This window comes from Solimonas variicoloris DSM 15731, from assembly GCF_000382285.1.
Lineage (GTDB): Bacteria > Pseudomonadota > Gammaproteobacteria > Nevskiales > Nevskiaceae > Solimonas > Solimonas variicoloris.
Genome location: NZ_KB907926.1, coordinates 112,862 through 169,554 on the forward strand (window position 1 = coordinate 112,862; position 56,693 = coordinate 169,554).

52 protein-coding genes and 3 tRNA genes (2 of these 55 running past the window's edge) are annotated in these 56,693 nt (G+C 68.3%); 14 read left to right on the forward strand and 41 right to left on the reverse strand.

The annotated features are described in order from the left end of the window. From frr to rpsB, 4 genes are all read right to left on the reverse strand, one after another. On the reverse strand, positions 1 to 205 hold the 5' end (the start) of the coding sequence (frr, locus tag H149_RS0103080; RefSeq protein WP_020648269.1) for a ribosome recycling factor. It extends 353 nt beyond the left edge of the window; the window shows 205 of its 558 coding nt (coding positions 1-205); the start codon lies at positions 203 to 205; its stop codon lies off the left edge, out of view. Between the two features lie 47 nt (positions 206 to 252). Next, a complete protein-coding gene (pyrH, locus tag H149_RS0103085; RefSeq protein ID WP_020648270.1) occupies positions 253 to 978 on the reverse strand; it encodes a UMP kinase in 726 nt (241 codons plus the stop codon). Positions 979 to 1,097: 119 nt separating this feature from the next. Next, positions 1,098 to 2,030: a translation elongation factor Ts gene (tsf, locus tag H149_RS0103090; protein WP_020648271.1), complete on the reverse strand. Its 933-nt coding sequence runs from the start codon at positions 2,028 to 2,030 to the stop codon at positions 1,098 to 1,100. Positions 2,031 to 2,168: 138 nt separating this feature from the next. Then, on the reverse strand, positions 2,169 to 2,993 hold the full coding sequence (rpsB, locus tag H149_RS0103095; protein WP_020648272.1) for a 30S ribosomal protein S2: 825 nt from the start codon (positions 2,991 to 2,993) through the stop codon (positions 2,169 to 2,171). Positions 2,994 to 3,189: 196 nt separating this feature from the next. On the opposite strand from rpsB, the gene map reads away from it, so the two are divergent. The 3 genes from map (at position 3,190) to dapD (ending at position 7,625) form a co-directional block, all read left to right on the forward strand. Further along, positions 3,190 to 3,972, forward strand: a complete 783-nt coding sequence (gene map, locus H149_RS0103100) for a type I methionyl aminopeptidase (RefSeq protein WP_020648273.1) — start codon at positions 3,190 to 3,192, stop codon at positions 3,970 to 3,972. Then, complete coding sequence (glnD, locus tag H149_RS0103105) at positions 3,972 to 6,653, forward strand: [protein-PII] uridylyltransferase (protein ID WP_020648274.1); 2,682 nt, start codon at positions 3,972 to 3,974, stop codon at positions 6,651 to 6,653. Before map ends, glnD begins: the two co-directional genes overlap by 1 nt. 156 nt (positions 6,654 to 6,809) lie before the next feature. Beyond that, entirely contained in the window at positions 6,810 to 7,625 is an 816-nt protein-coding gene (dapD, locus tag H149_RS0103110) for a 2,3,4,5-tetrahydropyridine-2,6-dicarboxylate N-succinyltransferase (protein WP_020648275.1), read from the forward strand. Between the two features lie 94 nt (positions 7,626 to 7,719). On the opposite strand, the gene H149_RS19490 is transcribed toward dapD, so the two are convergent. Then, a complete protein-coding gene (locus H149_RS19490) occupies positions 7,720 to 8,214 on the reverse strand; it encodes a DUF2721 domain-containing protein (RefSeq protein ID WP_083930779.1) in 495 nt (164 codons plus the stop codon). A 92-nt stretch (positions 8,215 to 8,306) separates the two neighbouring features. Here H149_RS19490 and dapE point away from each other — a divergent pair, with 92 nt between their 5' ends. Both dapE and H149_RS0103125 read left to right on the forward strand, forming a co-directional pair. Continuing rightward, complete coding sequence (dapE, locus tag H149_RS0103120) at positions 8,307 to 9,449, forward strand: succinyl-diaminopimelate desuccinylase (RefSeq protein ID WP_020648277.1); 1,143 nt, start codon at positions 8,307 to 8,309, stop codon at positions 9,447 to 9,449. Beyond that, entirely contained in the window at positions 9,446 to 10,453 is a 1,008-nt protein-coding gene (locus tag H149_RS0103125) for a YheT family hydrolase (RefSeq protein ID WP_020648278.1), read from the forward strand. The genes dapE and H149_RS0103125 overlap by 4 nt, the downstream gene beginning before the upstream one ends. A 25-nt stretch (positions 10,454 to 10,478) precedes the next feature. On the opposite strand, the gene H149_RS0103130 is transcribed toward H149_RS0103125, so the two are convergent. Both H149_RS0103130 and H149_RS0103135 read right to left on the reverse strand, forming a co-directional pair. After that, entirely contained in the window at positions 10,479 to 11,267 is a 789-nt protein-coding gene (locus tag H149_RS0103130) for an SDR family oxidoreductase (RefSeq protein ID WP_020648279.1), read from the reverse strand. A gap of 253 nt (positions 11,268 to 11,520) precedes the next feature. After that, positions 11,521 to 12,534: a class I fructose-bisphosphate aldolase gene (locus H149_RS0103135; protein ID WP_020648280.1), complete on the reverse strand. Its 1,014-nt coding sequence runs from the start codon at positions 12,532 to 12,534 to the stop codon at positions 11,521 to 11,523. Positions 12,535 to 12,802: 268 nt separating this feature from the next. Between H149_RS0103135 and wrbA the strand changes: the two genes are divergently transcribed. Both wrbA and H149_RS0103145 read left to right on the forward strand, forming a co-directional pair. Then, positions 12,803 to 13,405, forward strand: a complete 603-nt coding sequence (gene wrbA / locus H149_RS0103140; protein ID WP_020648282.1) for an NAD(P)H:quinone oxidoreductase — start codon at positions 12,803 to 12,805, stop codon at positions 13,403 to 13,405. Between the two features lie 60 nt (positions 13,406 to 13,465). Beyond that, positions 13,466 to 13,553: transfer RNA gene (locus H149_RS0103145), tRNA-Ser, on the forward strand. Positions 13,554 to 13,682: 129 nt separating this feature from the next. Here H149_RS0103145 and H149_RS0103150 read toward each other — a convergent pair. From H149_RS0103150 to H149_RS0103195, 9 genes are all read right to left on the reverse strand, one after another. Continuing rightward, on the reverse strand, positions 13,683 to 14,744 hold the full coding sequence (locus H149_RS0103150; protein WP_245540460.1) for an NPCBM/NEW2 domain-containing protein: 1,062 nt from the start codon (positions 14,742 to 14,744) through the stop codon (positions 13,683 to 13,685). After that, the gene (locus tag H149_RS23905) at positions 14,641 to 15,552 is read right to left on the reverse strand and encodes a glycoside hydrolase family 27 protein (protein WP_026352805.1); all 912 of its coding nucleotides are present in this window, start codon (positions 15,550 to 15,552) and stop codon (positions 14,641 to 14,643) included. The genes H149_RS0103150 and H149_RS23905 overlap by 104 nt, the downstream gene beginning before the upstream one ends. Before the next feature lie 730 nt (positions 15,553 to 16,282). Beyond that, positions 16,283 to 17,509, reverse strand: coding sequence for a pseudouridine synthase (locus H149_RS23740; protein WP_020648285.1), 1,227 nt, complete (start codon positions 17,507 to 17,509; stop codon positions 16,283 to 16,285). Positions 17,510 to 17,632: 123 nt separating this feature from the next. Beyond that, a complete protein-coding gene (gene scpB, locus H149_RS23910) occupies positions 17,633 to 18,520 on the reverse strand; it encodes an SMC-Scp complex subunit ScpB (protein WP_020648286.1) in 888 nt (295 codons plus the stop codon). Then, complete coding sequence (locus tag H149_RS23915; protein WP_020648287.1) at positions 18,517 to 19,398, reverse strand: segregation and condensation protein A; 882 nt, start codon at positions 19,396 to 19,398, stop codon at positions 18,517 to 18,519. The genes scpB and H149_RS23915 overlap by 4 nt, the downstream gene beginning before the upstream one ends. After that, positions 19,395 to 19,865 (reverse strand): GNAT family N-acetyltransferase, encoded by a 471-nt coding sequence (locus H149_RS19505; protein ID WP_020648288.1) that lies wholly within the window; start codon positions 19,863 to 19,865, stop codon positions 19,395 to 19,397. Before H149_RS19505 ends, H149_RS23915 begins: the two co-directional genes overlap by 4 nt. A 5-nt stretch (positions 19,866 to 19,870) precedes the next feature. Next, positions 19,871 to 20,878: a tryptophan--tRNA ligase gene (gene trpS / locus H149_RS0103185; protein ID WP_020648289.1), complete on the reverse strand. Its 1,008-nt coding sequence runs from the start codon at positions 20,876 to 20,878 to the stop codon at positions 19,871 to 19,873. Further along, positions 20,875 to 21,561 (reverse strand): site-2 protease family protein, encoded by a 687-nt coding sequence (locus H149_RS0103190; RefSeq protein ID WP_020648290.1) that lies wholly within the window; start codon positions 21,559 to 21,561, stop codon positions 20,875 to 20,877. The genes trpS and H149_RS0103190 overlap by 4 nt, the downstream gene beginning before the upstream one ends. A 195-nt stretch (positions 21,562 to 21,756) precedes the next feature. Next, positions 21,757 to 22,380, reverse strand: a complete 624-nt coding sequence (locus H149_RS0103195) for an L-threonylcarbamoyladenylate synthase (RefSeq protein ID WP_020648291.1) — start codon at positions 22,378 to 22,380, stop codon at positions 21,757 to 21,759. Between the two features lie 96 nt (positions 22,381 to 22,476). On the opposite strand from H149_RS0103195, the gene H149_RS0103200 reads away from it, so the two are divergent. The 4 genes from H149_RS0103200 to H149_RS0103215 are packed head-to-tail and all read left to right on the forward strand — an operon-like array spanning position 22,477 to position 24,753. After that, positions 22,477 to 23,007 carry a septation protein A gene (locus tag H149_RS0103200; RefSeq protein WP_026352807.1) on the forward strand — a complete coding sequence of 177 codons (531 nt, stop codon included), beginning with the start codon at positions 22,477 to 22,479 and terminating at the stop codon, positions 23,005 to 23,007. An 8-nt stretch (positions 23,008 to 23,015) separates the two neighbouring features. Further along, a complete protein-coding gene (locus tag H149_RS0103205; protein ID WP_020648293.1) occupies positions 23,016 to 23,318 on the forward strand; it encodes a YciI family protein in 303 nt (100 codons plus the stop codon). Continuing rightward, entirely contained in the window at positions 23,315 to 23,605 is a 291-nt protein-coding gene (locus H149_RS0103210) for a BolA family protein (protein WP_020648294.1), read from the forward strand. Before H149_RS0103205 ends, H149_RS0103210 begins: the two co-directional genes overlap by 4 nt. Further along, positions 23,602 to 24,753: a BamA/TamA family outer membrane protein gene (locus tag H149_RS0103215; protein WP_020648295.1), complete on the forward strand. Its 1,152-nt coding sequence runs from the start codon at positions 23,602 to 23,604 to the stop codon at positions 24,751 to 24,753. The genes H149_RS0103210 and H149_RS0103215 overlap by 4 nt, the downstream gene beginning before the upstream one ends. A gap of 34 nt (positions 24,754 to 24,787) precedes the next feature. Here H149_RS0103215 and H149_RS0103220 read toward each other — a convergent pair whose 3' ends face one another. From H149_RS0103220 to smc, 4 genes are read right to left on the reverse strand one after another with little or no spacing between them, the layout of a single operon-like run. Beyond that, the gene (locus tag H149_RS0103220) at positions 24,788 to 25,975 is read right to left on the reverse strand and encodes a mechanosensitive ion channel family protein (RefSeq protein ID WP_020648296.1); all 1,188 of its coding nucleotides are present in this window, start codon (positions 25,973 to 25,975) and stop codon (positions 24,788 to 24,790) included. Then, complete coding sequence (gene ligA, locus H149_RS0103225) at positions 25,972 to 28,284, reverse strand: NAD-dependent DNA ligase LigA (protein WP_020648297.1); 2,313 nt, start codon at positions 28,282 to 28,284, stop codon at positions 25,972 to 25,974. The genes H149_RS0103220 and ligA overlap by 4 nt, the downstream gene beginning before the upstream one ends. 21 nt (positions 28,285 to 28,305) lie before the next feature. Beyond that, complete coding sequence (locus tag H149_RS21925; RefSeq protein ID WP_020648298.1) at positions 28,306 to 29,037, reverse strand: cell division protein ZipA; 732 nt, start codon at positions 29,035 to 29,037, stop codon at positions 28,306 to 28,308. Further along, positions 29,034 to 32,558, reverse strand: a complete 3,525-nt coding sequence (smc, locus tag H149_RS19515) for a chromosome segregation protein SMC (RefSeq protein WP_083930784.1) — start codon at positions 32,556 to 32,558, stop codon at positions 29,034 to 29,036. The genes H149_RS21925 and smc overlap by 4 nt, the downstream gene beginning before the upstream one ends. A gap of 188 nt (positions 32,559 to 32,746) precedes the next feature. Between smc and queF the strand changes: the two genes are divergently transcribed. Continuing rightward, the gene (gene queF / locus H149_RS0103240; protein WP_020648300.1) at positions 32,747 to 33,172 is read left to right on the forward strand and encodes a preQ(1) synthase; all 426 of its coding nucleotides are present in this window, start codon (positions 32,747 to 32,749) and stop codon (positions 33,170 to 33,172) included. A gap of 102 nt (positions 33,173 to 33,274) precedes the next feature. Here queF and H149_RS0103245 read toward each other — a convergent pair whose 3' ends face one another. The 4 genes from H149_RS0103245 to H149_RS0103260 form a co-directional block, all read right to left on the reverse strand. Then, a complete protein-coding gene (locus H149_RS0103245) occupies positions 33,275 to 34,834 on the reverse strand; it encodes an FGGY-family carbohydrate kinase (protein ID WP_020648301.1) in 1,560 nt (519 codons plus the stop codon). Next, positions 34,831 to 36,342 carry a glycerol-3-phosphate dehydrogenase/oxidase gene (locus H149_RS0103250; RefSeq protein ID WP_020648302.1) on the reverse strand — a complete coding sequence of 504 codons (1,512 nt, stop codon included), beginning with the start codon at positions 36,340 to 36,342 and terminating at the stop codon, positions 34,831 to 34,833. Before H149_RS0103250 ends, H149_RS0103245 begins: the two co-directional genes overlap by 4 nt. 4 nt (positions 36,343 to 36,346) lie before the next feature. Further along, on the reverse strand, positions 36,347 to 37,939 hold the full coding sequence (locus tag H149_RS0103255; protein WP_020648303.1) for an FAD-binding oxidoreductase: 1,593 nt from the start codon (positions 37,937 to 37,939) through the stop codon (positions 36,347 to 36,349). A gap of 85 nt (positions 37,940 to 38,024) precedes the next feature. After that, positions 38,025 to 38,834, reverse strand: coding sequence for an HAD-IA family hydrolase (locus H149_RS0103260; protein WP_020648304.1), 810 nt, complete (start codon positions 38,832 to 38,834; stop codon positions 38,025 to 38,027). Positions 38,835 to 38,988: 154 nt separating this feature from the next. On the opposite strand from H149_RS0103260, the gene gluQRS reads away from it, so the two are divergent. Further along, on the forward strand, positions 38,989 to 39,906 hold the full coding sequence (gene gluQRS, locus H149_RS0103265; RefSeq protein ID WP_020648305.1) for a tRNA glutamyl-Q(34) synthetase GluQRS: 918 nt from the start codon (positions 38,989 to 38,991) through the stop codon (positions 39,904 to 39,906). Between the two features lie 45 nt (positions 39,907 to 39,951). Continuing rightward, the gene (gene phaR, locus H149_RS0103270) at positions 39,952 to 40,485 is read left to right on the forward strand and encodes a polyhydroxyalkanoate synthesis repressor PhaR (protein WP_245540453.1); all 534 of its coding nucleotides are present in this window, start codon (positions 39,952 to 39,954) and stop codon (positions 40,483 to 40,485) included. 303 nt (positions 40,486 to 40,788) lie between these two features. Here the strand turns inward: phaR and pnp are convergent, their stop codons facing one another. From pnp to carB, 17 genes are all read right to left on the reverse strand, one after another. After that, the gene (pnp, locus tag H149_RS0103275) at positions 40,789 to 42,903 is read right to left on the reverse strand and encodes a polyribonucleotide nucleotidyltransferase (protein WP_039747841.1); all 2,115 of its coding nucleotides are present in this window, start codon (positions 42,901 to 42,903) and stop codon (positions 40,789 to 40,791) included. A gap of 45 nt (positions 42,904 to 42,948) precedes the next feature. Next, on the reverse strand, positions 42,949 to 43,218 hold the full coding sequence (gene rpsO / locus H149_RS0103280; RefSeq protein ID WP_020648308.1) for a 30S ribosomal protein S15: 270 nt from the start codon (positions 43,216 to 43,218) through the stop codon (positions 42,949 to 42,951). A 77-nt stretch (positions 43,219 to 43,295) separates the two neighbouring features. Next, complete coding sequence (gene truB / locus H149_RS0103285) at positions 43,296 to 44,222, reverse strand: tRNA pseudouridine(55) synthase TruB (RefSeq protein WP_020648309.1); 927 nt, start codon at positions 44,220 to 44,222, stop codon at positions 43,296 to 43,298. Positions 44,223 to 44,231: 9 nt separating this feature from the next. After that, the gene (gene rbfA / locus H149_RS0103290; RefSeq protein ID WP_020648310.1) at positions 44,232 to 44,597 is read right to left on the reverse strand and encodes a 30S ribosome-binding factor RbfA; all 366 of its coding nucleotides are present in this window, start codon (positions 44,595 to 44,597) and stop codon (positions 44,232 to 44,234) included. 47 nt (positions 44,598 to 44,644) lie between these two features. Next, entirely contained in the window at positions 44,645 to 47,359 is a 2,715-nt protein-coding gene (gene infB / locus H149_RS0103295; RefSeq protein WP_026352809.1) for a translation initiation factor IF-2, read from the reverse strand. Positions 47,360 to 47,399: 40 nt separating this feature from the next. Further along, positions 47,400 to 48,890 (reverse strand): transcription termination factor NusA, encoded by a 1,491-nt coding sequence (gene nusA / locus H149_RS0103300; protein ID WP_020648312.1) that lies wholly within the window; start codon positions 48,888 to 48,890, stop codon positions 47,400 to 47,402. 8 nt (positions 48,891 to 48,898) lie between these two features. Further along, positions 48,899 to 49,354 carry a ribosome maturation factor RimP gene (gene rimP, locus H149_RS0103305; RefSeq protein ID WP_039747844.1) on the reverse strand — a complete coding sequence of 152 codons (456 nt, stop codon included), beginning with the start codon at positions 49,352 to 49,354 and terminating at the stop codon, positions 48,899 to 48,901. 96 nt (positions 49,355 to 49,450) lie between these two features. Beyond that, positions 49,451 to 49,527 (reverse strand) — tRNA-Met (locus H149_RS0103310). A 132-nt stretch (positions 49,528 to 49,659) separates the two neighbouring features. After that, positions 49,660 to 49,744: transfer RNA gene (locus tag H149_RS0103315), tRNA-Leu, on the reverse strand. Between the two features lie 55 nt (positions 49,745 to 49,799). Then, the gene (gene secG, locus H149_RS0103320) at positions 49,800 to 50,156 is read right to left on the reverse strand and encodes a preprotein translocase subunit SecG (protein WP_020648314.1); all 357 of its coding nucleotides are present in this window, start codon (positions 50,154 to 50,156) and stop codon (positions 49,800 to 49,802) included. A 7-nt stretch (positions 50,157 to 50,163) separates the two neighbouring features. After that, positions 50,164 to 50,934, reverse strand: a complete 771-nt coding sequence (gene tpiA / locus H149_RS0103325; RefSeq protein WP_020648315.1) for a triose-phosphate isomerase — start codon at positions 50,932 to 50,934, stop codon at positions 50,164 to 50,166. A gap of 31 nt (positions 50,935 to 50,965) precedes the next feature. Beyond that, positions 50,966 to 52,303 (reverse strand): phosphoglucosamine mutase, encoded by a 1,338-nt coding sequence (gene glmM / locus H149_RS0103330; protein ID WP_026352810.1) that lies wholly within the window; start codon positions 52,301 to 52,303, stop codon positions 50,966 to 50,968. Next, positions 52,300 to 53,136, reverse strand: a complete 837-nt coding sequence (gene folP, locus H149_RS0103335; RefSeq protein WP_026352811.1) for a dihydropteroate synthase — start codon at positions 53,134 to 53,136, stop codon at positions 52,300 to 52,302. Before folP ends, glmM begins: the two co-directional genes overlap by 4 nt. A 62-nt stretch (positions 53,137 to 53,198) precedes the next feature. Continuing rightward, positions 53,199 to 55,139: an ATP-dependent zinc metalloprotease FtsH gene (gene ftsH / locus H149_RS0103340; RefSeq protein ID WP_020648318.1), complete on the reverse strand. Its 1,941-nt coding sequence runs from the start codon at positions 55,137 to 55,139 to the stop codon at positions 53,199 to 53,201. Between the two features lie 36 nt (positions 55,140 to 55,175). After that, entirely contained in the window at positions 55,176 to 55,805 is a 630-nt protein-coding gene (gene rlmE / locus H149_RS0103345; protein ID WP_020648319.1) for a 23S rRNA (uridine(2552)-2'-O)-methyltransferase RlmE, read from the reverse strand. 79 nt (positions 55,806 to 55,884) lie between these two features. Continuing rightward, positions 55,885 to 56,361 carry a transcription elongation factor GreA gene (greA, locus tag H149_RS0103350; RefSeq protein WP_020648320.1) on the reverse strand — a complete coding sequence of 159 codons (477 nt, stop codon included), beginning with the start codon at positions 56,359 to 56,361 and terminating at the stop codon, positions 55,885 to 55,887. Positions 56,362 to 56,508: 147 nt separating this feature from the next. Further along, positions 56,509 to 56,693 carry the end of a carbamoyl-phosphate synthase large subunit gene (gene carB / locus H149_RS0103355; protein WP_020648321.1) on the reverse strand. The gene runs 3,061 nt beyond the window's last position, so only the last 185 of its 3,246 coding nucleotides appear in the window; the start codon falls outside the window, past its right edge; the stop codon is at positions 56,509 to 56,511.

The window sequence follows — 56,693 nt, forward strand, 5'->3', positions numbered from 1 at the left end:
CCTGGATGACGATCGTGCGGGCGTCCTCGACGGTGATCTGCGCGGCCTGCGACAGCGGCACTTCGGAGCCGTAGTAGTCGACGCGGATGTGGTCGAGCAGCGCCGCATTGGCGCGGCCGGTGCGCAGCTTGGCCAGCTCGTTCTTCAGGGCGTCGACGCACTTGGTCATGCGCTTGGTCGCGTCGTTCTTGATGTCGTTCAGCATCTGCAGACTCCGAAAAGCAGCTTACGGCCTGGGTTCTTGGTGTTTCTTCAACGATTGACGCGCGTGCCGATCGTCATGTCGCCGGTGATGATCTTCAGCAGCGCGCCGGGGCGATCCATGTCGTAGACGCGGAGCTTCATGCCGTGGTCGCGGCACAGCACCATCGCCGTCTGGTCCATCACGCCGAGCCGCTTGTGCAGGGCCTCGTCGTAGGTCAGCTCGTCGTAGCGCTTGGCGTCCGGATCCTTCTTCGGATCGGCGGTGTAGATGCCGTCGACGGTCGTCGCCTTCAGCATCAGGTCGGCTTCGATCTCGATCGCGCGCAGCGCGGCGGCCGAGTCGGTCGTGAAGAACGGGTTGCCGGTGCCGGCCGCGAAGACCACGACGCGGCCCTTTTCGAGGTGGCGGTCGGCCTTGCGGCGGATGAAGTCCTCGCAGACCTCGTTGATGCGGATCGCCGACTGCACGCGCGCCTGCATGCCGCCGACGCGTTCGATCGCGTCCTGCAGCGCCAGCGCGTTGATGACGGTCGCCAGCATGCCCATCTGGTCGCCGGTGACGCGGTCCATGCCGGCGCGCGCCAGGCGCTCGCCGCGATAGATGTTGCCGCCGCCGACCACCAGCGCGACCTGCACGCCGATATCGACGACCGCCTTGATCTCGTGCGCCAGGAAAGCCGTGACCTCCGGCGAGATGCCGAACTGCTGGTCACCCAACAGCGCTTCACCGGACAGCTTGAGGAGGATTCTCTGGTAAGCGGGCTGCGTGCTCATGGCGGGCTACTTGGCGGTCGTGGAACGGGCGGCGTCGCACCGCCCGCATGGTACTTAAAAAGAGGCCCCGTTTCCGGGGCCCCTTGGGTGACAGCGCGTCGCGCGGATCTTAGCGCGGATCAGGCCTTGATGCCGGCCTGCGCCATGACCTCGGCGGCGAAGTCGGTCTGCTGCTTCTCGATGCCCTCGCCGACCGCGAAGCGCACGAAGCGCGCGACCTTGGCGTTCTTGGCCTTGAGCAGCTTCTCGACCGTCTCGTCCGGATTCTTGACGAACGGCTGGCCGAGCAGCGTGATCTCGCCGATGAACTTGTTGATGCGGCCGTCGATCATCTTGGCGAGGATCTCCGCCGGCTTGGCCTTGAACGGCTTGCCGGCTTCCTCGGCGTCGAGACGCGCGTCTTCCTGTTCCTTGGCGACGCCGGCCTCGATGACCTTGCGCTCGGACTCGATGGTGTCGCCCGGCACCGCGGCGGCGTCGAGGTAGCGCGGATTCATCGCCGCGATGTGCATCGCCAGATCGCGCGCCAGCTCGGTGTCGCCTGACTCCATCGCCACGATGACGCCGATCTTGTCGCCCGGATGCAGGTAGGTGACCAGCGGGCCGCCGGCGGCTTCGACGATCGCGAAACGGCGGATCGTCATGTTCTCGCCGAGCTTGGCGATCAGGCCGCGGCGGTGCTCGTCGAGCGTCGCTTCGCCCGACTGCAGACGCACCAGCGCCTCGGTGTCACCCGGCTTGTGGGCATGCGCCGCCTCGGCGACGAGACGCGCCAGGGTACGGAACTCGTCGCCCTTGGCCACGAAGTCGGTTTCGCTGTTCAGCTCGACGATGGCCATCGCCTGGTCGTTGCCGGCGATCGCCAGAACGCCTTCGGCGGCGGTGCGGCCGGCCTTCTTGTCGGCCTTGGCGGCGCCGTCCATGCGCAGCTTCTCGGCGGCCTTGTCGAGGTCGCCGGCGGTGGCTTCGAGCGCCTTCTTGCAGTCGCCCATGCCGGCGCCGGTACGGTCGCGCAGCTCTTTGACGAGGGCAGCAGTGATGGGAGTGCTCATGGGATGTCCTGGATGCTAGGGATACGAATGGGTCGGCTCAGCGAGCCGGCCCCGTGGAACGGCAAGGCCCGGCCGGCCGCGATCGGCGACCGCCGGGCGCTGCGGCCGCGGCGGCACGCCGCGGCCGACGCATGCCGCTTACTCGCCGCGGCGGCCGCCGCGACCCTGGCGGTCGCCGCTGCCCGGCTTGCCACCGCGCGGCGCACCGCGCGGCTTGCGCGGGGCCTGACGCTCGTCGCTGGCCTCGGCCGGCTCTTCGACGGTGCGGAACGGCACCGGGTTGGCGCCACGTGCCTCGATGATGGCGTCGGCGATGCACTGCGCGTAAACCTTGACCGCGCGGGTGGCGTCGTCGTTGCCCGGGATCACGCAGTCGATCAGGCTCGGATCGTTGTTCGAGTCGACGACGGCGATGACCGGGATGCCGAGCTTCTTGGCCTCGAGCACCGCGTTCTTCTCGTAGCCGGTGTCGATGACGAACAGGCAGTCCGGCAGGCTCGGCATTTCCTTGATGCCGCCGAGCGACTTGCGCAGCTTCTCGATCTCGCGCGTGAAGAGCAGCTGTTCCTTCTTGTTGAGGCGGTTGATCGAACCGTCCTCGACCTGCTTTTCCATCTCGACCAGACGCTTGATCGAGGTCTTGACGGTCTTGAAGTTGGTCAGCGTGCCGCCCAGCCAGCGCTGGTTGACGAACGGCATGCCGGCGCGCTTGGCCTCTTCTTCGACCGTCTCGCGCGCGGCGCGCTTGGTGCCGACGAACAGGATGCGGCCGCCGTTGGCGGCGAGCTTGCCGGCGAAGGAGCAAGCGTCCTTCAGCATCGGCAGGGTCTGCTCGAGGTTGATAATGTGAATGCGGTTGCGGCTGCCGAAGATGTACTGATCCATCTTCGGGTTCCAGTAGCGCGTGCGGTGACCGAAGTGGGCACCCGCCTCGAGCAGCTGGCGCATGGTGATATCCGCCATGATTTGAGACTCCGTCAGGTTGTGGCAAATCGCGCCGGGGCACCGCCTACGGGCGGGCACCTGGGATTGGCGCGAGTGGATTTCCTCAAGGGCGACCGGGTTTCGATTGCCTTTGAAGGGCGCGCTTTATACCATAGCGCCCCTTTGAAAACAATGAGTTTGCCGCTGCGCGCGGCGGCTCGGGCACCGAGGCGAGATGGCCGTTACGATCAAAACCCCCGAGGAACAGCAGAAGATGCGCGAGGCCGGCGTTGCCGCCGCCGAAGTGCTGATGATCCTCGAACCCTACGTCAAGCCCGGCGTGACGACCGACGAGCTCAACCGGATCTGTCACGAGTACATCGTCGACAAGCTCGACTGCATCCCCGCCCCGCTGCACTACGGCGGCGGCAACGGCCGCCCGCCGTTCCCGAAGTCGATCTGCACCTCGGTCAACCACGTGGTCTGCCACGGCATTCCGGGTCCCAAGGTGCTGAAGAAGGGCGACGTGCTCAACGTCGACGTCACCGTCATCAAGGACGGCTGGCACGGCGACACCAACCGCATGTACTACGTCGGCGAGCCGAGCATCCTCGCCCGCCGGCTCTGCGAGACCACGCACGAGGCCATGATCGAGGGCATCCGCCAGGTCCGCCCCGGCGCCCGCCTCGGCGACATCGGCGCCGCGATCCAGAAATATGCCGAGTCGCGCGGCTTCTCGGTGGTCCGCGAATACTGCGGCCACGGCATCGGCCGCGGCTTTCATGAGGACCCGCAGGTCCTGCATTACGGCCGACCTGGCACGGGTCTTGAACTGCTTCCGGGCATGACTTTCACGATCGAACCGATGATCAACGCCGGCAAGGCCGACGTGAAGCTGCTGCCGGACGCCTGGACCGTCGTCACCAAGGACCACTCGCTGTCGGCGCAGTGGGAGCACACGATCCTCGTCACCGAAAGCGGCTACGAAGTGCTGACGCTGCGCGACGGGGCGATGTGATGGGTGCCGAGATCGACCTGGCGGAGGAAGAAGCCGCCAGCATCTTCAGCGCCCCACGCATCCGCTCGCGGCTGGCCCAGGGCGGCTACGCGATCGCCGCGTTCCGCGACACGCTGAACTGGGGCCGCGACCGCCTCTACAGCCTGTTCCACGAGGGCATGCCGGCCGACTCGCTGGTGCACGCCCGCGCCCACCTGGTCGACGAGGTGCTGCGCGCGTCCTGGCACAAGTTCCTGCCGGAAGGAGCCAGCGGCCTGGCGCTGGTCGCGGTCGGCGGCTACGGCCGCGGCGAGCTGCTGCCGCATTCCGACATCGACATCCTGCTGCTGCACTGCGACGACGCCCTCGAACGCCATCGCAGCGCGCTCGAGCAGATGACCGCGTTCGGCTGGGACATCGGCCTCGAGGTCGGCCAGAGCGTGCGCACGGTCGGCGAATGCGTCGCCGAGGCCGAGAAAGACATCACCGTCATCACCAACCTGCTCGAGGCGCGGCTGCTGACCGGCGACGAGTCGCTGTTCCGCGACATGCAGGCGGCGCTGACGCCCGACAGGATCTGGCCGGTCAAGGAATTCTTCGAGGCCAAGAAGGCCGAGCAGGCGGCGCGCCACCGCAAGTACGACGACACCGGCTACAAGCTCGAACCGAACGTCAAGGAATCGCCGGGCGGCCTGCGCGACATCCACACGATCGGCTGGGTCACCAAGCGCTATTTCGGCGCGCAGACGCTCGGCGAGCTGCGCGAGCGCGGCTTCCTGACCAAGCAGGAATGCGACGAGCTGTTCGCCGGCCAGGACTTCCTGTGGCGGGTGCGCTTCGCGCTGCACATGCTGACCGGCCGCCACGAGGACCGCCTGCTGTTCGACCATCAGATCAAGGTCGCCGAGCTGTTCGGCTACCGCGACGACGACAAGAACATGGCGGTCGAGCAGTTCATGCAGCTGTACTACCGCACGATCAAGTCGCTGTCGTGCCTCAACGACATGCTGCTGCAGCTGTTCGAGGAAGCGATCGTGCACCCGGCGCAGGGCGGCGAGCCGACGGCGCTGAATCCGCGCTTCCAAGTCCGCAACGGCTGGCTCGAAGTGCGCGCCGACGACGTCTTCCAGCGCTATCCGTGGGCGCTGATCGAAGCCTTCCTGCTGCTGCAGCAGCATCCGAAAGTCGAAGGCATCCGCGCCCAGACGCTGCGCCTGATCCTGCGCGACAGCCGCCTGCTCAACGATGCCGTGCGCCAGTCGGTGCAGGCACGCTCGCTGTTCATCGAGATGTTCCGCGAGGGCCGCGGCCTGACACGCAACCTGCGCCGCATGAACCGCTACGGCGTGCTCGGCCGCTATCTGCCCGCCTTCGGCCGCATCGTCGGCCTGATGCAGTACGACCTGTTCCACACGCTCACCGTCGACGAACACATCCTCTACGTGGTGCGCAACGCGCGCCGCTTCGCGATGCAGCGCTTCCGCGACGAGTTGCCGTTCTGCAACCAGGTCATGGACCGCCTCGCCAAGCCGGAGCTGCTCTATCTCGGTGCTTTCTGGCACGACATCGCCAAGGGCCGCGGCGGCGACCATTCCGACATCGGCGCCCAGGAGGCCGAGCAGTTCTGCCTCGACCACGGCCTGTCGCATGGCGACGCGGCGCTGGTGCGCTGGCTGGTGCAGAACCACCTGCTGATGTCGCTGACCGCGCAGAAGCAGGACATCAGCAATCCGGCCGTGATCGCCGACTTCGCGCGCACGGTCGGCGACCGTCTGCACCTGGACTACCTCTACCTGCTGACCTGCGCCGACATCCGCGGCACCAACCCGGCGCTGTGGAATGCCTGGCGCGATTCGCTGCTCAAGGAGCTCTACAACCTGACGGTGCGCACGCTCGAACGCGGCCTCGACAATCCGCTCAGCGACAGCGAACGCAGCGCTGAGATCCGCAGCAAGGCACTGGCGCTGCTCGAACCGCAGGGCATCACCCGCGAGCAGGCCGAAGCCGTCTGGAAGCGCTTCGACCACGAATATTTCCTGCGCCACTCGGCCGAGGAACTGGCCTGGCATCTGCCGGCGATCATCAAGGCCGGCGAGGCCGATCTGCCGCTGGTGCTGGTCGGCGCGATCGTCGGCCGCGGCACCAGCGTGTTCATCTACACGCGCGACCGCGATCACCTGTTCGGCCTGTCGACCGGCGTGCTCGCCCGCCTGGGCCTCAACATCCTCGACGCGCGCCTGCACACCACGCACGACGGCTTCGTGCTCGACTCGTACATGGTGATGGAAGGCGACAACACGCCGATCACCCAGCCGATCCGCTTCGATGAGATCCGCACGGCGCTGCGCAAGGTGCTGTCGGACCCGGAAGTCTCGACGATCGACGTCAACCGCCGCCGCTCGCAGCGCCTGCGCCACTTCAACACGCCGACGCACGTGCACTTCAGCCAGGACGACGCGCGCGGCCGCACCGTGCTCGAACTCGTCACCGCCGACCGGCCGGGTCTGCTGTCGATCATCGGCCGCGTGTTCCAGAAGCGCGGCATTCTGCTCGATGCCGCCAAGATCGGCACGATCGGCGAGCGCGCCGAGGACGTCTTCTACGTGACCGACCGCATGCACCGGCCGATCACCGACGAGGACACGCTCGACGGCCTGCGCGAAGTGCTGGTCCGCACCCTCGACAAGACCGAGACCGCATAATCCGTCTGCTGCGCGGGCCAATCTCGCGGCTTCCGTGCTCGCTGTGCCCAGGCACAGCTGCGCGCGGAAGCCGCGACCTTGGCCCTGCTCGCGACGACGGCTTACGGTCTCCTCACGATTTTTGACACGAACAAACGACAACGAGAGAAACCACCGATGACCACTCTGCAGAACACCATCGAAGCGGCCTGGGACAATCGCGAGAAGTTCGACAAGAACGACGCGACGGTGCAGCAGGCGATCGAGCGCGCGATCGCGCTGCTCGACAGCGGCGAAGCACGCGTCGCCGAGCCGACCGCCTCGGGCTGGCAGGTCAACGAGTGGCTGAAGAAGGCGGTGCTGCTGTATTTCCGCCTGCACGACAACGCGCCGATCGAGATGGGCGCGCTGTCCGGCTTCGACAAGGTGCCGCTGAAGTTCGCCGGCTGGAGCGCCAAGGACTTCGCTGCCCAGGGCGCGCGCGTCGTGCCGCCGGCGGCGGTGCGTCGCGGCGCATTCATCGCCCCGGGCGCGATCCTGATGCCGAGCTACGTCAACATCGGCGGCTACGTCGGCCGCGGCACGATGGTCGATACCTGGGCGACGGTCGGCTCCTGCGCGCAGATCGGCGCCAATGTGCACCTGTCCGGCGGCGTCGGCATCGGCGGCGTGCTGGAGCCGCTGCAGGCGGCGCCGACCATCATCGAGGACGACTGCTTCATCGGCGCGCGCTCGGAGATCGTCGAAGGCGTGATCGTCGAGAAGGGCGCGGTGATCTCGATGGGCGTGTTCATCGGCCAGTCGACGCCGATCTACGACCGCGAAGCCGACACCGTCAGCTACGGCCGCGTGCCGGCCGGCGCCGTGGTCGTCGCCGGCAGCCTGCCGAAGGCCGGCGGCAAGTACAACCTGAACTGCGCAGTGATCGTCAAGCGCGTCGACGAGAACACGCGCAAGAAGGTCGGCATCAACGCCCTGCTGCGCGATCTGTAAGCGGCAGCGCCGGCGCCGGACGCGGGCGGCCCGCCGCCGCGCGTGTCCGGCGCGTCCTCATCAGCGCCGGCTCTGGCCTTGGTTCAGGCCGCGCTCACGGCGCGCGCTGCGTCGGCGCGCCGCCGTCGGTACCGCCGGCGATCTGCTCCGGATCGAACTCGCCGATACGCAGATAACGCGTCGCCAGCTGCACCTCGCGCAGGAAGCAGAACAGGCCGCCGATCAGCGACACGATCGCCGCCACGTACAGGCCGGCGATCAGCGCCGACAGGTTCCAGCGCGAAAACGTGCCGACGAACAGCACGACGATGACGCTGCTGATCAGCAGCGCGCAGCCGATGCAGAACGTGATCGCGCGATTGGTCAGCCGCGCGCGGCGCGCCTGCTGGCGCAGCGCCTTGCGCAGTCCCAGCACGCGTCCGGGTGGCGCCGTCGGCATCTCCGCCTCGAGCTTGCGCGCGCGGTCGACGATGCGCGCCAGCCGACTGGTCAGCACGCCGAGCATGGCGCTGACGCCGGTCAGCAGGAACACCGGCGCGACCGACACCTGGATCGTGTGGGCAATCGCTGCGATTTGAGTTTCTTCCATGGCCGGTTTCCGCTGGGACGCCGCATTATCCACGAGCGGCGCGCGGCGGCAGCGGGCTAGAATTCCGCGACTTTTCCCGGATAGACCCTGCAATGGCTGACGATGTGGCGGCGCGCGCCGTACTCGACCTCACCTGCGCGCTGATCGCGCGCCGCTCGCTGACGCCCGACGACGCCGGCTGCTGTGCGCTGCTCGGCGAGCGCCTGGCGCGGCTCGGCTTCACGCTCGAAGCGATCGACGCCGGCGGCGTCACCAACCTGTGGGCGACGCTCGGCAACGGTGGTCCGCTGCTGATCCTCGCCGGCCACACCGACGTCGTGCCGCCGGGCCCGCGCGAGGCCTGGTTCAGCGACCCGTTCGAGCCGCAGATCCGCGACGGCGTGCTCTACGGCCGCGGCGCCGCCGACATGAAGTCGGGACTCGCGGCGATGGTGGTCGCCGCCGAACGCCTGCTGGCGCGCCGCGCGCTGCGCGGCACCCTCGCCTTCCTCATCACCAGCGACGAGGAAGGCAGCGCCCGCCACGGCACGCGCCACGTCGTCGAGGTGCTGAAGGCGCGCGGCCTCCGGCCGGACTACGCGATCGTCGGCGAGGCGACCGCCGCCGAACGCCTCGGCGATCGCATCACGATCGGCCGCCGCGGCTCGCTCGGCTGCAATCTGCGCGTGCTCGGCAAGCAGGGCCACGTCGCCTATCCGGACAAGGCCGAGAACCCGATCCACCGCCTCGCGCCGGCGCTCGCCGAGCTGACGGCGACGGTCTGGGATCACGGCAACGCGCACTTCCCGCCGACCTCGTTTCAGGTCTCGAACCTTCACGCCGGCACCGGCGCGAACAACGTCATTCCCGGCCACGTCGACCTGATCTTCAACTTCCGCTTCTGCACCGAATCGAACGCCGAGGATCTGAAGGCGCGCGTCGGCGCCATCCTCGACCGTCACGGCCTGCGCTACGAGGCCGACTGGTGGCTGTCCGGCGAGCCGTTCCTGACGCGCGAGGCCGAGCTGGTCGACGCCGCGCGCGCGTCGATCGCGGACGTCACCGGCATCGCCGCGCCGCTGCTGTTCACCGGCGGCGGCACCTCCGACGCGCGCTTCCTCGCGCCGTGGGGAGCGCAGACCGTCGAGATCGGCCCGGTCAACGACAGCATCCACAAGATCAACGAGCACGTGCGCGTCGACGATCTCGACCGCCTCAGCCGCATCTACGAAGGCGTGCTCGAGCGCCTGCTGTGAGCACCGGCCGGCCCGATCGAGCGGGCGACGCCTTTCTTCCGCCGCGGCTGCTGCGTCACCCGCAGATCCAATCGATCCTCGCGACCAAGAGTCCGCGCCGGCGCCGCTGGCTGGCGCGCGACGGCCGCATGGAGGCGGCCTGCCAGCCGATGCTACTCGACGCCGGCGACGGCGTGCGGCTCGCCGCCTACTGGTCGCCGCAGCCGCCGGCCGCGCCGCCGCGCGGCCGCGTCGTGCTGATCCACGGCTGGGAAGGCAGCCACGCGTCGAGCTATCTGTACTCGATGGCGTGCACGGTCTACGCCGCCGGCTTCGACGTGCTGCGCCTGAACCTGCGCGACCACGGCGGCACGCATCATCTGAACCGCGAGTTCTTCCATTCGGCGCGCATCGCCGAAGTGCTCGGCGCGATCGCCGCGGCGCCGGTGCGCACGGCCGACGCGCCGCTGTACGTCATCGGCTTCTCGCTCGGCGGCAATTTCGCGCTGCGCGTCGGCCTGCACGGACCGGCCGCCGGCGTGCACCCGCACCTGGCGATCGGCATCTCGCCGGCGATCAATCCGCGCGCGACAATGCAGGCGATCGACGACGGGCCGACGCTGTTCCGCTGGTACTTCACCGGCAAATGGCGCAAGACCGTGCAGGCGAAGAAGGCGGCCTGGCCGGAACTCGACGTCGCGCACCTGCTCGGCGAGCGCAGCCTGGTCGCGATCACCCGCCATTTCGCCGAACGCCATACCGAATACGGCGCGCTCGATCCCTACTTCGCCGCCTACACGCTCGGCGCCGCGCAGCTCTATGCCTCGCCGACGCCGCTGGCCATCATTACCGCCGCCGACGATCCGGTGATCCCGGTCGCGGATTTCGCCGGCCTGCGCGCGCAGGGCGCGCTGCGCAGCTTCGATCTCACCCGCTACGGCGGGCACTGCGGCTTTTTCGACGCGATCGCCGGCGCGACCTGGGCTGAGCGCCGCGTGCTGCAACTGCTCGACGCGCCGCGCTGAATGCCGGCGCGCGCCGGCCCGGCCTTCAGGTCACCTTGGCGCGCTTGACCAGCGCCGAGACCAGCGACGGCGCCCAGCGCTTCAGGTAGATCGCCGCCTTCTCGCGGCCGACGTACAGCTCTTCGGCATTGCGCGCGACGCCGGCCCAGATCCGCGCGGCACAGGTTTGCGCATCCATACCCTTGGCCTGCGCATCGTCCATCCGGTCGTGCCGGCCGCCGTCGCCGGTGATGGCGTTGCGCGACACTTCCGTGCGGATGAAGCCGGGGCAGACCAGCGTGAAGCGCACCTGGTCGCGCCACAGCTCGGCCCGCGCCGATTCGAAGAAGCCGTGCAGCGCGTGCTTGGCGGCCGCATAGCCGGTGCGCAGCGGCGTGCCCATCTTGCCGACCACGCTGCTGATGACCACGACGTGTCCGCCGCCGCGCGCGCGCATGCCCGGCACCACGGCCTTGGTCAGCGCCACCGTCGCGAAGAAATCCAGCTCCATGATGCGCCGGTAGACGTCCATCGAGGTGTCGAGCATCAGGCTGCGCTGCGAGATGCCGGCGTTGTTGACGAGCACGTCGATCGGCCCGAAGCAGGCCTCGGCCGCGGCGCGCGCGGCCTCGGCGTCGAACTGGGTGAGATCGAGCGGCAGCACGGCGACCTTCGCCGGATCGGCGCAGGCGGCGCGCACACGTTCGAGCTCGTCGACACGCCGCGCGCTCAGCACCAGCCTGGCGCCCTGCCGGCTGGCAAGCACCGCCATCGCTTCGCCGATGCCGCTCGAGGCGCCGGTGATCCAGATCGTCTTGCCCGCCAGGTCCGTCATGCGCGTCTCCGAATGTCAGGCGCGCAGTCTGCCACGGCGCGCGTCGTGCGCCTGCGCGCAAATTTGGCCCCGTCGCTGCCGCGCCATCTGCGCGTAACCGTGCGGCATCGGCGCGGTCGGCGCCGACCGCGCGGGCATCACGCCGGCGTGCGCACGCCGCGGCCGGAAAAACGCGCGCCAAAGAAAACGCCCGCCGCATCGACTGCGGCGGGCGTCGTCACGGCGCTTCAGCGAGCGCCGGCGCGGACCGGCTTCAGGCCGCCTTTTCGAGCGCGGCGTCCCACTTGCCGAGCGCGGCGAGGCCGTTCATGTGCGCGCGATGCAGATGCGCGACGCGGCCGGCGTCGGCGTTCTTGCCGCCCCAGGCCTTCAGCGCCGCGGCCTGCAGGGCGCGGCCGTACGAGAACGTCAGCTTCCACGGCAGCGGACCCATCTTGTTCATCAGGTCAAGGTGCGCGGTCGCGTCCTCGTCCGACTGGCCGCCCGACAGGAAGGCGATGCCCGGCACCGCACCCGGCACGTGGCGCTTGAGCGTGCGCAGCGTGGCGGCGGCGACCGTCTGGCGATCGGCCTGCACCGGGCACTTCTTGCCGGAGATGACCATGTTCGGCTTGAGCACCATGCCCTCGAGCAGGACCTTCTGCTTGCCGAGTTCGACGAACACCGCTTCGAGCGTGCGATTGGTGACGTCCTCGCAGACCTCGATCGTGTTGTCGGCGTCCATCAGCACTTCCGGCTCGACGATCGGCACGATGCCGGCTTCCTGGCACAGCGCCGCGTAGCGGGCCAGCGCGTGCGCGTTGGTGTGGATGCAGTAGTCGCTCGGGATGCCGTTGCCGATGGTGATGACGCCGCGCCACTTGGCGAAGCGGGCACCGGCCTCACGGTACTTGACGAGGCGCTCGCGCAGGCCGTCGAGGCCTTCGGTGACCGTCTCGCCCGGCGCGCCGGCGAGGTCCTTGGCGCCCTTGTCGACCTTGATGCCCGGGATCACGCCCTTGGCGGCGAGCAGCTGCGGGAACGGCGTGCCGTCGAGCGCCTTCTGGAACAGCGTTTCCTCGAACAGGATCACGCCCGAGGTGTACTGCTCGAAGCCCTGGGTCGTGAACAGCATGTCGCGGTACGCCTGGCGATGCGCTTCGGTGTTCTCGATGTTGATGCTCTTGAAGCGCTTCTCGATCGTGCCCGTGCTCTCGTCGGCGGCCAGGATTCCCTTGCCCGGGGCGACCATGGCGAGCGCGGTTTCGTTCAACAACTTCTCGTTCATAAGTTCCAATGCTCCGCTGTGTATTCCGTGTCCCGGCCCAACCCGGTCAGGGGCCAGAAGTTTAGAGGAAGGGCATGCCAAATTCACTTACCGGCCTGTTGGCGGCGCGCGGCTGCCGAAAGGCGACAGACTGCCGCAATGCGCGCGCCGCATCCGTGCCGGCGCGCACGCAACCGCTGTCCGCGGCGCCGCGGCCGATGGCGGTCGCCGGCGACCCCGCGGCGGATTAAGCTGCGGCTCCATCCCCTCGACACGCCGGAGCGCTCCCATGGCCAAGATCCTCGTGCTCTATCACAGCCTCTACGGCCACATCGAAGCGATGGCGCAGGCCGTCGCCGCCGGGGCCGGCGAAGTCGCCGGCGTGGAAACCAGCCTCAAGCGCGTCCCCGAGACGACGAGCGAGGACGTCCTCGCCAAGATCGGCGCCAAGCTGCACCAGACCGCGCCGGTCGCGACGGTCGACGAACTGGCCGGCTATGACGCGATCCTGTTCGGCACGCCGACACGCTTCGGCAACATGACCGGCCAGATGCGCACCTTCCTCGACCAGACCGGCGGCCTGTGGGCCAAGGGCGCGCTGATCGGCAAGATCGGCAGCGTGTTCACCTCGAGCGCCACCCAGCACGGCGGCCAGGAAAGCACGCTGCTGACTTTTCACACCAACCTGCTGCATCACGGCATGATGATCGTCGGCCTGCCGTACAGCTGCGCCGCGCAGATGGGCCTCGACGAAATCAAGGGCGGCAGCCCGTACGGCGCCTCGACGATCGCCGGCGGCGACGGCAAGCGCATGCCCAGCGAGCAGGAACTCGGCATGGCGCGCTTCCAGGGCAGGCACGTCGCGCAGATCGCGGTCAAGCAGTTCGGCTGAAGCGTGCCCCGCTCGTGACCTCGCGCGGCGCGCATGTACAATCCCGCCGCGCCGCGCGACGGAAGGGTGGCAGAGCGGTTTAATGCACCGGTCTTGAAAACCGGCGATGGGCAACCATCCGTGGGTTCGAATCCCACCCCTTCCGCCAAGACGATGATCGGAGCGCCTCGGGCGCTCCGCTGCTTTCGGCGCTTCGAGATTTTCCGGAAAAGCGAGCATCGCCAGAATCGCGCCGCTCATCGCCAGCGGCGGTCGCCCGCGGCGCTTCGCGAAACGCTCAGCCGCCGCCGCAGCGCAGCGTCGCCTCGGCCCAGTCGGCATGGCCGCCGTCGATGCCGTGATCGGCGTCGCCGACGTGCAGGACCAGCGTGCTGACGTCGCGGATGTCGAGCGCCTCGATGCGCAAGGCTTGATCGCCGCTTTTCATGACGCCGCTGTCCCAGAGCTTGACGCCGTCGCCCCAGACCTCGAACTGCGCGTATCCGGGCAGCCCCAGCCGCGTTCTGCCCTTGTCGTCGACGCCGACGATGCTGCTGAACGTCGAGCACCGGCCGTTGAGCCGATAGACGATGTTGGCCAATGCATTGACCGCGATGCCCTGCTCGTAGCTCGTGCCGCCGAGCTGGAGCGCGCCGCCGCCGACGGCCTGATTCCGGTAGAGCCCGTCGGACTGCAAGGGGTCCAGCGTCGAGGTGGTCACCAGCGCTTCGATCGGCTCCGCGCCGAGGGCGATGACGCCATCGAAGACGCGCTCCTTGCCCTTGATGACGAAGATGGCGGTGCCGTGCGGCGGCACGGCCTTCGCGATATAGGCGCCCGTCACGTTGCCGACCTGCGTATGCGTCCACAGGTCGCGGACCGTCACCGCGCCTTCGAAGCCCAGATTGGCGAGATCGACGCCGATGTCGGCCGCGGTTGTCGTGCCGTTCACCATCGCCACGGCCCACGCCCCCGAGACGGACAGCGGACGTTTCCACACCTGCAGCACGCCGTCCGGATGGGCGGAAATTTCCGTGAGCGCATGGCCGTTGGCGGCATTGGCGGCGAGCGAGGCCGCCACGTCGAGCGCGGGCGACAGCGTCAGCAGATCCTGATTGACGGCGATGATGTCGCGATTGGCCAGAATCTCCAGCGTCTCGCGCGACTGGCTGGCAAGATCGTTGCCCGCCAGCAGCGGACTGAGGAACATCGCCCACATCGCAAACTGCGTCTTCTGCGCGTCCAGCCAGTACGCCTCATCGGACGCGTTGCCGACCTGCAGCATGTCCAGATCGTTGAAGTAGGCGGGGCCGATGACGTAGCTGGCGTTGGCGTGGGCGTAGTAGATGCTGTCGGCGATCGTCGACCAGCTCTTGCCGACGTTCTCGGAGACGCGCGGCATTCGACACGGCGCGCGCCGGGAACGGCACCAGCGGGCTGTACCACTGCCCGCTCCAGAAACCCTCGAGCGCCAGCGGATCGGCGCTCACGAAGATCGGCTGCGTCGGCCGCTCGCCGGCGTCGGCGGCGTTCGCGTCGAGGTTGCGCTGCCGCGCCTTGAGCAGGGCGTCGTGCATGACGCCATAGCTCGCGGTGAAGCTGCCGCAGGAATCGTATTTGAGGTAATCGACGCCCCAATCCTGAAAGCTCTGGGCATCCTGCGCTTCGTGCAGATAGCTGCCGACGCCGCCGGCGTATCCGTCCATGCCGGCGCAGGTGCGGCCGAAGAAGCTCGGCGATTCGTAGAGCCCGAACAGCAGATTCAGTTCGGGATTTTTCCGGCTGTGCAGTGCGTGGATCTTCTGCGCCAGCGCCTTCATGCCGGGCACGACGACGATGGTGCCGTCGCTCTGCACCTGCTCTTGGTCGGGAAACTTGTCCTGGTTCGAACGCAGCGCCCCGTCCGCATCCCGGCCATCCATCCAGCAGTCGTCGAGATTGACGTAGCGATAGCCGGCGTCGATCAGACCGGAATCGACCAGGGCCTGCGCCTGGGCGAGGACCGCGGTCTCATTCAGGTCGTCGCAGCGAAAGTAGTTCCATGAATTCCAGCCCATCGGCGCGCGCTTGTACGTACCATCAACGGCATCGACGGCGTCGACCGCCGGGCTGTCGCTTCGGCCGCAGCCCAGCATCGAGAAGGCGGTGAAAACGATCACGCCCGTCATGCGACTCGAATGCATATTCCCCATGTCCCCTTGTCGTCGATAACCGGCATCGCGCAGCCCCGAGACCCGCCTTCCGCGAAGGCGTCGATGGGCAAGCGAGGCTGGAAGTCAGCGCGAAGCCGGGCCTCGGAGACCGTCGCCGGAGACTCTTTCCGGTCGGAACTCAGGCCGTGTCGCGTATCCGGCGGATGCTAGTCGGCGCGAATGACATCCCGATGGCGAGCACCGGACAGCCGACGTCGATCAGGCCGCGCGCGCAAGAAGGCGGCGCGGCCCTGCAGATCACCGATTGAACGACGGCTTTCGCCTCTTGCGGCCAGCGCAAGAGCGGCACTTCGCTGCGCCGCTACTGGGCGCCCGGCGCGGTCGTCAGCCGATGGGGCCGCGCGCGGTTCCGACTAGAGCCTGTTAGGGAAGGTCTGAAAACTCTGGCCATTGCGAAGCCGCGCAGCGGCCGTGGTGATCCAGAGACATCGCTTGCGTAGGGCACTACTGGATGGCTTCGTCGCCTGCGGCGCCTCGCCATGACGGAATAGGGACTTCATTCAGACCTTCCTTAACGACAACAGCGACGCTATTGGCATTCGCAGGCCTTGGGGAAGATCGGAAAAAACCTGTCATCGCGAGGCCGCGCAGCGGCTGTGGCGATCCAGGGACGCCATTTGCACCGTGCGCCGCTGGATGGCTTCGTCGCCTGCGGCTCCCTCGCCATGACGATGTATAGGGTTCCTCAGCGGCTACGCGAGCGGCCGGGCTTGCCGCCGCGCGGCGCCGGACGCGCCGGACGCGCACCGGCAGGCGCCGGGCGGGACTCGCCTCGCCGCGCCGTACCGCTGCGCGGTGCGGCGCGGTCGGTACGCGGCGCCGGCGTCTGGCGCTCCGCCGAGGACCGGCCCTGGTGTTCCGTTGTGGACCGGCTCCGGCGCTCCACCGCGGGCCGACTCTGGCGCTCTGCCGTGGAGCGGCTCTGGTGTTCCGCCGCGGGCCGGCTCCGGCCTCGCGCTTCGCGCGGTTCGCGCACCTCGCGCCGCTCGGCGGCACGCGGCTCGCGCCGCTCCTCGCTGCGCGCCCGCGCGCCGCGGCCCGCGCCGGGCTCGCGGCGCCGGCCTTCGGATTCGCCGCGCGGTTCACCGCGCGCCGCGGTCCGCGGTGCCGGCCGCTGCGACGGCTGGCCGCGTCCGGGGCGGCGCTTGGTTTCAAGCCCGGCTTCGGCCTCGCTGAGGCCGACCGCGTCGAGCAGCGTCAGCAGCTCGGCCGGCGTCGCTTCGCGCGCGGTGCCGGACTTGATGCCGCGACCGAGTTCGATCGGGCCGTAGCTGATGCGGATCAGGCGGCTGACCTGCAGATCCTGCGATTCGATCAGGCGCCGCACCAGCCGGTTGCGGCCCTCGCGCACGCTGACGTGAAACCACTGATTGGCGCCCTCGCCGTCCTCGTTCTCGCCCGCCTCGACGCGCTCGAAGCGCGCCACGCCGTCGTCGAGCTCGACGCCGGCCTTCCAGCGCGCGATGACGCCGTCGTCGACGGTGCCGAGCACGCGCACGGCGTAGGTGCGCGGAATCTCGAAGCTCGGATGCGTGAGGCGCCGCGCGAGTTCGCCGTGATTGGTGAACAGCAGCAGGCCCGAGGTGTTGATGTCGAGGCGGCCGACCGCGATCCAGCGGCCGGATTCGAGCTTCGGCAGCTTGCGGAACACGGTGCGCCGCCCCTCGGGGTCGTCGCGCGTGACGAGTTCGCCGACGCGCTTCTTGTAGATCAGCACGCGCGCCGGCTCGGCCTTGCGCTTGAGCGACACCGGCCGGCCGTCGACGCGGATGTGGTCCTCGTGATCGACTTTCTGGCCAAGCTCGGCCGGCTTGCCGTTGACGAGGATGCGGCCCTCGTCGATCAGGCGTTCGATCTCGCGGCGCGAGGCGACGCCCGCGGTCGCGAGCAGTTTCTGGATACGTTCACTCATGGCACGTCCTCCCGACGTTCCGATGACTCCGCGGCGCCGAATGCGCGCGCGGGCGATGCAGCATCGTCGCCACCCGGCGGCGATGCGAAGACGCGGCCCGGAGCGGCCCGCGCGATGGATGCTTCAGCGCGCGTCGCGCTCGGATTCGTCGGGACGGTCGTCGTCCGCCGACGGCGTCTCGAGCGGTTCGGCATCGCCTTCGGCCAGCGAATCCGGCGTGTCGACCGGCGCCGCCTCGATGCCGCGGTCGGCCTCGTCCGCGCCGGCCGATTCGACGGCGTCGTCGGCCGGCGTCTCGACGGGGTCTTCCGCCACTTCCGGCGCCGACGGCGCCTCGTTGCCCGCGGCCTCGTCGCCGGGCGCCGGCGCCGCGAGCGCGTGCCCTTCGTGCAGCTGTTCGCCGAGACGCGCGAGCGCGGTCTCCAGCTGCTGCGGATCCTTGATCTCCGGCAGCGACGGCAGGTCGTCGAGCGTGCGCAGGTTCAGATCGTCGAGCAGCTGATGCGTGGTGCCGAACAGCGACGGACGGCCCGGCACTTCCTTGACCCCGACTTCGCGGATCCAGCCGCGGTCGAGCAAGGTGCGGATGATGTTCGGCGACAGCGCGACGCCGCGCACGTCCTCGATCTCGCCGCGCGTGATCGGCTGGCGATAGCAGATCAGCGCCAGCGTTTCGAGCAGCGCGCGCGACAGGCGCGGCGGCTTTTCCTGATAAAGCTTGCCGACCCATTCGGCGTATTCGCGCCGGACCTGGATGCGCCAGCCGCTCGATACCTCGACCAGCTCGGCGGCGCGCGCGGCAAGGTCCTCGGCGAGCTTGGCGAGCGCCTCGCGCACGTCCTTCTTGGTCACGCCGAGGTCGTGCGCGAGCATGCGCTGCAGCTGCTCGGTCGGCAGCGGCTGTTCGGACGCGAGCAGAATCGCTTCGAGGATGCGGTCGAGCTGGGCGATGCGCTCGTCGGCGGTGTTCTGGATGTCGAGATCGACCTGCGGATCGATGGCTTCGCTCACGTCGGCGACTCCGGTTCGGGTTCTTCTTCGATCGCGGCCGGCCGCGGCCGCGCCGGCATGACGAGGATCGGCGCGAACGGCCCCTGCTGCTCGATGTCGAGCATCGCCGAACGCGCCATTTCGAGGATCGCGAGGAAGCAGACGACGACGCCGAGGCGGCCTTCCTCCGGATCGACGAGCTGGTCGAGCCGGGTCGGGCCTTCCTGGATGCGGGCCAGGATGTGCGTCATGCGCTCGCGCACCGACAGCGGCTCGCGCGAGACCTCGTGATGCTTGAACAGCGCCGCGCGCTCCATGATGTCGCGGAACGCGAGCACCAGCTCGCGCAGCGTCGGCATCGGCAGCTGCGTCGTGGTCGGGATCACCTCGGGGCGCGCCTGGGCGAGGAAGAAATCGCGGCCGATGCGAGGCAGCTTCTCGATCTCCTCGCTCGCGGTCTTGAATCGCTCGTATTCCTGCAGGCGGCGCACCAGCTCCATGCGCGGATCGCCCTGCTCCTGCGCCTCGTCCGGCGGCGGCCGCGGCAGCAGGATGCGCGACTTGATCTCGGCGAGCAGCGCGGCCATCACCAGGTATTCGGCGGCCAGTTCGAGCTTCATGTCGCGCATCAGCTCGATGTACTGGATGTACTGCTGGGTGATCTTCAGGACCGGAATGTCGAGGATGTTCAGGTTCTGCTTGCGGATCAGGTACAGCAACAGATCGAGCGGGCCCTCGAAGGCGTCGAGGAACACTTCCATCGCGTCCGGCGGGATGTAGAGGTCCTCGGGCAGCTTGTCGAGTGCATGGCCGTGCACCTTCGGCATGCGGCCGGCATCGGCCGCCTCGGCCGGCGCCGCGCCCTGCTCCTGTTCCTGCTCGGCCTCGTGCTCGCTCATGCCGATGCGTCCCGTTCCCAGTGCCAGACGATGCCATCGTGCGGGTCGCGCAGGCTGTCGCGCAAGCGAAAGCCGAGCTTGCGCAGCACGCGCGTCGCCGCGCTTTCGTGCGAGCCGGTCTGCGCGCAGACGGTCAGCGCCGGCGCGGCCTGCCAGGCCAGCGCGAGGAGCTTCTGCACCATCGCCGTGGCGACGCCCTGGCCCTCGTGGCCGGGGAAGCTGTAGCAGGCGATCTCGACCTTGCCGTCGCGCGGTGGCGCCTTGAAGGCGCAGGCGCCGACGATCTCGCCGCCGGCCAGCGCCAGATAGCCGATCCACGGCGGCTCGAAGCCTTCCATCGCGTAGAGCCGCGCCGTGCCGTCGAGCACGTCCTGCACCAGCGGCGTCGGCTCGGTGGCGCGGAACGCCGGCTCGCCATCCTCGAGGATGGCGATCAGACGCAGGTCGTCGGCGCGGATCGGCAGCACCGCAGTCACTCGGGGATGAAGCCCAGCACGTCGTGCACGCGCATCAGCGTCGCGTCGGCCTTCGCCGACGCCGCCTCGGCGCCGGCGCGCAGCACCTTGCGTAGGCCGTCGATGTCGTCGCGGACCTCGCGGTACTTGTGCTGCACCGGTTCCAGGCAGGCGACGACGGCATCGGCGCAGGCCTGCTTGAACTTGCCGTAGCCCTGGCCGTTGTAACGCTCGACGATGGTCTCGAACGACTCGCCGCTGGCGGCGGCGAGGATCGACATCAGGTTCGACACGCCCGGCTTCTCGGCGATGTCGTAGCGGATCTCGTTGCCGAGGTCGGTGACGGCGCGCTTGAGCTTGCGCGTGATCACGTCCGGTGGATCGAGCAGGTACAGCGCGTTGGTTTCGGCGTCGTCCGACTTCGACATCTTCTTGGTCGGATCCTGCAGGCCCATGATGCGCGCGCCGACCGGCGGGATCATCGGCTCCGGCACGGTGAAGACATTGCCGTAGAGATTGTTGAAGCGCAGCGCCACGTCGCGCGTCAGTTCGAGATGCTGCTTCTGGTCGTCGCCGACCGGCACCTGCCTGGCCTGATAGAGCAGGATGTCGGCCGCCATCAGCACCGGATAGTCGAACAGGCCGGCGTTGATGTTGTCGGCGTGCTTGGCGCTCTTGTCCTTGAACTGCGTCATGCGGTTCAGCTCGCCCATCTGCGTGTAGCAGTTGAGCACCCAGGACAGCCGCGCGTGCGCCGGCACATGGCTCTGCACGAACAGCGTGTTCCTGGCCGGATCGAGCCCGCAGGCGATGTACAGCGCGAGGAACTCGTAGCAGCGCTCGCGCAGCACCGCCGGATCCTGGCGCACGGTGATCGCGTGCAGATCGACCAGCATGTAGTAGCAGTCGTACTGCTCGGACAGCGGCACCCAGTTCTTGAGGGCGCCGAGATAGTTGCCGAGGGTCAGGCGACCGGACGGCTGGATACCGGAGAGGACGACGGGTTTCGGATTCGGGGGGTTCATGTGCCGGGCATCAGGGCGCTGCTCGCATTGAGACCGAGCAGGGTGTAGAGAACGGATTCGGCGATCGCCAGCGGCCAGAACATGATGGCGCTGAGCAGGCCGGGAATGAGCACGAGGCCGAGCAGGATGAACATGCCGTAGGGCTCGAGCCTGGCGTACTGGTAGGCGGCGCGCGCCGGCAGCAGGCCGGTCAGCACCCGGCCGCCGTCGAGCGGCGGCAGCGGCAGCAGGTTCAGCACCATCAGCACCAGATTGATGATGATGCCGGCGACCGCCATGTAGCGCAGGCCCATCCAGATGCCGTCGGCGGACCCGACGGCCAGCGCCAGCTTCAGCAGCAGGCCCCAGCCGATCGCCATCAGGCCGTTCGACAGCGGGCCGGCGGCGGCGACCAGCGCCATGTCGCGGCGCGGGTTCTTCAGATTGCGGTAGTCGACCGGCACCGGCTTGGCCCAGCCGAACAGGAAGCCGCCGAGCAGCAGGAGCAGGCCGGGCACGAGGATCGTGCCGACCGGATCGATGTGCCGGATCGGGTTCAGGCTGAGGCGGCCGAGCATCTGCGCGGTGCGATCGCCGAGCGCGCGCGCGGCGTAGCCGTGCGCGGCCTCGTGCACGGTGATCGCGAAAATGACGGGAATGGCCCAGACGGCGATCTTCTGGACCAGCGAGAGTTCGATCGGCATGCGCCGATTATATCGGGGCGACGCCCCGCCCCGCTCGCGACCACGACGCCGGCGCAGGGCTGAATCACGCCGTCATCGCCAGTCCGCGCCGCGGCGGTGGCGATCCGCAGACACCCCCGGCGTCGCGCGCCGCCGGATGGCGCCGGCGCCGACGGCACCGCGCCGCGCCGATGCGTGAACGCTTTCGGAACTGGCCTAGAGGCCGAGCGCGGCGACGTCGCCCTTGCCCTGGCGGACCAGGCGCACGCCTTCCTCGCTGAGGTCCAGCACCGTGGTCGGCACGGTGCCGCAGGGCCCGCCGTCGATGACGATGTCGACCTCGCGGTCGAGCCGCTCGCGATAGTCGTCCGGCGCGTTGACCGGTTCGTCCTCGCCCGGGAACTGCAGCGTGCACGAGATCAGCGGCTCGCCGAGCGTCTCCAGCAGCGCCTGGGCGATGACGTGCTCCGGCACGCGAATGCCGATGGTCTTGCGTTTCTCGTGGGCGACGCGCTTCGGCAGTTCCTTGGTCGCCGCCAGGATGAAGGTGTACGGCCCCGGCGTCAGCTGCTTGAGCAGGCGGAACTGGCGGTTGTCGACGCGCGCGTAGGTGGCGATCTCCGACAGGTCGCGGCAGACCAGCGTGAACTGGTGATGGCGGTCGAAATCGCGGATGCGGCGCAGGCGGTCGGCGGCGTCCCGGTCGTCGAGATGGCAACCGAGCGCATAGCAGGAATCGGTCGGGTACGCGACGACGGCGCCCTCGCGGATGCGCTGCGCGACCTGCCCGAGCAGGCGCTTCTGCGGGTTGACGGGATGCAGCTCAAGCCATTCGGCCACGGCGTTCTCCGCAAGTCAGTGGAAACCTATTGTAGAACCTCCGTTCGCAGTGGCGCCGGGCGCGGCGCCGCATCGGCAGCGGCTACAATGGCGGCGATGAACGCCTTCCTCGATTTCCTGCCGGCGCTGCTGTTCCTCGGCGCCTACGCCGCTTACGGCATTTATGTCGCCACCGCCGTGCTGATCGTCGCGATGTTCGCGCTGGTCGCCTGGTACTGGTTCCGCGAGAAGCGCCTGCACCGGGCGCACTTCATCACCGCGCTGGTCGCGCTGGTGCTCGGCGGCCTGACGCTGTACGTGCACGACGCCAGCTTCATCAAGTTCAAGCCGACCGTCGTTTACGCGGTGTTCGCGCTGGCGCTGCTCGGCAGCCACGTGATCGGCGACAAGGTGCTGCTCGCGCGCCTGCCGCAGAAGACGATCCAGCTGCCCGATCCGGTCTGGCGCAAGGTGAATTTCGCCTGGGCGGTGTTCTTCGCCGGCTGCGCCGTGCTGAACCTGTACGTCGCCTACAACTTCTCGGAAGCGACCTGGGTCAAGTTCAAGACTTTCGGCTTCACGGCGCTGATGTTCGTCTTCCTGATCGGCCACGCGCCGTTCCTGAAGCGCTACCTCCCCCAGCAGTGAAGCGCCCCATGCTCTACGCCATCATCTCGCACGACGCCGCCGACAGCCTCGCCCGGCGCCGCACCCACCGCCCCGCACATCTGGCGCGCCTGACGGCGCTGCAGGACGAAGGCCGCCTGGTGATCGCCGGTCCGCGCCCGCGCATCGACGCCGCCGATCCGGGCGAAGCCGGCTTCTCGGGCAGCGTCGTGATCGCCGAGTTCGACAGTCTCGAAGCCGCCCAGGCCTGGGCGGCGGACGACCCCTTCGTGCACGCCGGCGTCTACGAGCGGGTCGAGGTCTATCCCTTCGTCAAGACCCTGCCGAAGTGAAACGCGTCGAGCAGATCCGCACCGCCCTGGTCGCGGCCTTCGCGCCGGCATCGCTGCAGGTCGACGACGACAGCGCCGCGCATGCCGGCCATGCCGGCGCGGCCAGCGGCCGCGGTCATTTCCGCGTCGACATCGTCGCCGCCGCGTTCGCGGGCATGACGCCGGTCGCGCGTCATCGCGCCGTCTATGCCGCGCTCGGCACCTTGATGGTCAGCGACATTCACGCACTGTCGATCCGCGCCCGCACGCCGGACGAAGCGGCGCAGGCCGCCGGCGAGCGCGCTTGAGCCGCAGCCGGCGCCGCGCCGTCGCCGCCGCCCTCATCGCGCTCGGCGGCGCGGGTGCGGCGACGCCGGCCGCCGCGGCCTGGCTGCCCGATCGCGCGCGCATCGACGAACTGCTCGCCTCGCTCGGCGGCAGCGACGCGCTCGATCCGTCGCAGCCGATCGACTGGGGCGTGCTGCCCGGCCCGTTCTACATGCCGGAGACGAGCCTGGGCGTCGGCGTCGCGCTGGTCGGCCTGTACCGTCCGGATCGCGAAGTGCCGGACACGCCGCTGTCGTCGCTGACGCTGACCGGCTACGTCAGCGTCAGCGGCCTGTTCGGCCTGAGCTTCGACAACTACAGCTTCTTCGCCGGCGACCGCTGGCGCCTGTTCGTCGACGGCGCGCTGAAGAACCAGCCGGACGAGTACTGGGGCATCGGCTACGCCGCCGGCCGCGACGACCATTCGCAGGGCTACACCGCGCGCTCGTTCGAGCTGTGGCCGAAAGCCTATGCGCGCGTCGCGCCGTCGACCTGGGCCGGCCTCGGCTGGAGCGTGAACCAGCTGCACGCCGCCGCGCTCGACGACGGCGCCGGCAACGCGATCCACGACACCGCCGACGGACCGTCGGTGTTCAGCTCGGGCCTCAGCGCGCATCTGCTGCACGACACCCGCGATTTCGTGCCGAACCCGGCGCGCGGCCACGCCCTGAGCGTCGACTACGCCGTCTACGCGCCGGCCTTGGGCAGCGACACCCGCTTCACGGTGCTCAACACCCGCTACGGGCACTACCTCGCGCTCGACGCGAAGAACACGCTGGCCTTCGAGCTGTACGGTGATTTCCGCGCCGGCGCCGTGCCGTGGAACATGCTGGCGACGCTCGGTGACGACGCGCGCATGCGTGGCTACTACAACGGGCGCTATCGCGACCGCGACGTGCTCAGCACGCAGCTCGAATGGCGCCGCCAGCTGGCCTGGCGCCACGGCATGACGCTGTGGGCCGGGGCCGGCACGCTGGCACCGCGCCTCAGCGATCTGGGCGAGCATTGGCTGCCGAGCTACGGCGCCGGCTACCGCTTCATGTTCAAGCCGCGCGTCAACGTGCGCCTCGATCTCGGCATCGGCCGCGGCAGCAGCGGCGTCTACTTCCAGGTCGGCGAAGCGTTCTGAGGCGTGTTCGCGCGGCTCGCGCGTCGCCGCGGCTTCAGCGTGGATCGACGGCCGCTTGCGGCGCGCCGTCCTGGCGCGGCGGCAGCGAGCGGATGTGCACGTCCTGCTGCGGAAACGGCATCTCGATGCCGGCCTCGGCGAAGGCCGCGACGATCGCGAAGCGCAGATCGCTGGCGACGCTGCCGCGCGCGTCGGCGTCGGCGATCGGCGCGGTCAGCTCGAAGTCGAGCGAGCTGGCGCCGAAATTCGTGAACTGCACCACCGTCGCCGGCGCGGGCATCACCGCCGGATGCGCGGCGGCGACTTTCAGCAGCAGCTCGCGCACCTGCTCCGGCTTGCTGCCGTAAGCGACGCCGACCGGCAGCACCACGCGGCTGGCGCGCGTGCGCAGGTTGCGGTTCATCACCGGATTCGACAGCAGGTTTGAGTTCGGCACGATGACCGTCTCGCGATCGCCGGTCTCCAGCTCGGTCGCGCGTATGCGCATGCGGCGCACGACGCCTTCGCTGCCGCCGACGCTGATGTAGTCGCCGGTGCGCACCGGCCGCTCGAACAGCAGGATCAGGCCCGAGACGAAGTTGCTGACGATGTTCTGCAGGCCGAAGCCGATGCCGACCGACAGCGCGCCGGCGACGATCGCCAGATTGCTGAGATCGAGGCCGGCGTACGACAGGCCGATCAGCGCGGTGACGATGAAGGTCACGTAGCCGAACAGCGTCGCCGCCGCGTCGCGCGTGCTCGGCTCGACGCCGGCACGCACCAGCCAGTCGTTCTCGAGCTTGCGCTTGAGCCAGCGCGTGAACGTGAACAGGACAATGAACAGCAGCGTGCCGGCGAGCAGCTTGCCGAACACGACGCGCACGCCGCCGAGCTTGATGCCGCTCGAGAACAGCGCCCGCAGCAGACCCTCGGCCTCGTCGCGCAGCCCCCAGATGTGCAGCATCAGGTAGGCGACGAACTGCCACAGGAAGAAGTGGAAGATCACCAGCAGCCAGCGCAGTTCGAGGATGCGCCGCCCTTCGGCGATGCCGAGCCAGGCGCGCAGGCGGCGCTGCCAGGCGTAGCGCCCGCTATCGAGCGTGCGCGCCAGCGCATGCAGCACGACGACCAGCGCCAGCGCCGCCGCCAGTACCGCGAACGTCGAGCCGAGCGGATGCCGGGCCAACTGCAGCAGCGCCTGGCCGCCCAGGTTCCATGCCGCGAGATCGGTGCTCAGACTCATGCGTCGCGCTCGCCAGCGCCCGCGAGCAGCCGCTGCAGACCGTCGTAGTCGAGGATCGCCACGCCGAGCTGCTCGGCCCTGGCGAGCTTGGAACCGGCTTCGGCACCGGCCACGACGTAGTCGGTCTTCTTCGACACCGAGCCGCTGACCTTGCCGCCGGCCGCCTCGATCTGTGCGCTGGCCTCGTCGCGCGGCACCGGCAGCGTGCCGGTCAGCACGAAGGTCTTGCCCGACAGCAGGCCCTCGCCAGCGGCGACGGCCTGAACGGCGCCCTCGCCGATCAGCCCGAAGGCGCGCAGCTGGCGCTCCAGCGCGACGACATGCGCGCGATGCTGCGGCTGCGCGAACCACTCGCGCACCTCGGCAGCGGTCTTGTCGTCGAGCAGGCGGGCCAGCGCCAGCTCGTGGTCGACGCGCGCCAGCACCTCGTCCAGCGTCGCGCAGCCCTGCGCCAGCTTGTCGGCCTTGACCGGGCCCAGGCCCTTGATCTGCTGGCTGGCCAGCAGCCAGCCGAGCGAACAGCGCGACGCGAGTTCGGCCGAGACCGGATGTTCCTCGGTGATCGTCACATGCCGCAGCAAGGCGTCGACCGCGTGCGCGTTGTGGCGGTCGGCGAAGAACCAGCGGATCTCCTCGGCGGCGGCGGCGCCGACGCCGTCGACCAGCATCAGCACGTCGGGCAGCGCCTCGCGCACGCGCGCGAAGCTGCCGAGATGCCGGGCCAGATCCTTGGCGGTGGTCTCGCCGACCGAGGGAATGCCAAGCGCGTAGATCAGCCGCGGCAGGGCCAGTTCGCGGCGAGCGGCGATCGCGTCGATGACCTTGGCCGGGGCGACTTCCGCAGCCTTGTAGAGCACGGCGACGTCGGCGACCTGCAGCGTGTAGAGATCGGCCGGCGCCTTGAGACGCTCGCGCTCGACCAGCTCGGCGATCAGCGCTTCGCCGATGCCCTCGATGTCGGCGGCGCGGCGCGAGACGAAATGCTGCAGCAGCTGCTGCAGCTGCGCCTTGCAGACCAGGCGGCCGACGCAGCGGTAGATCGGGCCATCCGGATCCTTGCGCACGTCGGAGCCGCAGACCGGGCAATGCTTCGGCATCACCACCGGACGCGCATCGGCCGGCCGCTTGGCGAGCACCACGCCCTTGATCTCCGGAATGACGTCGCCGGCGCGGCGCACGATCACGGTGTCGCCGAGGTGCACGTCCTTGCGCGCCACCTCGTCCATGTTGTGCAGCGTCGCGTTGCTGACGTTGGCGCCGCCGACGAACACCGTACGCAGCCGCGCGGTCGGCGTCAGCGCACCGGTGCGGCCGACCTGGAAGTCGACGTTCTCGAGCACCGTCTCGGCTTCCTCGGCCGGGAACTTGTGCGCGATCGCCCAGCGCGGCGCGCGCGCGACCGAGCCAAGCTCGTCGCGGCCGGCGAGATCGTCGAGCTTGTAGACGACGCCGTCGATGTCGAACGGCAGCTCGGGCCGCTTCTTCTGCATCGCCGCGTAGTACGCCAGGCAGCCGTCGGCGCCGTGCACCGGCTGGATGAGATCCGAGACCGGCAGGCCCCAGGCGCGCAGCTGCGCGAGGACTTCGGCGTGGTGCGCCGGCGCCCGCCAGCCTTCGGCATAGCCGAGCGCGTAGGCGTAGAACGACAGCGGCCGCTGCGCGGTCAGACGCGGATCGAGCTGGCGCAGGCTGCCGGCCGCGGCGTTGCGCGGATTGACGTAGAGCTTGTCGCCGCGCGCCGCCGCTTCCTCGTTCATGCGCCGGAAACCGGCGTGCGGCAGATAGACCTCGCCGCGCACTTCGATCAACGCCGGCGCCGTGCCCTTGAGCCGCAGCGGGATCGCCCGGATCGTCTTCAGGTTGGCGGTGACGTCCTCGCCGGTTTCGCCGTCACCGCGCGTCGCACCCTGCACGAAGGCGCCGTCGCGATAGATCAGCGACACCGCCAGACCGTCGAGCTTGGGTTCGGCGACGTAGTCGACCGCACCGCGGCCGAGCCCTTCGCGCACGCGACGATCGAAGTCGCGCAGTTCGTCCTCGCTGAAAGCGTTGTTCAGCGACTGCATCGGCAGGCGGTGGCGGACCGGCGCGAACTCCTTCAGCGCCACGCCGCCGATGCGCTGCGTCGGCGAATCCGGCGTGACCCACTGCGGATGCCGCGCCTCCAGCGCCTGCAGCTCGCGGAACAGCGCGTCGTACTCGGCGTCCGAGACGCTCGGATCGTCGAGTACGTAGTAGCGGTAATTGTGCGCGTCGAGCTGCTCGCGCAGTGCCTCGATGCGGCGGCGCTCGGACTCAGTCGCGTTCACGGCGCCCCCGGCGGCGGCAACTCACAGGCCGTTGCGCTTGGTCCACGCGTCGACTTCGGCGGCGAGCACGCGCTGCGCCTCGGCCGTGAAGACCTGGCGGTTGGCGTCGAAGACCTCGGCATTGAGCTGCTCGGCGAGCGCACGCGTGGTCGCGACCAGATCGTCCAGCGCCGCGCGCGGCCGGGCCTCGTTCGGCAGCACCATGAACACGGTCAGGCCGGGCGTCGAAAAGCTCTGCTGCTCGGCCGGATCGAGCGTGCCCGGCTTGATCAGGCTGGCCACCGAGAACACCGGCTGCTCGCCGAGCAGGCGGTGATAGATCTTGCGATCGCCGTACTGCAGGCCCTGGCTGGCCAGCGCCTGATGGATCTTCGGCCCGAAGATCGCCGTGCCCTCGCGCTCGGCGATCAGCAGCGTGATGATCTTTTCCTCGAACACCTTCTTCGGCGCCTCGAGGGCCGGCTCGGCACGCGCCGCCGGCTGGCCGAACAGCGGCACGGTCTCGCCTTCGCCCAGGCCCGGCTCGACGCGCCTGCGCGGCTTGCCGACGCCAAACTCGTCGAACTCGCCCTTGCTGGAGAACATGTCCATCTGGTCCTGGGCCGGCAGCTTCGGCGCGCGGCCGACCGCTGGCCCGCCCGCGCCCGGCGGCGTCCAGTCCTTCGGCATCTTCCCGCCGCGCCGGCTGGTGATGTAGATGGCGATGACCGCCGCTGCCCCCAACACCAGCAACGCCCATTGCAACGCGCTCATGTCCCCGTTCCTGCCTGTTGGTTCTCGGCCTGTGAAGTCAGCTCGACCGCCTGCTCGATGTCCACGCTGACGAGCCGCGAGACGCCGGGCTCCTGCATGGTCACGCCGTGCAGCTGCTGGGCGAGCTCCATCGTGATCTTGTTGTGCGTGATGATAATGAACTGCACGTTCTGCGACATCTCGCGGACGACTTCGCAGAAGCGGCCGACGTTGGCGTCGTCGAGCGGCGCGTCGACTTCGTCCATCAGGCAGAACGGCGCCGGATTGAGCTGGAACAGCGCCAGCAGCAGCGCCGCCGCGGTCATCGCCTTCTCGCCGCCGGACAGCAGGTGGATCGTCGAGTTGCGCTTGCCCGGCGGCCGCGCCATGACGCGCACGCCGGTTTCGAGCAGGTTGTCGTCGGTCAGTTCGAGATAGGCCTCGCCGCCGCCGAACAGCTTCGGGAAACGGTCGCGGAACACGCCGTCGACCTTGTCGAAGGTCTGCTTGAACAGCTCCTTGGTCTCGGCGTCGATCTTGCGGATCGCCTCCTCGAGCGTTTCCAGCGCGCCGTGCAGGTCGTCGTGCTGCTCGGCGAGATACTTCTCGCGCCCCTGCGCTTCTTCCAGTTCCTGGATCGCCGCCAGATTGATCGCGCCGAGGCGTTCGATGCGGCGCACAGTCGTCGCCAGCTTCTCTTCCCAGTTCGGCAGCGTGGCGTCGGCATCGAGTCCGTCGAACAGCGCCTCGCGCTCGAAGCCGGTTTCGCGGATCTGTTCCTCGAGGCTCTGGCGATGCGCGCGCAGGTTCTCGAACTCCAGACGGGCCTGCTGCAGCTTCTCGACGGCGGCATCCTTTTCGAGCTCGGCGGCGCGCGCCGCCTCGACCGCCGCCTGCAGCGCGGCGTCGACCGCGGCCGCGGCCTCGCGCAGCGCGCGCAACTGCTCGCGCGCCACGCCGACCTGGGCGCGGGCCTGCTCGACGTGTTCGGCGTGCTGGGTCAGCGGCTCGTTGAGCTCGGCCGCCTTCTCTTCCTCTTCCGCCCGGCGCATCAGCAGCGCCTCGCGATTGGCGGCCAGATCCTTCAGCGACTGCTCGAGCGCGGTCTGCGCGCTGCGCCGGCCGGCGAGATTGACCTGCAGCTGCCCGCGCGCCTGCTGCGCCTGCTGCAGCGCCAGCCGCGCGCGGCCGACGAGATCGCGCTTGCGCTGCAGCGTCTGCTGCATCTCGGCGCGCTTGTCGCGCAGCTCCTGGGCGATCTGTTCGAGCGAGACCAGCCGCGTCTTCGACTCGTCGAGTTCGCGGCTCTGCTGCTCGCGCGCCTCGCGCAGCGTCTCGATCTCCTGCGTCAGGGTCTGCGCCCGCGACTGCATCTGTTCGAGGCGCACCGCCTGCGACTGCCGGAACGCCATCTTCTGCGCCTGGCGGTGCCGTAGCTGATCGAACTTCGAGGAGACGTCGCGGCGCTCCTGCTCCATCGCGTGCGTGCGGCCGCGCAGCTCGCCGAGCACGCGCTCGCGTTCGAGCACCTGCTGCTGCTGTTCTTCGACCTGCGCCTTGAGCTGCTTGAGCAACTGGCCACGGGCGATCACGCCGCTGCGGTCGTCGCCGCGCTTCGGATAGCGGACCCAGAGCCGGCCGCGCCACAGGCCGTCGGCGGTGATCACCGACTCGCCGGGCGCCAGCGTTCGGGCGACGGTCTCGGCCTCGGCCGCGTCGGCGGCGATGTGGATGCCGGCGAGCCAGTCGAGCACCGCCTGCGGACCGCTGACCTTGGCGGCCAGCCCGCTGCCGCCCTGGCCGAGCTGCTCGCTGAGCAATGCGATGCCGGCCTTCGGCCCGCCCTGGATCGCGTGCAGCCGCTCGTCGAGGCCGGCGACCAGCGGCGCCTGCAGCAAGCCTTCGAGGACCTGCTCGACCGCCGCCTCCCAGCCGGTCTCGACCTGCAGGGCCGAGGCCAGGCGCGGCGCATCGGCGAGCTGGTACTGGCGCAGCCACTGATTCAGCTCGGCGTCGTCCTGGCGCAGCGCCGCCTGCTGCAGCGTCTCCAGCGAGGCGACGCGGCCGCGCGCCGATTGCAGCGACTGCCGTGTCTCGTGCAGCGCGGTCTCGGCCGCGGTGCGCTCGTCGCGCAGCGTCTGCAGCGTCTCGTCCATCAGCTGCAGACGCGCCTCGGCCTGCTGCAGCTCGTCGCCGAGCGTACTCAGCTCGTGGTCGGCCTCGTTCAGGCTGCTCTGCACCGGGCCGATGTTGAGCGCCGCCAGCTCGTTCTCGAGACGCCTGAAACGCTCCTCGCCCTGGAAGCGCGCGCGCTCCAGCTGCTGCACGCGCACGCGCTCCGCCTCGGTCTGCGTCAGCGGCGTCTCGGCGTCCTGCTGGAAGTGGTCCCAGCGGCGCTGCTCGGCCTGGGCGTCGTCCTCGGCCTCGATCAGCGCGCCCTGGGCGCCGGCTTCGTGCTCCTCGGCGATCTGCGCCTGCTGTTCGAGCTCGACCAGCTCGCGCGCCGCCGCGTCGAGACGCTGGCGCTCGCGCAGCTCGCGCGCCTCGATCTCGGCGAGCTGGCGGTTGAGCTGGTCGAGCTCGCGCGCCTTGAGCTGCTGCAGCTCGCGGGCGTGCTGCAGGCTCTGTTCCTGGCGCGCCAGCGCAGCCTCGGCGGCGTAGACCGTGCTCTGCTCCTCGCCCAGCTTCTGCGCCTGCACGCGCTGCTCGATCTCGGCGGCGACGCGCGCCTCGCCGGCGCGGCTGACGCGCGTGCGCACCGCTTCCAGCGCCGCCTCGAATTCGGTGATCGCCGTCTCGTGCGCCTGGCTCTGCGCCTCGAACTGGCGGGCGCGCAGCGCCAGGATCTCGGCACGCAGCTGGCGTTCCTGGGTCTTGAACTCGCGGTACTTCTCGGCGTTGGCGGCCTGTCGGGTCAGCACTTCGAGGCGCTGCGTGATTTCCGCGCGCAGGTCATTGAGGCGCGCCAGGTTCTCGCGCGTCTGCTTGATGCGCGACTCGGTCTCCTTGCGGCGATCCTTGTACTTGGAAATGCCGGCCGCCTCTTCGAGCCACTGGCGCAGTTCCTCGGGCTTGGCCTCGATCATGCGCGAGACCATGCCCTGCTCGATGATCGCGTACTGGTTCTTGCCGCCGAGACCGGTGCCGAGGAACAGGTCGGTGACGTCGCGTTTGAGGCACTTGCGGCCGTTCAGGAAATACTGCGAGCTGCCGTCGCGCGTCAGCTCGCGGCGTACGGAGATTTCCGCGTAGGCGGCGTAGTTGCCGGTGACCGAGCCGTCGGAGTTGTCGAAGATCAGCTCGACCGACGCGCGGCCGACCGGCTTGCGCGTCTTGGAGCCGTTGAAGATCACGTCCTCGGCGTCCGAGGAACGCAGGTTCTTCATGCTCGTCTCGCCGAGCACCCAGCGCACGGCGTCGATGACGTTCGACTTGCCGCAGCCGTTCGGCCCAACGACGCCCGTCAGATTCGAAGGCAGCGGCAAGTGGGTCGGATCCACGAACGACTTGAACCCGGCGAGTTTGATACCCGAAAGTCGCATTGAAGATGGTCTGATCTTGGGGCCGTCGCCGGCCGGTGTGCTTCCCGTCCTGGCGTACGGCCATCGCGAGGCCAGCGGACACGGTGGGCTAGTGTAAATGGGGCTAGTGTAAATTAGGCGCCCTGCCGTGACAGCGGCCCGCCGCGGCACGGCGCCGTCCCCCTCCAAGATTCCGGAATCCCCGCCCCATGACGACCCAAGCCAGCAAGAAGCTGGAGACCTTCGCCAACCCCGCGCCGCAGCGCGACTCGTGCATCCGCCTGCGCATGCCCGAATTCACCTGCCTGTGCCCGATCACCGGACAGCCCGACTTCGGCACGCTGTATCTGGAGTACGTCGCCGACAAGAAGTGCATCGAGCTGAAGTCGATGAAGCTGTACATCTGGAGCTTCCGCAACGAAGGCTGCTTCCACGAGGCGGTCACCAACCAGATCGTCGACGACATCGTCAAGGCGATCGCGCCGCGCTACGTGCGCCTGACGGCGGTCTTCAACGTGCGCGGCGGCATTTACACGCACGTCACCGCCGAGCACCGCAAGAAGGGCTGGAACGGCGAGCTGCCGCCGCCGGCCTGGCACGTCGACCCGACCGGCGCCGGCCAGACGCCGGCCTGAACGCCCGCGCCGCCGCCTCAGAACCAGCGCCGTCCGGTCCGCAGCCGGGCGGCGGACCTCGTCGCAGATCCTGACGACGTCCGGACCTGCCCGCGCCGTCGCTCAGGGCGGGTAGCCGGTGATGCGGCGAATGCTGCGATACAGCGGCCGGAGCCGCCCATACATGCGGCAGTAGACCTCGCGATACAGGGCGTCGTAAGTCCGCGCCGCATCCGGATCGGGTTCGAAGCGACGGCCGACGCGCGCCATCGCCCGCACCGCCGCGGCGTGGTCGGCGTGCCAGCCGAGCGCGACCGCGGCGTTCATCGCCGCACCCAGGCCCGAGGTCTCGTAGATCTGCGGCCGTTCCGCCGGACGGTTGAAGACGTCGGCGGTGATCTGCATCGCCGCGTCCGACTGCGAACCGCCGCCGGCGACGCGCAGCAGCCGGATCGGCCGGCGCAGCCGGCGTTCGATCTGCTCGCAGCCGCCGCGCAGCCCGTAGACCAGGCCCTCGAGGATCGCGCGATAGAAGTGCGCCCGCGTGTGCACGTCGCCGAAGCCGATGATCGCGCCCTTGGCCTCCGGGCCGGGCTCGCGCACGCCCGGCGACCAGTACGGCTGCAGCGTCAGGCCCATCGAGCCCGGCGGCACCGTGCGCACCAGTTCGTCGAACAGGGCCTCGACCGGCACGCCGCGCGCGTCGGCGAGACGCTGCTCGTGCAGCGCGAACTCGCGCTTGAACCAGCTCACCATCCAGAAGCCGCGGTAGATCTGGATTTCCGTATTCCAGGCGCCCGGCTGCGCCGCCGGGTACGCCGGCACCAGACGCTGCACCTCGACGTAGCGCGGCTGCACGGTATTGATCGTCGCCGTGGTGCCGAAACTGAGCTGGGCGACATCGGGCTCGATGACGCCCGAGCCGAGCACTTCGCAGGCCTTGTCGGCGGCAGCGGCGATCAGCGGCAGCCCCGCCGGCAGGCCCAGCGCCGCTGCCGCCGCGGCCGTCAGCGTTCCGAGCGGACGCCCGGGCGCGACCAGCTCCGGCAACTGATCGCGACGCACGGCGAGTGCCTGCCACTTGAAGTCGGCGGGCCGCGCCCAGGTCTGACGCTGGTAGTCGAACGGCAGGAAGCCGACCTGGCTGCCCGCGGAGTCGACGTAGCGCCCGCTCAGCCGCCAGTTCAGCCAGCCGGACAGCAGCAGGAAATGTGCGGTCTCGCGCCACAGCGCGGGTTCGTGTTCGGCCAGCCAGTTGGCTTCGGCTTCACGCTGGAAGTGCGCGATCAGCGCGCTCGCGCCGATCGCGCGAAACGCGGCGCGCCAGGCGAGGCTCAGCGCCGGCAGCCGCGTCGCCCGGCGCTGGTCGAGCCAGAGGATCGCCGGACGCAGGACGCGGCCGGCGGCGTCGGTGCAGACGACGGTGGCACGCTGCGTCGTCAGGCTCAGCGCGGCGACGTCGGCCGGCTGCGCGCCGTCGCGCCACAGCGCCTGGCAGGCGGCGACCAGCGCCTGCCAGTAGACCTCCGGGTCCTGCTCGGCGGCGCCCGGCTGCGGCGACTGGTAGGTCGGCTCGAACACCTGCTGCGCGCGCGCCAGCAGCTCGCCCTGGGCATCGAACAACAGCGCCCGCGCGCTTTGCGTGCCGACGTCGAGGCTGAGAACGCAGCGCGCGCGGCTCATGGCGGCGGCGCGTGCCGCGTACGCCAGATCGTGCGATAGCGCTCGCACTCGCGCAGCCAGCGCGTCTCGTCCCAGCCGAGCACCTCGCGGCACAGCGCGCCGATCGGCGCGTACAGGGCCTCGCCGCCGCGCGGACTGACCAGCCCGAGGCGCGTGCGCCGCAGCAGCAGGTCGTCAAGATGCAGCACCGCTTCGTGCTGCAGCGCCCAGCGCAGCTCGGCAAGGCAGTACGGGGTATCGCCGAGCGGCTGCCGCTCGGCCTCGGGCGCGGCGCCGATCGCGGCGGCGCCGACGCGGCCGTAGCGCGCCGCGAACCGATCGCCGGCCTGCGCCTCGAACAGCGGTGTCGCCGATGCCGGCCGCAGGCCCGGCTGCTGGCGGGCGGCGGCCTCGAGCACTTCGCGCGCGGTGACCCGAAAGGTCGTCAGCTTGCCGCCGGTGATGCCGACCAGACCGGGCGCGGTCCACAGTGCCGATTCGCGCGACTCGCTCGACGGGTCGGCCTGGCCGCCGGCCACCACCGGGCGCACGCCGGCGTAGGTGGCCAGCGCCTCGTGCGCCTGCAGCGGATGATCCGGAAACTGCGCCTGCAGTCCCTCGATCAGGTAGGCAAGCTCGGCGGCGGTCGGCCGCGGCTGGGCGAGGTCGTCGTCGTGATCGAGATCGGTCGTGCCGTACAGGATCGCGCCTTCCCAGGGGTAGGCGAACACCGGCCGGCCGTCGCGCGGGTGCAGCCAGGACACCGCCTGCCGCAAGGGCAGCTGCTGCGCCGAGAACAGCAGATGGCTGCCGCGCAGCGGCCGCAGCTTTGGCGCACCGGGAGGCGCGCCGTCCAGGCGATCGGCCCAGGCGCCGGTGGCGTTGACGACCACGGCGGCGCCGATCTCGCGCTCGCTGCCGTCGGCCACGTCGCGCAGCGTCACGCCGGCGACACGGGCGCCGTCGCGCCGCAGCCGAGCCTCGGTGTAGTTGATCGCCGTGCCGCCGGCGGCGACGGCGTCGACGATCAGGCGCAGCACCAGACGCGCGTCGTCGGTCTGGGCGTCCTCGTAGAGCATCGCGCCGCGCAGCTGCTCGCGACGCAGCGTCGGTTCGCGCGCCAGCGCGGCGTCGGCACCGAGCCAGGCCGAACGACGCACGCCGGCCATCGCGTCGTAGAGCCGCAAGCCGATCTGCATCAGCCAGCGGCCCGGCGGACGGTCCGCGTAGATCGGCATCACGAACGGCAGCGGCGCCACCAGGCCCGGCGCTTCGCGCAGCAGGCGCTGGCGCTCGCGCACCGATTCGCGCGTCAGGCGCCACTGCCCGCTCTTGAGATAGCGCAAGCCACCGTGGACCAGCTTGGACGACGCCGACGAGGTGCCCGACGCGTAATCGCCGGCTTCGACCAGCAGCACGCGCGCGCCGCTGCGCACAGCTTCGCGGAACACGCCGGCGCCGGTGATGCCGCCGCCGATGACGACGAGGTCGTAGCGCCCGGCGAGCTCGGACAGCGCGGGTCGCTTCATCGGCTCAGGCGAACAACTTGCCGGGATTCATCATCTGCTGCGGATCGAGTTCGCGCGCCATCGCCCGCAGCAGGTCGAGGCCGAGCGCGCCCTTCTCGTGCACGAGGTACGGCGCGTGATCGACGCCCACGCCATGCTGGTGACTGATCGTGCCGCCGCAAGCGACGATCGCCTCCGAGACGCGCCGCTTGAGACGGCGCCAGCGCTCGAGATCGGCATCCGGATCGCCGGCCGAGCGGAACACGAAGGTCGAGTAGACGCTGCAGCCCTGGCGGTAGACGTGCGACAGATGCGTGAACGCATGCACGCGTTCATTGTCGCCCTGCAGCACATCGACGGCGGCGGCCTCGATCGCCCGCATCGTCGCCGTCGCCTGCGGCCAGTTGACGGCGGTCTCGACGGTGTCGGCGGCGTAGCCGGCGTCCCACAAGGCGTTGCGCAGCAGCGGACCGCGGAAACGGTTCTTGGCCCAGCCCTTGCCGATCGTCTTGCCGACGTGCACGCCGCGGAAACGCTTGGCGATCGCCAGCGCGTCGCGGCGCATGCGCCGCGTCTCGCCGAGCGTGCCGGTGGCGCCGAACACCATCATGCATTGGCCGCCGGCGATGCCGCGCATGCCGAGGTAGCGGCGCAGCCACTTGATCAGCTCGGCATGACCGGCGAGGCGCAGCTGCGTTTCGGTTTCGATCTCGTTCGACAGGCGCAGCATCGACAGCGGCACCTCGGCCTGCACGATCGCCCGCACTGCTTCGGCGCCGAGATCCCAGCTGGGAAAGAACACCGCGTGGAAATCCTCGGCCTGTGGCAGGCGCCGCACGCGCGCCGTGACCTCGGTCAGCAGACCGAGCCGGCCTTCCGAACCGAGCACGAGCTCGCGCAGATCGGGACCCGCCGACGAGGCCGGCACGCCGCCGACCGTCCACTCGCCGCGCGGCGTCGCCAGGCGGCCAGCGGCGAACAGATTTTCGATGCGGCCATAACGCAGCGACTGCTGGCCCGACGAGCGCGTCACGACCCAGCCGCCGAGCGTCGAGAACTCGTAGGACTGCGGAAAATGTCCGAGCAGGTAGCCGCGCTCGCGCAGCTGCGCCTCGATCTGCGGTCCGGGCGTGCCGGCGCCGAAGGTGGCGAGCAACGAGCGCTCGTCGAAGGCCTGCAGGCGGTTCATGCGCTCGAACGAGATGTTGACGACCGGCCGGTCGCCGGACGGCACCTGCAGATGCCCGACGACGCTGGTGCCGCCACCATAAGGAATGACGATGGCGCCGAGCTTCTGCGCCTCGGCCAGCGCCTCGGCGGCCTCCTCGTGAGAAGCCGGCAGCGCGACGGCGTCGGCAACCGGGCCGAAGCGGCCGGCCTTCATCGCCACCCAGTCGGGGAAGCTCTGGCCACGCGCATGCAGCAGACGGGTCCGCGCGGCGACATCGAAGCGTGCGCTCGGCGCAACCCGGCTCGACGGCACGGCGCGCAAGCTCGTCTCGAGGTCGGCGTCGCGCGGCGGCCGGCCCTCGCCGACGCGCTCGCGCAGGAACGTCAGCGCGTCCTCGCTCAGCGCGTACTGATCGGATTCGTCGCCCCAGCCGTTCCAGCGCCGCATACCTGCCCCCTTCGGTGGAGCCGGAGTATAAGCGGCGATCCTGACAATCCGTGTGGCCCTGCACCACGCGGCGACCGGCTGTGCCTCAGGCCGCGGCGCGGCTCGTTTCGTGCGGGCGATTGCGCTCGGCGAGCACGGTCTGCAGCGTGTCGAGCGTCACCCACGGCAGGCCATCGAGATGGCCCTTGAGCACGCGCGTCGGCGCGCCCGGCTCGCCGAGGCTGCTGACGACCAGGGCCGCTTCCGTGAAGTCCTGTTCGAGCGTGTCGCGATTGATCGTGACCACCGCCGCGACGCCGGCCGCCGCCGCCGCCTCCAGGCCCATCTCCGAATCCTCGAGCGCGACGCATTCATGCGGCTGAAGGTTCAGCCGCCGCATCGCGAGCTGGTAAAGATCCGGCGCCGGCTTCTTGCGTTGCACTTCCTCGCCGCTGGCGATGACCTCGACTTCGGCCGCCAGCTCGGGCCCCATGCTGTACTTGAGCACCGGCCTGAGCGTTTTCAGGCTGGCGTTGGTGACGATCGCCAGGCGCACGCCGGAGCCGCGCGCCTCGCGCATGATGCGGGCGATGCCCGGACGCAGGGGCACGCGGCCATGCCGCATGTAGCGCTTGAAGTAATGTGATTTCAGCGCGTGGACCTTGCTGACCCAGGCGTCAACGTTCTGCTGCGCCTCGACCGTCTCCGGGCCGAGTTCCGGCTGGTAATGCTGCAGGTAGTGCTTGAGGCGCTCGCGCCCGCCGGGCTGCTTCAGCAGCTTGCGATAGAGCTTGGGCCCCCAGCGGAACGGCAGTTCGAGATTACGAAAGGCGCGATTGTAGGCAGGGCGATGGCCGAGCGCCTCGGTATCCGCCAGCGTGCCATCGACGTCGAACAGTACCGCTCGCAAACTCATGGCCGCCGCTCCGAATCCGCGGTGCAGTGCCGATGAGATCCATCAGGGTCCATATTGCTTTTCAAACGGCTACAACGTGAAGTTACTGTACCATGCGGCGCCGCCGAGTCGACAGGAACGACTGTGAACGGCGGCACCGTCCGAACCCCGCAACATGACCGCTTGTTCCGCCGCCGGATCCTATCGCGGCCGCTTCGCGCCGACGCCGAGCGGTCCGCTGCATCTCGGTTCGCTGCTGACGGCGCTCGCCAGCTATCTCGACGCGCGCCGCAACGACGGACGCTGGCTGCTGCGCATCGACGATCTGGACCGGCCGCGCTGCGTGCCGGATGCCGATACGCAAATCCTTCGCCAACTCGAGGCGCATGCCTTGTATTGGGACGAGGCACCCCGCTATCAGTCGCAGCATCTGGCCGAGTACGAGTCGGCACTGGCGCGCCTCGCCGCACAAGGCCGGCTCTACGCCTGCCGCTGCACACGGGCGGCGCTGGCGGCCAGCGCCTGGCCCGGCCCTGACGGCCCGGTCTATCCCGGAACCTGCCGCACGCTACAGCTGCCGTTCAAGGACCAAGCGCTGCGCGTCTCGGTAGCGGATGGCCTGCTGCACATCGACGACCGCATCCAAGGGCAGCTGCAGCGCGATGCGGCCACGGAGCTCGGCGACTTCGTCGTGCGGCGGCGCGACGGCATCATCGGCTATCACCTCGCCTGCGCCGTCGACGAAGCGGCCCAAGGCATTACCGACGTCGTGCGCGGCGCCGATCTGATCGGCGCCACTTTCGCGCAGACCGTGCTGCAGCAGGCGCTGGCGCTGCCGATGCCCCGCTACGCGCACGTGCCGGTCCTGGTCGACGCGAGCGGACATAAGCTTTCCAAGCAGAATCATGCGACGCCGCTGGACACTGCCAAGGCCGGCGCGAATCTCTGGCAGTGCCTGCGATGGCTGCAGCAGGCGCCGCCCGCGGCACTGCGCGGAGCCGCGCCCGCCGAGCTCCTCGACTGGGGCGTCGCCCATTGGCGGGCGGATGCCCTGCGCGAGCGCCATCGCCAGACGGTGGAGGCCGGGCCCTAGTTCTGGCATGATGCGCCGCAACACGCTGCATCGCAGCAAAGCCTCGTGAATCCGGTGCTTATGTCCGACGTCCGCATCATCAAGAAGTATCCGAACCGTCGCTTGTACGACACGCACATCAGCCGCTACATCACGCTGGAGGAAATCCGCCAGCTCGTGCTGCAGGATGTGAAGTTCCGCGTCGAGGACAAGCGCACGCACGAGGACATCACGCGCAGCATCCTGCTGCAGGTGATTGCCGAGCAGGAGGAAGGCGGCGACCCGATCTTCACCACCGAACTGCTCGAGTTCATCATTCGCTACTACGGCGACCCGATGCAGAACAGCATCGGCCGCTATCTCGAACTGTCGGCCCGCCTGTTCCAGGAGCAGCAGGATCACTTCACCGATCAGCTGCGCCAGATGCTCGGACAGGCCCAGCAGCCGCTGCAGGTGCTCAAGGAAATGGCCGACCGGCAGGTGCCGATCTGGCGCTCGATCCGCAAGGAGTTCCTGCACAACATCCAGGCCAGCGCCCAGGCGATCAAGCGCCGCACCGGCCGTGACGACGAGCAGGTGCAGAAGGACGTGCTGCCCTGAGGCTCGCCGCGAGGCCGTGACGAAAGCGTCACGTCTTTTCCGAATCTGTCATAAGGCCTTCATCTTGAAGGCCTTATTTTTTGACCAAAATTGACCGATCGGTCAAGTCTTTTCTATACCGCATCGCAACGTGAATCGTCCGCCGCGCCGGCGATTCGAACCGCTCTCCTCCAGAAAGGCCACGCGCCTTTCTCGCACCTTACCCTCCGCCTGCGGAGGGTTTCCTTTTTTCCGCCACACCCATCCGCCCGCTAAACGAAAACGGCGCACCGAGGTGCGCCGTTTTCGTTACTTCGCTACCGATCAGGCCTCAGCCGGCGCCCCGACGTCGCTCGACTTCATCGACAGGCGGATCTTGCCGTCACGGCTGACCTCGAGCACCTTGACGCGCACGGTCTGGCCTTCCTTGACGACATCCTCGACTTTCTCGACGCGCTTGTCGGCGAGCTGCGAGATATGCACCAGACCATCCTTGCCCGGGGCGATCGTTACGAACGCGCCGAAGTCCATGATCTTGGCAACGCGGCCTTCGTAGATCGTGCCCACCTCGACATCACGCGTCAGCGCATTGATGCGCGTGATCGCGGCTTCCGCCGCTTTGCCGTCGACCGCGGCGATCTTGATCGTGCCGTCGTCTTCGATGTCGATCGTCGTGCCGGTTTCCTTGGTGATCGCCTGAATGGTCGCGCCACCCTTGCCGATCACGTCGCGGATCTTGTCCGGGTTGATCTTGATCGTGGTGATGCGCGGCGCATGCGGCGACAGCTGCGAACGCGGCGTCGGCAGCACCTGCACCATCTGCTCGAGAATGTGCAGACGCGCGGTCTGGGCCTGCTGCAGCGCCTGGGCCATGATCTCGCCGGTGATGCCGGTGATCTTGATGTCCATCTGCAGCGCGGTGATGCCGTCCTTGGTGCCGGCCACCTTGAAATCCATGTCGCCGAGGTGATCCTCGTCGCCGAGGATGTCGGTCAGCACGGCCCAGCGTCCTTCCTCGAGGATCAGGCCCATCGCCACGCCGGCCACCGGCGCCTTGATCGGCACGCCCGCATCCATCAGCGCGAGGCACGCGCCGCAGACCGAGGCCATCGAGCTCGATCCGTTCGACTCGGTGACTTCCGAGACGACGCGGACGACGTACGGGAACTCCCTGTCGAGATCCGGCATCACGGCGGCAACGCCGCGCTTGGCGAGGCGGCCGTGGCCGATCTCGCGGCGCTTCGGCGCGTTCAGGCGGCCGGTCTCGCCGACGCAGTACGGCGGGAAGTTGTAGTGGAACATGAAGTGCTCATGCCACTCGCCTTCGACGGCGTCGATGATCTGGTAATCCTTGCCGGTACCCAGCGTGGTCACCGCCAGCACCTGCGTCTCGCCGCGCGTGAACAGCGCCGAGCCGTGGGTGCGCGGCAAAACGCCGGCCGACATCGCCAGCGGACGGACCGTGAAGCGATCGCGGCCGTCGATGCGCGGCGCGCCGTCGAGGATACGGTTGCGGACGATCTTCGCCTTCAGTTCCTCGAGCTCAGCCTTGAGCTGATTCTCGGTGAACGGCGCATCGGCGGCGCGGGCGGCCTTGGCCTTCTTGGCAACCTCATCGAGCTTGGCGTAGCGCGCCTGCTTCTCGGTGATGCCGTAGGCGTCGGCGATCTCGGCTTCGAACTGGGCGACGAAAGCCTTGACGACCGAACGGTCGGCGGGCTGCCAGTCCCACTTCGCCTTGCCGGCTTCGGCGGCGAACTCGTTGATCGCCTGGATCGCGGCCTGCATCTGCTCGTGGCCGAACAGGACAGCGCCGAGCATGACCGGTTCGGACAGCATCTTGGCTTCCGACTCGACCATCAGCACGGCGTCCTTGGTGCCGGCGACGACGAGTTCGAGATCCGAGGTTTCCAGTTCGGTGGCCGTCGGATTGAGGATGTAGTTGCCATCCTTGTAGCCGACCTTGGCGGCGCCGATCGGACCCTGGAACGGGATGCCGGACAGGGCCAGCGCCGCCGAAGCTCCGAGCATCGCCGGAAGGTCACCGTCGATCTCCGGATTCAGCGACATCACCATCGCCACGATCTGGACTTCGTTGTAGAAGCCTTCCGGGAACAGCGGACGCAGCGGACGATCGATCAGGCGCGAGGTCAGCGTTTCCTTCTCGGTCGGACGGCCTTCGCGCTTGAAGAAGCCACCGGGGATGCGGCCGCCGGCGTAGAAGCGCTCCATGTAGTCGACGGTCAGCGGGAAGAAGTCCTGCTCGGGCTTGGCTTCCTTCTTGCCGACGACGCTGACGAAGACGACGGTGTCGTCGACGTGCACCATGACCGCCGCAGTCGCCTGGCGGGCGATCGCAGCGGTCTCGAACGTCACATTGTGCTTGCCGTAGCGGAACGTCTTTTTGACGGGCACGGCTGGAGTGGCAGGTACTGCCATGGGTCTACCCCTGAATTCTGGCGGTCAAAACGACTGCGCCGCTTGTTAGCGGCGCAGACCGAGCTCAGCGATGAGCTTGCTGTAGCGGGCTTCGTCCTTCCGCTTCAGATAGTCCAGCATCTGGCGACGCTGGTTGACCATCTTCAGCAGGCCGCGGCGCGAGTGATTGTCCTTCTTGTGCGCTTCGAAATGCGGTGCCAGCACATTGATGCGCTCCGTCAGCAGCGCCACCTGGACTTCGGGAGAGCCCGTATCATTCTTGCCGCGGGCGTACTTCTTGACCACGTCCGCCTTGCGTTCAACCGTCAACGTCATTGCCTTCAACTCCGGGAACAATTCTTCGATCTTTACAAAGTCCAATATATTAGCTTTTCTGGCGGCTTTCTCACAAGCTAGCCGCCCTGGTCTGTCTGCAGCCAGCGCTGCGGACGCAACCAGCCCTCCTCATCCGTACAGGCCAGGCCGAGCAAGCGCCCGGCACCGTCGAGTACCGCCACGCGTTGCCCGCGCACCAGCCCCGCCATACGTTGCGGCTGACCGTGTGCCAATGCGCCGGCGCGAACCTCATCAACGGCAACGGCCGGCCAATGCCGCAGCGCTTCGGCCAGGCCGAGCAGGTGAACATCGAGCGCCGCGGGCTGCTCGGCGAGCGCCTGCAGCGCGTCGAGCGTCAGCATCGGACGATCCCAGAACGGCGCGACGCCGGTGCGCCGCAGCGCCCGCAGATGGGCCTTCTGTCCGACGGCGGCCGCAATATCCTCGGCCAGCGTCCGCACGTAGGTGCCCTTCGAGCACAGCACCTCGAACTCGAATTCGGCGCCGCTGAAATCGAGCAGCTCGAGCTCGGTGATCGTGATCGGGCGCGGCTCGCGCTCGACGCTCTGCCCTTGTCGCGCCAGCTCGTAGAGCGGCCGCCCATCGCGCTTGAGCGCCGAATGCATCGGCGGGATCTGCCAGAGATGGCCGCGCAACCCACGCATCGCCTCGCGCAGCTGCGCCTCGGTCAGCCCCGCGGGATCCGATACCGCGATCACCTCGCCCTCGGCGTCGCCCGTCGAGGTCTGCTCGCCCAGACGAACGCGCGCGCGGTAACGCTTGTCCGACTCCAGCAGCACGCCGCTGAGCTTGGTCGCCTCGCCGAGGCAGATCGGCAGCATGCCGGTCGCCAGAGGATCGAGGCTGCCCGTATGCCCCGCCTTCTCGGCGCGGAACAGGCGTTTGACGCGCTGCAAGGCATCGTTGGAGCTGAGCCCGAGCGGCTTGTCGAGCAGCAGAACGCCGGAAATGCGCCGTCGCGGCAGGCGCGCTGAAACCGCCATGAAGGTCGCTTACTCGCCGTGGTGTTCGTCGCGGCGCACGGCGTCGCGGATCAGCGCGCTGATGCGATCGCCCTCGCGCATCGCGAGGTCGGCCGTGAAATGCAGCTGCGGTACATAACGGACGCTCAGGCGCTCACCGAGCTCGTGGCGCAGCTTGCCCGCCGCATGGGCCAGCCCCTTGATCGCGTCCTTGAGCTGCTCATCGGAACCGAGGAGGCTGACCGAGACCCGGGCATTGCGCAGATCCGGCGACACGTCGACGCGCGTCACGGTGACGCCGGCGACGCGCGGATCGGAAAGCTCGTTGCGAATCAGCAGGGCCAGCTCGCTCTGGAGCTGGGTATTGAGGCGAAGCTTGCGGGGATACTCTTTCATCGAAAGGCGACGGAGCCAGCCATAGCTGAGCCGGCTCCGTCCTGATCTTACGCCGCTGCGGCCTGCACCGTGCGGCGAACCTCGATGCGCTGGAAGCACTCGATCTGATCGCCCGCCTTGACGTCGTTGTAGTCCTTGACGCCGATACCGCATTCGGTACCCGCCTCGACCTTGGCGACGTCGTCCTTGAAGCGACGCAGCGACTCAAGCACGCCCTCGTAGACCACCGTCTGATTGCGCAGCACGCGAATCGGCAGATTGCGCTGTACCGAGCCTTCGATGACGAGACAGCCGGCGATGTTGCCGAGCTTGGAGCTGCGGAACACCTCGCGCACCTGGGCGATACCGACGATCTGCTCGCGCGTTTCCGTGCCGAGCAGACCCGACACCGCATTGCTGACGTCGTCGATGATGTCGTAGATGATCGAGTAGTAACGGACGTCGACGCCGGTGTCCTGGATACGCTTGCGCGCAGCGCCGTCGGCGCGGACATTGAAGCCGATGATGATCGCCTTCGATGCCATCGCCAGATCGATATCCGACTCGTTGATGCCACCGATCGCCGTCGATAGCACGTTGACCTTGACCTCTTCGCTCGGAATCTTGCGCAGCGCTTCGGTGATCGCTTCGGCCGAACCCTGAACGTCGGCCTTGACCATGATGTTGAGCGACTTCTGCTCGCCCTGGCCCATGTTGGCGAAGACCTGCTCCATGCGCACGGCCTGATTCTGCGCCAGCTTCTGCTCGCGCAGCTTCTGCTCGCGCAGCAACGCGAGCTCGCGCGCCTTGCGCTCGTCGGCGACCACGACGACGTCGTCGCCTGCATCCGGCGCGCCGGACAGGCCGAGCACCTGGACCGGAATCGACGGACCTGCTTCCTTCACCGGTTTGCCGGCTTCGTCGAACATCGCGCGCACGCGACCGAAATGCGGACCGGTGAGGATGACGTCGCCCTGGCGCAGCGTGCCGGCGCGAACCAGCACAGTCGCGACCGGACCGCGCCCCTTCTCGACCGAAGCCTCGAGGATGTTGCCGCGTGCCGGCGCATCGACCGGCGACGTCAGCTCCAGCACCTCCGCCTGCACGAGGATCGCATCGAGCAACTCATCGATGCCGGCGCCGGTGAAGGCTGAAACGCCGACCACCTGCGTGTCACCGCCCCAGTCTTCAGGAATGACGCCTTCCTTCGACAGCTCGTTCTTCACGCGGTCGAGGTCGGCTTCCGGCTTGTCGATCTTGGTGATGGCGACAATCGTCGGCGCGTTCGCGGCCTTGGCGTGCTGGATCGCTTCCTTGGTCTGCGGCATCACGCCATCGTCGGCAGCAACAACCAGAATGACGATATCGGTGACCTGCGCACCGCGCGCACGCATGCGGGTGAACGCTGCGTGGCCCGGCGTATCGAGGAAGGTGATGATGCCCTTCGGCGTCTCGACGTGATAGGCGCCGATATGCTGAGTGATGCCACCGGCCTCGCCCGCGGCAACACGGGTCTTGCGGATGTAATCGAGCAGAGAGGTCTTGCCGTGGTCGACGTGACCCATGATGGTCACGACCGGCGGACGCGTTTCGCGCTCGCCATCGGCCTGCTCGCCGGTCACGGCCTGCTCAAGGCTCTCCTCGAAGTCGGAGGCCTTGACCATGCGCGCCTTGTGGCCCATTTCCTCGACCATCAGCGCGGCCGTGTCCTGGTCCAGCGTCTGGTTGATCGTCGCCATGATGCCGTTCTTCATCATGACCTTGATCAGCTCGACCGCCTTGACCGCCATGCGGTTGGCGAGTTCTCCGACGGTGATGGCTTCGGGCACCTCGACCTCGCGCACGATCGGCGCAACCGGCTTTTCGAAGCCGTGCACGTTGTCGATGCGAATGCGGCCCGACGGCTTTTTCTGCTTCTTGTCGCGCTTGCCGCCCTTGCCTTCCGACAGGTGCAGTTCCTGGCGATGAACACGGTCGTCACGGCCACCGCGACCGCGATCGCTGCCCGGCGCAGCGGGAGCCGGCGCCGCAGCCGGCGTCGGTTGCCGATCGCCACGCACCGGCGCCGGCGGCGTACGCGGCTGCGCCGCCATCTGGCGCGCCGCTTCAGCCGCGCGGCGCACGTTCTCGGCGGCCCGCATGCGAGCCTGTTCGCGCTCCCACTTCTCGCGGTACAGCGTGTCTTCCTTGAGGCGGCGCTCGTGCTCGGCGCGCTGCGCCTGAACGGCAGCCTCAGCTTCGGCCCGCGTGCGCGCTTCCGCTTCCTCGCGCTGCCGACGCTCCAGATCTTCCTGCTGCCGCTTGGCCTCCAGCTCGGCGGCGGCAAGCGCTGCCGCTTCACGCTGCGCCCTTTCAGCGGCTGCCGCTTCTTCGGCCCGACGCTGCGCTTCCGGGTCGACCTCGACGACGACCTCCGGAGTCGGCACCGCCGCCGGCACGGCCGCCGCTGGCACCGCCGCCGGAACTTCCGGCAGCTCATCCGACTTGACGAAGGTGCGCTTCTTGCGGACCTCGATGCTGATCGTCTTCGACGGCGCACCACGGCCACCGCCGAGCTTGAGCTCGGTGGTTTCCTTGCGCTTGAGTGTGATGCGGCGCGGCTCGGCAGCACTCGCCAGCCCCGTCTTCTGCTTGAGGTAGTTCAGCAAGGCGACTTTGTCGTCGCCCGAGATCGCCGACTGCGCGTCCTTGACGGACACACCGGCCTCATGAAACTGGGAGAGCAGTTCGTCGACCGGACGATTGAGCTCTTTCGCAAAATCTTGAACAGTTACGGTTGACATCCGTATTCCCCGGGCGCGAGCCCAGATTTCCTGATTCGGATCAGGCGTAAGCCTTGGCGCGGGCGGCCATGATGAGTTTCGACGCGCGTTCCTCGCCGAATTCCGGCAGCGTCTCGAGCAGCTCGTCGGTCGCCAGATCGGCAAGCGCTTCGCAGCTCGTGACACCGACTTCGGCAAGCTGGTAAGCCGTGTCCTCGTCCATGCCCTCGACGGCGAGCAGATCCGACGACGGCTGCGCATGAGCACGCTGCTCGGCCTTGGCGATCGCCTTGGTCAGCAGCACGTCGCGTGCACGATTGCGGAGCTCCTCGATGATCTGATCATCGAACTCCTCGATCTGCATCATTTCCTGCGCCGGCACGTAAGCGACTTCTTCCAGGGTGGTGAAGCCTTCCTGGACGAGCACGCTCGCAACCTCGGCATCAACGTCGAGGTGCTCCATGAACATTTGCAGTACCGACTGGTTTTCCTCTTCCTTCTTCGACTCCGCCTCGGCGGTCGTCATGACGTTGAGGATCCAGCCCGTCAGCTCGGAAGCCAGCCGGACGTTCTGGCCGCCACGGCCGATCGCCTGCGCCAGCTTCTCTTCGGCCACGCCGATCGTCATCGCGTGCGCTTCTTCGTCGACCACGATCGTCTCGACTTCCGCCGGGGCCATGGCGTTGATGACGAACTGCGCGACGTTCTCGTCCCACGGCACGATGTCGACGCGCTCGCCGGCCAGCTCGTTCGAAACACTCTGCACGCGCGAGCCGCGCATGCCGACGCAGGCACCGACCGGATCGATGCGCTTGTCCTTGGCCTGCACCGCAATCTTGGCGCGCAGGCCCGGATCGCGGGCGGCGCCCTTGAGATCGATCAGGCCCTGCGCAATTTCCGGCACCTCGAGCTTGAACAGCTCCATCAGGTACTCAGGCATCGTGCGCGACAGGAACAGCTGCGGGCCACGCACCTGCGGGCTCACTTCATAGAGATAGCCGCGAATACGGTCGCCCGGACGAACCGGCTCGCGCGGGATCAGGTGGTCGCGCAGGATGATCGCTTCGGCATTCGAGCCGAGATCGACGATCACACTGCCTCGCTCGAGACGCTTGACCTGCCCCGAGATCAGCTCGCCGACGCGATCCTTGAACGCGGCGACGATCTGCGCGCGCTCGGCTTCACGCACCTTCTGCACGATGACCTGCTTGGCCTTCTGCGCACCGATACGACCGAAGTCGACCGAATCAACCTTGCGCTCGATGACGTCGCCCGGCTGCGCGTCGGCGTCTTCCTTCTGCGCGTACGAAAGCTTGATCTGCCGTTCCGGAAATTCGAAGTCCTCGCTGTCGTCCTCAAGGACCGTCCAGCGGCGGAACGTCTCGTACTCGCCGGTTTCGCGGTCGATCGCGACACGCAGTTCAGCCTCGTCGCCGTACTGCTCCTTGGCCGCAGACGCGAGCGCAGCTTCGAGCGCCTGGAAGATCAGCTCTTTCTCGACGCCTTTCTCGTTGGAAACGACATCGACCATCAGCAGGATGTTCTTGTTCATGCCTTGCTTCACTCCTGATCGTAATCCGGTACGAGCCGCGCCCGCTCGATCTCGGGCAGCGGAATTTCGGCCAAGCCTTCTTTGGTTTCCAGACGAAGCGTGTCGCCTTCGAGGCCGCGGATGAATCCGACGTAGCGGCGGCGTCCGTTGAGCGGAGCGATCAGCTGAACGCGCGCCTGCTCACCGACGAAGCGCAGAAAATGCGCCGGCTTGACGAGCGGGCGATCCAGCCCCGGCGACGAGACTTCAAGTCGATAAGCGCTGCGGATCGGATCCTCGACGTCGAGGACGCCGGCGACTTCCTTGCTGACGCGCTCGCAGTCGTCGATGGTGATGCCGGCGGGAGCGTCAATGTAGAGACGCAACATGGCATTGCGGGGGCTTGGGCTGTACTCGAGCAGCAGCAGTTCATAGCCGATGCTTTCGACCACCGGCTCCAGAATCTGCTCTAAACGCTCTTGCATTGCCGCCAAAGGCACGCTCCAAAATCAGCGATACAGCATAAAAACCAAAAAACCAATAAAAAAGGCCCGCAAGGGGCCTTTTTCAAGCCAAATCATTGGTAGCGGGGGCAGGATTCGAACCTACGACCTTCGGGTTATGAGCCCGACGAGCTGCCAGACTGCTCCACCCCGCACCAGACAGACAAAAAGTATAGCCGTACCAGCTCATGCATGCAAGCCAAACGACTGTGCCGGCGCCGAAAAAACATGGGCCGGCGCGCCCTTCCAAAAAACATCAGGCTAGCCCTGATTCAGCCAACCTGCCTTGGTGCCCACGGAGAGACTCGAACTCCCATGACTTTCGCCGCTACCACCTCAAGGTAGTGTGTCTACCAATTCCACCACGTGGGCTAACGCAGGGACGACAACGGGGCGCGAATTCTAGCGCCTCATTTTCGATTTGTCTCTACTCCGGAACGACTGGCGCCTTCTTTTCTTCGCCGGTCGCCGGTGCGGCCGGCTCGGCGGCGCTCGGGGCTTCGCCGGCGGCGGCCGGCACACGGTCGACAACCGAGCTGCTGCCCGGATCGCGCTGGCCGTGCACCAGATAGGCAAGCGCCAGGCTCACGCAGAAGAACACCGTCGCCAGCCACGCCGTGGTCCGCGACAGAAAATTCGCCGAGCCGCGCGAACCGAACACGGTGCCTGAGGCGCCGCTGCCGAAGGCAGCACCGGCATCGGCACCCTTGCCGTGCTGGATGAGGATCAGACCGACCAGCGCAACCGCAACCAGAACCTGGATGATGACCAAAATCGTATACATGCTCGACTCACTGACACAGCGACTGCGCAGCCGCGCAGATCGCAAGGAATTCCGCCGCCTTCAGCGACGCGCCGCCGATCAAGCCGCCGTCGACGTCGGCATTCGCGAACAGCGACGCCGCGTTGTCGGCCTTGACGCTGCCGCCGTAAAGAATACGGGTTGAATTAGCAATTTTAGCATTGGCTGCGGCCAGCTGACCACGCAGGAACGCGTGCGCCGCCTGTGCCTGCTCCGCGCTCGCCGTACGCCCGGTGCCGATCGCCCAGACTGGTTCATAGGCAACGATGGCATTCTTGAACGCTTCGACCCCGGCCGCTTCGAGCACCGCTGCGAGCTGGCGCGCCAGGACGGCCTCGGTTTGGCCCGCCTCGCGTTCCTCAAGCGTCTCGCCGACGCAGAGGATCGGCTGCAACCCGCACAGCTGCGCCGTCTTGAACTTGCGCGCCACGAGCGCGTCGGTCTCCCCATAGAGGGCACGCCGCTCGGAATGGCCAACGAGCACGTATGAGCAGCCGATATCTTTGAGCATGCCGCCGTGAATTTCGCCGGTGTACGCGCCGGGCTTCTCCTGCTCGCTGAGGTTCTGCCCGCCGAGCTGCACGCTGCTGCCATTGAGTCCCGCGCCGACCGATTCGACGTAGACGGCCGGCGGGCAAACGACAACGTCGATATCCGGATAGCGCTTCGAATCGAACACCACGTCGTGCACGAGGTTCGCGTTCGCATCCCGCGAGCCGTTCATCTTCCAGTTTCCCGCCACCATCTTGCGACGCGCCATCTTCTTGCTCCCAAACTTTGCGTGTATGCCTTTATGCCCGAACCGACTCGATCGCATCGGCCAGCGCCCGGGCTTCGCGCCGCGCGAGCTCATCGTCATCGGCCTCGACCATGACCCGGATCAGCGGCTCGGTGCCCGAAGCACGCAGCAGGACACGCCCCCGCACGCCGAGCCGCTCGCGGGCAGCCGCTTCGGCTGCGCGCGCGGTGGGCTGCGCCAGCACGTCGGCCGCGCGCGCCTGCACCGGAATATTGATCAGAATCTGCGGAAATTTCGCCATGCCGGCGACAAGTTCGTCCAGACGCTTCTTCTGTCCGACAACAGCCGCCAGCACCTGCAGCGCGGTCACCAGACCATCGCCGGTCGAGGTCTTGTCGAGGCAAATCGTATGTCCGGACCCTTCGCCGCCGAGCATGCCGCCCGTCTCGCGCAGCAGTTCCATGACGTAGCGATCACCGACCTTCGCGCGGCGGAACTCGATGCCCAGCGCGAGCAGCGCGCGTTCGAGCCCGAGATTGGACATCTGCGTGCCGACCACCGGCCCAAGCAGCTCGCCGGCCGCGAGCCGCGCGCGCGCGATCACATAGAGAATCTGATCGCCGTCGATCTCGTTGCCGGCCGCATCCACCATCAGGCAGCGGTCGGCGTCGCCGTCGAGCGCGATGCCGAGGTCGGCGCCGTGCTGATGCACGGCGGCCTTCACGGCGCCCAGGTGCGTCGAGCCACAACCGGCATTGATGTTGAGCCCGTTCGGATGGTCGCCGATCGTCACGACCTCGGCGCCAAGTTCTTCGAAGATCGCCGGGCCGACGCGGTAAGCCGCGCCGTTGGCGCAATCGACGACCAGCTTGAGACCGTTGAGGTTCTTCTCGCCGAACGTGCCCTTGCAGAATTCGATGTAGCGGCCGGCCGCATCGTCGATGCGCTTGGCACGACCGAGGCGCTCGGGCGCGACGCACTCGAGCGGCGCGTCGATCAGCCGCTCGATTTCGAGCTCCACTTCATCGCTGAGCTTGCCGCCGTCCGGCCCGAAGAACTTCACGCCGTTATCGTGGTGCGGGTTGTGCGAAGCCGAGATCACGACACCCGCCTGGGCGCGCAGCGCGCGCGTCAGATAGGCGACGCCCGGCGTCGGCAGCGGCCCGAGCAGATCGGTCTCGACGCCGGCCGCCGCGAAACCGGCTTCCAGCGCCGATTCGAACAGATAGCCGGAACGCCGCGTGTCCTTGCCGATCACGACGCGTGCGCCGTGCCCGTCGGCGAGCACCCGCCCCGCCGCCCATCCAAGCTTCAGCGCGAACTCCGGCGTCATCGGCGCCACGCCGACCCGCCCGCGCACTCCATCCGTTCCGAAATACTGACGGCTCACTTCGTCTTCCTGAATTCACGCAAGGCCTGGGCGACGCGAATCGCGTCCGCCGTGGCCTTCACGTCGTGGACGCGCACTATAGCGGCCCCTTGCCAGACGGCAATGGCGGCGACCGCCAGCGCGCCCGGCAGGCGTTCATCGACCGGCCGGCCGAGCAGCTCGCCGAACATCGCCTTGCGCGAGACGCCGATCAGCACCGGCAGCCCCGCTGCGAGCGCATCGGCCTGTGCGAGCAGCGCGAGATTGTGTTCGAGACGCTTGCCGAAGCCGATGCCCGGGTCGATGCAGAGCCGCGAACGGGGGATGCCGGCTCTCTCGCAGGCGGCCACGCGTTCCGCCAGAAAGCCGCGAACCTCGGCCAGCACGTCGTCGTAGTGCGGGGCCCGCTGCATGGTCTTCGGCTGCCCCTGCATGTGCATCAGGCAGACGGCCGCGCCCGCCTCGCGCGCGGCATCGAGTGCGCCCGGCGCCTGCAAGGCGTAAACATCGTTGATCAGTTCCGCACCCGCCGCACAGGCGGCGCGCATGACTGCTGGCTTCATCGTGTCGATCGAGATCGCGACATCGAATTCGCGGCGGATCGCTTCGATGACCGGCACGACCCGATCGATTTCCTCGGACTCGCCGACCGCTTCCGAACCAGGTCGCGTCGATTCGCCGCCGACATCGACGATGCCGGCGCCCTCCCCGATCATTTCGCCGGCACGCCGCAGCGCAGCCTCGACGGTCCGGTGCCGGCCACCGTCCGAGAATGAATCCGGCGTGACGTTGAGAATCCCCATCACGACCGGCGCGTCGAGCGGCAGCGTACGTCGCGGCAGTTGCAGCAACATCTCTTCTTCCAATATCCGGGAGACAACGAAGAAGGCCGGCTCTCGCCGGCCTTCTCGTTCTGCTAGGTCTGCTGGCTCGCCGGCTTCGGCGGGCCGCCGGCCGGCTGCACGCCGAGATCGGCGGGCGACGCCGCCGTCGGAGCGGGACCGCCGCCGCCCGGTCGGGAGTTGTCGGTCCAGCTCTCCGGCGTCCCCGGATCCTGCCCGGCCATGATGCGACGGATCTGTTCGGCGTCGATCGTCTCGAACTTGATCAGCGCCTGCGCCATCGTGTGCAGCTTGTCGAGATTGTCGAGGATGATGGCCTTGGCTTTCGAATAATTGGCCTCGATCACCGAGCGGATTTCCTCGTCGATGACGTGCGCCGTCTCGTCGGACACGTTCTTGGTCTGCGTCACGCTTTTGCCAAGGAACACCTCGCCGTTGTCCTCCGAGTAGGCCAGCGGTCCGAGCTTCTCGGACAGGCCCCACTTGGTGACCATGTTGCGCGCGATGTCGGTGGCGCGCTCGATGTCGTTGCTGGCGCCGGTGGTGACTTTCTCGGGCCCGAAAATCACTTCCTCGGCGATGCGGCCGCCGAACAGCGAGCAGATCGACGAGTTGAGGCGCTGCTTGGTGTAGCTGTAGCGATCCTCTTCCGGCAGGAACATCGTCACGCCGAGCGCGCGGCCGCGCGGGATGATGGTGACCTTGTAGACCGGATCGTGCTCCGGCACCGACAGGCCGACGATCGCGTGGCCGGCCTCATGGTAGGCAGTGAGCTTCTTCTCGTCCTCGGACATCACCATCGAGCGCCGCTCGGCGCCCATCATGATCTTGTCCTTGGCGCGCTCGAAGTCGTCGTGATCGACCAGGCGCTTGTTGGCGCGCGCGGCGAACAGTGCGGCTTCGTTGACGAGATTGGCGAGATCGGCGCCGGAGAAGCCCGGCGTCGCGCGCGCGATGATTTCCGGCTTGACGTTGTCGGCCAGCGGCACCGCGCGCATGTGGACCTTCAGGATCTGCTCGCGGCCGCGCACATCCGGCAGCGGCACGACGACCTGGCGGTCGAAGCGGCCCGGGCGCAGCAGCGCCGGATCGAGCACATCCGGGCGGTTGGTCGCGGCGATGACGATCACGCCCTCGCTGCCCTCGAAGCCGTCCATCTCGACGAGCAGCTGGTTCAGCGTCTGCTCGCGCTCATCATGACCGCCGCCCAGACCGGCACCGCGGTGACGGCCGACGGCATCGATTTCGTCGATGAAGATGATGCACGGCGCATGCTTCTTGGCCTGCTCGAACATGTCGCGCACGCGCGAGGCGCCGACGCCGACGAACATCTCGACGAAGTCGGAACCGGAGATCGTGAAGAACGGCACGCCGGCCTCGCCGGCGATCGCCTTGGCCAGCAGCGTCTTGCCGGTACCCGGCGAGCCGACCATCAGCACGCCGCGCGGAATCTTGCCGCCGAGCTTCTGGAACTTGCCCGGGTCCTTGAGGAAGTCGACCAGCTCGGCGACCTCCTGCTTGGCTTCCTCGCAGCCGGCCACGTCGTTGAACGTGACCTTGACCTGATCGGCGTTGAGCATGCGCGCGCGCGACTTGCCGAAGCTCAGCGCGCCACGGCCACCACCGCCGCCCTGCATCTGCCGCATGAAGTAGACCCAGACCGCGATCAGCAGCAGGATCGGGAAGGCGTTGAACAGCAGCTGCAGCAGGATCGGCGTTTCCTTCGGCAGCGAACCGCTGAACTTGACCTTGTTGTCGAGCAGCGTGCCGACCATCGCGCTGTTGTCGGTTTCCGGGCTGATCGAGACGAACGGCGTGCCGCCCTTCATCTCGCCACGAATCACCTGACCATCAATGGTCACCTCGCCGACGTTGCCGTCCTTGACCTGGCTGATGAACTCGGAATACGCGAGCGGCGACTGCGGCCTCGAACGCGAGGAAAAGCTCTGGAACACCACCATCAGCACCACGAGGATGATGACCCACAGCAACAGATTTTTTGCCAGATCGTTCAACGTCGGAGACCTGTCGGAATTACGGACGATTGCACCTTACACCGCACGGAAGTTGCGCGCCAGCAAATAAACTTCACTAGAGCGCGCCCGCGAAGCCTTGGGCTTGCGGATGCTGACGGTCTCGAACGCCTCGCGCATGACCTTCAGATAGGCGTCGAAACCCTCGCCCTGAAACGCCTTGACCAGCAGCGTGCCGCGCGGCTTCAGATGCGCCTTGGCGAACTCGAGCGCCAGCTCGCAGAGATGGATGCTGCCGGCCTGATCGGCGGCGTCGACGCCCGACAGGTTCGGCGCCATGTCACTGAGCACCACGTCGACCGACAGGTCGCCGACCTTGGCCTCGAGCTGGTGCAGGACCGCGTCCTCGCGAAAGTCGCCGACGATGATGTCGACCGCCGGGATCGGATCGAACGGCAGGATGTCGAGCGCGAACAGCTGGCCCTTGGCGCCGAGCAGCGGCCGGGCGTACTGGCTCCAGCCGCCCGGCGCGGCGCCGAGATCGACGACGATCTGACCCGGACGCAGGATCTTGTCCTTCTCCTGGATTTCCTTGAGCTTGAACACGGCCCGCGAGCGATAGCCCAGTCGCCGGGCTTCCTGGACGTACGGATCGGACTCGTGCTCGGCGAGCCAGCGGGCGGAACTGGGGCGGCGTTTCTGCGTCATGGAGGGAGCGGCAGTCATGCCCGCCGAGATGCGGGCGAAATCGCCGGCTTCAAGGTCCGGGCCTGAAAGACGTCCTGCTTTAGAGGTAGCGGACGCCGACAACCTCGAACTCGCGCACGCCTTGCGGCGTCGCGACTTGCACGAAGTCCCCTTCGGCCTTGCCGATCAGGGCCTTGGCGATCGGGCTGTTGACCGACAGCAGGCCCGCCTTCACGTCCGCCTCGTCCTCGCCGACGATCTGGTAGTTCATTTCCTCGCCGCTGTCGGCGTCGGCGAGCTGCACCGTCGCGCCGAAGATGATCTTGCCGTGCGCCGCGACCTGCTTGGGGTCGATGATCTGGGCGTTCGACAGCTTGGCCTCGATCTCCTGGATCCGCCCCTCGTTGAAGCCGTGCTGCTCGCGGGCCGCGTGGTACTCGGCGTTCTCCTTGAGATCGCCGTGCGAACGCGCCTCTTCGACGGCAGCGATGATCGTCGGCCGCAGCTCGCTCTTGCGGTGCCGGAGTTCTTCGCGCAGCTTCTCGGCGCCGCGCAGCGTCATCGGGGTCTTGCTCATCTCTATCCCGTTATTTCGAATGGACAAAAGGACCGCGTGTCGGCGGCTTAGCCGACCTTCGGTCCGACTGGGGATACGCAAAGATACCATCACGGCCCGGGCACGCCCACCCCGCAGGGGCGGCGCGACCGGGCCGCGGCCGGCGGATCAGCGCAGGCCGGCGTGCAGGGTCTGCAGGCGGTTGACGTCCAGCTCGTCGAGGTGCTCCATCGCCACCGCCGCCGCCAGCGCGCCGGCGATGGTCGTGAAGTAGCAGACCTTGTGCTGGATCGCCGCGCCGCGGATCGACCGCGATTCCTCGATCGACTGCTTGCCTTCGGTGGTATTGGCGA

Bases quoted from the DNA above. Each gene is read 5' to 3' on its own strand.
- pyrH (WP_020648270.1), bottom strand. From the start codon at position 978: ATGAGCACGCAGCCCGCTTACCAGAGAATCCTCCTCAAGCTGTCCGGT.
- tsf (WP_020648271.1), bottom strand. From the start codon at position 2,030: ATGAGCACTCCCATCACTGCTGCCCTCGTCAAAGAGCTGCGCGACCGT.
- rpsB (WP_020648272.1), bottom strand. From the start codon at position 2,993: ATGGCGGATATCACCATGCGCCAGCTGCTCGAGGCGGGTGCCCACTTC.
- map (WP_020648273.1), top strand. From the start codon at position 3,190: ATGGCCGTTACGATCAAAACCCCCGAGGAACAGCAGAAGATGCGCGAG.
- glnD (WP_020648274.1), top strand. From the start codon at position 3,972: ATGGGTGCCGAGATCGACCTGGCGGAGGAAGAAGCCGCCAGCATCTTC.
- dapD (WP_020648275.1), top strand. From the start codon at position 6,810: ATGACCACTCTGCAGAACACCATCGAAGCGGCCTGGGACAATCGCGAG.
- H149_RS19490 (WP_083930779.1), bottom strand. From the start codon at position 8,214: ATGGAAGAAACTCAAATCGCAGCGATTGCCCACACGATCCAGGTGTCG.
- dapE (WP_020648277.1), top strand. From the start codon at position 8,307: ATGGCTGACGATGTGGCGGCGCGCGCCGTACTCGACCTCACCTGCGCG.
- H149_RS0103130 (WP_020648279.1), bottom strand. From the start codon at position 11,267: ATGACGGACCTGGCGGGCAAGACGATCTGGATCACCGGCGCCTCGAGC.
- H149_RS0103135 (WP_020648280.1), bottom strand. From the start codon at position 12,534: ATGAACGAGAAGTTGTTGAACGAAACCGCGCTCGCCATGGTCGCCCCG.
- wrbA (WP_020648282.1), top strand. From the start codon at position 12,803: ATGGCCAAGATCCTCGTGCTCTATCACAGCCTCTACGGCCACATCGAA.
- H149_RS23905 (WP_026352805.1), bottom strand. From the start codon at position 15,552: ATGACGGGCGTGATCGTTTTCACCGCCTTCTCGATGCTGGGCTGCGGC.
- H149_RS23740 (WP_020648285.1), bottom strand. From the start codon at position 17,509: ATGAGTGAACGTATCCAGAAACTGCTCGCGACCGCGGGCGTCGCCTCG.
- H149_RS23915 (WP_020648287.1), bottom strand. From the start codon at position 19,398: ATGAGCGAGCACGAGGCCGAGCAGGAACAGGAGCAGGGCGCGGCGCCG.
- trpS (WP_020648289.1), bottom strand. From the start codon at position 20,878: ATGAACCCCCCGAATCCGAAACCCGTCGTCCTCTCCGGTATCCAGCCG.
- H149_RS0103190 (WP_020648290.1), bottom strand. From the start codon at position 21,561: ATGCCGATCGAACTCTCGCTGGTCCAGAAGATCGCCGTCTGGGCCATT.
- H149_RS0103200 (WP_026352807.1), top strand. From the start codon at position 22,477: ATGAACGCCTTCCTCGATTTCCTGCCGGCGCTGCTGTTCCTCGGCGCC.
- H149_RS0103205 (WP_020648293.1), top strand. From the start codon at position 23,016: ATGCTCTACGCCATCATCTCGCACGACGCCGCCGACAGCCTCGCCCGG.
- H149_RS0103220 (WP_020648296.1), bottom strand. From the start codon at position 25,975: ATGAGTCTGAGCACCGATCTCGCGGCATGGAACCTGGGCGGCCAGGCG.
- H149_RS21925 (WP_020648298.1), bottom strand. From the start codon at position 29,037: ATGAGCGCGTTGCAATGGGCGTTGCTGGTGTTGGGGGCAGCGGCGGTC.
- smc (WP_083930784.1), bottom strand. From the start codon at position 32,558: ATGCGACTTTCGGGTATCAAACTCGCCGGGTTCAAGTCGTTCGTGGAT.
- queF (WP_020648300.1), top strand. From the start codon at position 32,747: ATGACGACCCAAGCCAGCAAGAAGCTGGAGACCTTCGCCAACCCCGCG.
- H149_RS0103245 (WP_020648301.1), bottom strand. From the start codon at position 34,834: ATGAGCCGCGCGCGCTGCGTTCTCAGCCTCGACGTCGGCACGCAAAGC.
- H149_RS0103250 (WP_020648302.1), bottom strand. From the start codon at position 36,342: ATGAAGCGACCCGCGCTGTCCGAGCTCGCCGGGCGCTACGACCTCGTC.
- H149_RS0103255 (WP_020648303.1), bottom strand. From the start codon at position 37,939: ATGCGGCGCTGGAACGGCTGGGGCGACGAATCCGATCAGTACGCGCTG.
- H149_RS0103260 (WP_020648304.1), bottom strand. From the start codon at position 38,834: ATGAGTTTGCGAGCGGTACTGTTCGACGTCGATGGCACGCTGGCGGAT.
- gluQRS (WP_020648305.1), top strand. From the start codon at position 38,989: ATGACCGCTTGTTCCGCCGCCGGATCCTATCGCGGCCGCTTCGCGCCG.
- pnp (WP_039747841.1), bottom strand. From the start codon at position 42,903: ATGGCAGTACCTGCCACTCCAGCCGTGCCCGTCAAAAAGACGTTCCGC.
- rpsO (WP_020648308.1), bottom strand. From the start codon at position 43,218: ATGACGTTGACGGTTGAACGCAAGGCGGACGTGGTCAAGAAGTACGCC.
- truB (WP_020648309.1), bottom strand. From the start codon at position 44,222: ATGGCGGTTTCAGCGCGCCTGCCGCGACGGCGCATTTCCGGCGTTCTG.
- rbfA (WP_020648310.1), bottom strand. From the start codon at position 44,597: ATGAAAGAGTATCCCCGCAAGCTTCGCCTCAATACCCAGCTCCAGAGC.
- infB (WP_026352809.1), bottom strand. From the start codon at position 47,359: ATGTCAACCGTAACTGTTCAAGATTTTGCGAAAGAGCTCAATCGTCCG.
- nusA (WP_020648312.1), bottom strand. From the start codon at position 48,890: ATGAACAAGAACATCCTGCTGATGGTCGATGTCGTTTCCAACGAGAAA.
- rimP (WP_039747844.1), bottom strand. From the start codon at position 49,354: ATGCAAGAGCGTTTAGAGCAGATTCTGGAGCCGGTGGTCGAAAGCATC.
- secG (WP_020648314.1), bottom strand. From the start codon at position 50,156: ATGTATACGATTTTGGTCATCATCCAGGTTCTGGTTGCGGTTGCGCTG.
- tpiA (WP_020648315.1), bottom strand. From the start codon at position 50,934: ATGGCGCGTCGCAAGATGGTGGCGGGAAACTGGAAGATGAACGGCTCG.
- folP (WP_026352811.1), bottom strand. From the start codon at position 53,136: ATGTTGCTGCAACTGCCGCGACGTACGCTGCCGCTCGACGCGCCGGTC.
- rlmE (WP_020648319.1), bottom strand. From the start codon at position 55,805: ATGACGCAGAAACGCCGCCCCAGTTCCGCCCGCTGGCTCGCCGAGCAC.
- greA (WP_020648320.1), bottom strand. From the start codon at position 56,361: ATGAGCAAGACCCCGATGACGCTGCGCGGCGCCGAGAAGCTGCGCGAA.